This window comes from Micrococcus sp. KRD026 (assembly GCF_017168445.1).
GTDB lineage: Bacteria > Actinomycetota > Actinomycetes > Actinomycetales > Micrococcaceae > Micrococcus > Micrococcus luteus.
The window spans coordinates 151,300-207,934 of sequence record NZ_JABFBA010000009.1 but is presented as its reverse complement, the minus strand read 5'-3'; the positions used below and the strand labels follow the sequence as shown (position 1 = coordinate 207,934).

Here is a 56,635-nt window from a genome sequence, read left to right as displayed (position 1 = left end):
GTCGCCCCGTGACGGGCTCGCACGACGACGGCGGCCTGGCCCGCGACGACGGGCTCGGTCCGATCGACGAGACGGTCGCGGTGCCGCATCCGGCGGCCCGGGAGCTGCCGGGGCACATCCGGGCCGCACTCGACCGCATGCGGGAGAAGACCGCGGGCGAGAACACCGCGGACACCGCGGGCGTCCCGTGGCAGGGCCGTGACCTCTCCGGCCCCGGCGTGGACGGCTCCGCGAACCCGTTGCACGTGTTCGACGAGGACGACGGCACCAGCCCGGCCGAGTGGACCGCCGTCATGTCGGCCCTGACGGACGGCTCCGCCGGTGAGCGGGAGGTGACGGAGGTGCTCGCGCGCATCCGCGTGTTCGCCGCCGTCGTGCCCACCCTCGCCGGGGACGAGGACGACGTCCACGACCACGCCGACCACACCGGTCACGAGCACGACGTCGCGGCGCACGGGGACAAGGCCGCGGACGTGGCCCTCGTGACCATGCGCGCGCCGGACGGCCGGCAGGCGCTGCCGGTGTTCACGAACGTGCCCGCGCTGACGGCATGGAACCCGGTCGCCCGACCCGTGGCCGTGTGGCTGCCGCGTGCCTGCCTGTCCGCCGTGGACGAGGGCTGTGAGCTCGTCGTCATCGACGCCGGCGCCGAGCACACGTACGTGGTGCGACGCCCGGCCGTGTGGTCGCTCGCCCAGCAGAGGGAGTGGACCCCCGCCTATCGGGACCAGGAGATCGCGGACGAGATCGCCGAGGTCGCCGACCTGGTCCCGAACCTGCTCAACCTGGGCCTCGCACCCGGGTCGGGGGTGGCCACGCACACGGGCTCCGGCGCGGTGATGAACGGAGGCGGGGCCGGGCCCGAGCTGCAGATCGTCGCGATGCCCACCCGGGACGCCGACGCGGCCGGGGTGCGCCTGATGACGGCCACGCTCAAGACCCTCCTGGCAGACCTGCCGCTGCTGGCCGAGCGGGCCGACTCCGTGGAGATCACGGTCCGCCGACCCTGATCGGTCGCCCGGCCTGTCCGGTACCGTTGAGGGGGAGGGGAGGGCCCGTGGTGGCCCCACCCCATCCTGGAGGCCGTGCGCCGCGCGCCGGCCCCATGCCTCCCATCCTCCGAGGAGTACCCATGAGAACCAGAACCTTGACCGGCGTCGCCACCGCGGCGCTGGGCGCGGTGGTGGTGGCCGGTGCCGGCCCCGCCCTCGCGCAGACCACGCTCACCCAGGGCTCGGCGATCACCGCGCCGGCCGGGGCGTGCAGTCTGACCATCGTCGACGACGCCACCGCCTACACCGCGGCCCACTGTGGTGCGGGCCAATGGCAGATCGGCTCGACCGTCCGCGACGTCGACGGCACCGCGATCGGCACCGTCTCGGCACTGCCCGGCGATTCGGGCGTGGACGCGGTCCGCGTGGCCCTGGCCGACGACGTCGACGTCGTGGGCGACTGGTCCACGCGGCCGGCCTCGTCCATCGGTGTGGGCGAGACCGTCTACACCCACGGCTCGTCCGTGCCGCTGGGCGCGCCGAACACCGTGTCCCACACGCAGACCTTCGAGGCCGCCACGGTCTGCGACGACGCGTACGCGGATCAGGTTGCCCTCGACACCGCCTCGACCTACGCCGGCGACTCGGGCGGGGCCGTCTATGACGCCCAGCAGCGGGTGGTCGGGGTCATCTCGGGCATCGCCCCGGTGACCTTCGACGCCGAGGGCAACGTGGTGGGCTGCGACGCCCAGGCGATGTCCTCGATCATGGTCCCGGTCGAGTCCCTCGACGCGCTGGACGCCTCCGCGGCGCCCGCCGCCGAGACCGCCGCGGCCGCGGAGACCGCTCCGGCCGCCGAGACCGCCCCGGCGATCGCCGACGTCGCGGGCCCCGTGGCCGACGAGGACCTGCCCACCGGCGGCGAGCCCGCCGTGGACGAGTCCGAGCTGACCGAGTTCACGCCGGCTGAGGAGGAGGCCATCGCGGCCGAGCTCAAGGCCCGCGCCGAGGCCGCCGCGGAGGAGGAGGCCGCCGAGGCGGCCCCCGCTGCTGAGGCCCCGGTCGCCGAGGCCGCTGCGCCGGGCGTGACCGACGTCGTGGCCGCGCCCGCCGAGGGTGTCGCCTACGGCACCCAGGTGGTCGCGCAGACGGATCAGGGCGGCTTCGCCTCCGTCACCGTCACGGCCTACGACGCCGACGGCACGGTCCTCGGCCAGGACGGCCTGGACCTCACCGGCGAGTACCGCGCCTGGCTGCCCGTGCCGGCCGAGGTGCCCGCGGGCGGCTCCGTGGTGGTCACCGTGGTCGACGCCGCCGGCGCCGCCACGGACGCCACCGTGACCCTGGGCGGTCAGCTGGTCGGCTGATCGATTCCGCCCCGAACGACACGACGAGGCCCGGTGATCCCGCACGGATCACCGGGCCTCGTCACGTCCCGGGGCGGCCCCGGCCAGGTGGGGACGCGGTCAGCACAGCCCCTCGAGCCGCCGCCCCAGGCGGGAGAAGATCCGGGTGAGGGACTCCGCCTCGCCCGGCGCCAGGTCGCCGAGGAAGAGCTCGTCCACCTGCCGGGCGTGCTCGATCGCGGCGCGCCGGAAGGCGGACCGGCCCTCGTCGGTGAGGACGGCCTCGAAGCCCCGCCGGTCACAGGCCACCGGGCGGCGGTCGATCAGGCCGCGGGCCACGAGCGTCTTCACCTGGTAGGTGATGCGCGACGGGGAGAAGACCATCCGGGACGCCAGCTCTCCCAGCCGGAGCCGGCCCTCGGGGGACTCGTAGAGGAGCAGCAGCAGGTTGTAGTCGGCCAGCGACATGCCGCAGTCCTGCTTCAGGCGGCGCTCCACCACCTCCGTGAGCATCTGGGTGGCCTCGAAGTAGGCGCGCCAGGCGCGCTTGGGCGGGTCCACCGGGCGGTGCGCCTCCGATGCGGAGCCGAACCAGCCGCCGTCGGGCTCCGCCGGCGCCGCGTCCTGCGCGGCGGGCTCAGGGGCCGGGGTTGAGGAGCTGCTCAAAGGGGGTCACCTCCAGGTCGATGTCCGCGGGCGCGGCGGCGCGTGCCCGCGGGGGGCGGCTCAGGGTGATCTCGGCCAGGTCGCGTCCGGCGGCCCGGATGCGGGACTGCAGCGGGTCGGTCCGCATCGAGGCCTGCACGCCGGCCGCCTCGCCCCAGTCGTCCGAGGCCGCGAAGACCGCGGTCGGCACGATGCGGGCCTTGAGGTAGGCGAACAGCGGCCGCATGGCGGTGTCGATCATGAGCGAGTGGCGGGCGGTGCCGCCGGTGGCGCCGAGGAGCACGGGCACCCCGACGACGGACGTGGGCTCCGCGAGGTCCCAGAAGGACTTGAACAGGCCCGAGTAGGAGGCCTTGTACGTGGGCGAGACCGCGATGACGGCGTCGGCCTGGGCGACCTCGTCCAGGGCGGCGCGCAGGGCCGGGGAGATGGCGAAGGTCACCAGGGCCTGCGCGATGTCCACGGCGAGCTCCCGCAGCGTGATCAGGTGGATCTGCGGGACCACGCCGTGCTCGGAGAGCGCCGCCGAGGCGGACTCCGCCATGCGTTCGGCGAGCATGCGGGTCTGGGACGGGTCCCCGGACCCGCCGGAGACCACGGCGAGGTGCCGGGCCTGCGGCGTGAACGGGGCGGAGGCATCGGGGGCGCCGGGGGTGGTCACTGCGCGGCACCGCCCTTCGCGGCATCGGCGGTGGCGCGCTGCTCGGCGGCCGCCGCGCGGTCGAGCTGGGCCTGCGATCCCTCCTTGCCGCCGGGCACGGGAGCCTCGCCGCGGCGGGCGCGTGCCACGAGGAACTCGTGGGTCGGGGCCGCCGGGACGTCGTCCGGCTTCAGAGCGTCGAACTCCTTGCGCAGCACGGGCAGGACCTCCTCGCCGAAGAGGTCGATCTGCCGCAGGACGGTGTCCGTGGGCAGGCCGGCGTGGTCGATGAGGAACATCTGACGCTGGTAGTCGCCCACCCAGTCGCGGAACGTGAGCGTGCGCTCGATGACCTGCTGCGGCGAGCCGACCGTCAGGGGCGTCATCCTCGAGAAGTCCTCGAGGGACGGGCCGTGGCCGTAGACCGGCGCGTTGTCGAAGTAGGGGCGGAACTCCGCCACGGCGTCCTGCGAGTTCTTCGCCATGTAGGCCTGGCCGCCCAGGGCCACGTACGCCTGATGGGCCTTGCCGTGGCCGTAGTACTCGTAGCGCTGGCGGTACAGGCGCACCATCTGGATGACGTGCTCCTTGTTCCAGAAGATGTTGTTGTGGAAGTAGCCGTCGCCGTAGTAGGCGGCCTGCTCGGCGATCTCGGGGGAGCGGATGGAGCCGTGCCACACGAAGGGGGCGACGCCGTCCAGGGGCTGCGGGGTGAGGGTGAAGTCCTGCAGCGGGGTGCGGTGGTTGCCGCTCCAGTCCACGGTCTCCTCATGCCACAGGCGGTAGAGGAGGTTGTAGTTCTCCACGGCGAGTTGGATGCCCTGGCGGATGTCCTTGCCGAACCACGGGTACACGGGGCCGGTGTTGCCGCGGCCCATCGTCAGGTCCACGCGACCGTCGGCGAGGTGCTGCAGGTACGCGTAGTCCTCGGCCAGACGCACCGGGTCCATGGTGGTGATCAGGGTCGTCGCCGTGGAGAGCTGGAGGGTCTCGGTCTGCGCGGCCAGGTAGGCCAGCAGCGTGGGCGGGTTGCCCGGGGCCACGAAGGGCGGGTTGTGGTGCTGGCCGGTCGCGAACACCTCGAAGCCCGCCTGCTCGGCGTGGCGGGCGATCTTGACGGTGTCCTTGATCCGCTGATGCTCGGTGGGGGCGGTCCCGTTCGTCGGATCGGCGGTGATGTCGCCGATCGTGAAGACGCCGAACTGCATGGTGTGCTCCTCAGTGTGCCCGGGGGCGGGTCTCACGGTGCCGGCCGCGCCGTCGCCGTGTTCTTCAAAAATGAACTATACCGCACAACGAGCCGCCCCGTCCTGAATATTCCGCAGGGCCCGACACGGCAGACTGGTCCCATGAGCCCCGCCTTCGACGCCGGTCGCCTCGCCCACACGGACGTCCTCATCCTGCAGCAGGTGACGAGCTTCCTGTCCAACGACATCCAGGTGACGGACCCGGACGGGCGCACCGTCGTCTCGGTGGTCACTACGGGCGGGGGCCTGGGCCGAATGCTGATGGGGAACCGCAGCTTCGACGTGGTCGACGGTGACGACGGCCGCGTGCTCTTCCGCCTCGCCGACCCGGCCACGTTCGGCCGCGACCGCTTCGCGATCCTGGACGCCGACGGGCTGCCCTTCGCCAACCTCGTCCGCCAGATCGCGTTCCTGCGGACGTCCGTGAACGTCGAGGTCGTGGACGGCACGTGCTTCGCGGTGACCGGCGACCTGTGGGACCACGACTACGCCATGACCGTGGGCCAGCAGCCGATCGCCCGCGTGACCGCGCGGTTCGGAGGCGTCATGAACGCCCTGGCCGGGCGCTCGCGGTACGAGATGCGCCTGGACCCCGGCATGCCGCCCGTGGTGCGCTGCGCCGTGCTCGGCACGGCCATCGCCCTCGACCTGATCCGGGCCAAGGACCGGCGCAGCAACGGCTGAGTCCGCCGAGCGCGCGGCCGTCTCGACGGCGCCTCCGGGGCGTGCCTTGACCCCTCCCGTAGGATTCGACGGTGGACTTCGGAGCGTACGGACGGCTGTTGCAGGACCCTCGGATCCGCCATCTGCTGGCGGTGGGGTTCATCGCCCGCTTCCCGCACACCGCGGCCGGGGTGATCCTCACCCTGCACGTGGCGCTCACGCTGGGCCTGGGCTACGGCCAGGCCGGCCTGGCTGGGGCGGCGATGACGCTGGGCATCGCGGTGGGCTCGCCGTGGCGGGGCCGCGTGGTGGACGCGAAGGGGCTGCGCCGTGCACTGCTGCCCTCCGTGATCGCGGAGGCCGTGATCTGGCCGATCGTCCCGTGGCTGCCGTTCTGGCCGATGCTCCTGGCCGTGTTCCTGGGCGGCGTGTTCTCACTGCCGATCTTCTCCGTCGTCCGGCAGGGACTCGGCGTGCTCACCCACGGCAAGGACCGGCAGACGGCGTTTGCCCTGGACTCCATCGTCACGGAGACGATCTTCATGATGGGCCCGGCGCTGGGCGCCGTCGTCGCGGCCACGTGGTCGAGTGCCCTCGGCCTGACCATCGTCGGCCTCTCCAGCGCGCTGGGCGGCATCCTGCTGATGTGGTTCAACCCGCCGACACGGTCGAGTCAGCTGGCCGTCGTCGGACCGGCGACCGAGGATCCCTACACCGAGGAGCAGGACCGTCAGGAGGCGATCGCCCAGGCGGTGACCGCCGCGCCCATGCACGTGGAGATGGCCGCCCCCAGCCTGGCGACCGGTGCGCTGCCGGCCATCACGGAGGCCATCCCCCTGGTCACCGGGTCGCTGCCCGTCATCGCCGCGGACGGCTCCGGGCCGACGACGGCGCCGCGCCGGGCCCGGGCCGAGCGGCTGCGGCAGTGGCGGCGGACCCACTTCTCCTGGGTCGGGCCGGAGGTGCTCGGTGTGCTCGTGGTGTCGATGGCGGCCGGGATCGTCATGGTCGGCACCGAGGTCTCGATGGTGGCCGAGCTGGAGTCGCAGGGCGCCGCGGCGTCGGTGGGTCTGGTGTACGCGTTCTGGTGCGGCGCCTCCGCCGTGGGCGGGCTGTTCTACGGGGCCTGGGGCCGCCAGGTGCACCCGTACCTGCTGATGGCGCTGTTCGCCGTGGCGACGGTGCCGCTCGCGCTCGTGGACGGGGTGTGGGCGCTCGCGCTGGCCTCGATCCCCTCGGGTCTGCTGACGGCGCCGACCCTGGCCTCGGCCTCGTCCCGGCTCTCGCACCTCGTGGTGGAGGAGCGGCGCGGCGAGGCGATGGGCTTCTACGGCTCGGCCATGACCGCCGGCGCCGCCATGGGCGCCCCGCTGGCCGGCGTGTTCATCGACGGCGTCGCCCCGTCCGCGGGCTACGTGTTCGCGGCGGCCGCGGGCTTCGTGCTCGTGCTGCTGGCCGCCCTGGCGACGGTGATGCGCGGGCGGCGTCCCGCCTGAGCCGGACCCGCTCCGCGCGTCAGGCCAGGAGCTCGTGGATGCGGCGGACCAGCACGGCGGTGAGGTCCGCGTCGAAGTCCGCGGTGGAGGAGTTCATGAACAGGTGCCGGTCCGTGTCGTACTCGAAGAGGTCGGCGGGGCGGTCCGGGTGCTCGGCGGTGGCCGCGTAGGAGCGGGCGGTCGCGAGGTCGCCCTCGAGGGCCCAGGGGTCGCGGGTGCCGAGGTGGATCTGCAGGGCGGTGTGGGGCTGCCAGAGCGGGGCGTAGGCGTCGAGGGCCAGGACGCCGGCCATGGCGATGCACGCGCGGAAGCCGGGGACCACCTGGGCGGCACGCCAGGCGGGCATCACGCCCATGCTGATGCCCGCGACGACGGAGGCCTCCTGGTGCTCGGCACACGCCCGCATGCCGCGTCGGCCGATCTCCTCGAAGCCGAGGTGCTGGGCGTGGGCGACACCCTCGTCCACGGTGGCGAACGTGCGGCCGTCGTAGAGGTCAGGGGTGTGGACGGTGTGACCGCCGCTGGCGATCTGTTCGGCGAGCGCGCGCACGCCGTCTGTGAGACCGAGGGCGTGGTGGAAGAGGACGATCTGCGCCATGGGTCAGAGCGTAGACCGCGGTGAGCGGCTGCCCCAGAGTGCGGGTGGGTGATCGGGGCGAAGAAGTGAGGTGGCTCGCGTCTGTCGCCACGGGTGAGTTGCCGCTCATTGCGTGGAGGGCAAGCGCAGTGTTTCTCCGACCGGTGCCCTGGGTTCTCGTTGCAGCGCTCCTCCCCGGGCGTGCTCTGCTGGGTGGGGGCGAGACTCGGGGACGCATGCTGTCGGTGCGGATGCGGAAAGGAGGCTCCTGCCCACCGGAGACTGCGCGAGCGAGCGGCGAGGAATCTTCTGCATGAGTGCCGAGGCACTCGTGCGAACGGTCACGGGGCTACTCGAGGCAGGACCGGACAGCAGCCTCCTCGCTTCATCCGTCTTGCGACCTTCGGGACGTCTTCGCCGGACGATGCGGCGTCCCCTTTGGACGGACGGCGACGAAGGGGCGCCCTGTCCGACTGCTCCTGGCGACCTCGACCACGGCATCCACGTTCGACGGAGGACGGGAGAACGTCTCGCCGGGTGGACGTCGGAGCTGAGTCCACCGTTCCGCTGCGGTCACACGGGAATCGCCGTCAGTGCGGTCACGCCGGGGCGGGAGACGCGAGCTGGCAGGGCATGCCGGGTTCGGGGACGGCGGGACTGATGTGCACGGCCCGCCCCGGCAGGGGCTCGACCTCGGTCAGCCGTGGCCAGATGAACCGGTGCTCGGCGTTCGTCCCGGCCGGCACGAAGAATCGATGGGGCAGGTGCAGCAGCAGCCGGCCCGTCGCCAGCTCGCGGCCGCCGAACACCGCCAACCGCAGCCCGGCGGCCGCCGGACGGCCGAGCCAGTCGTGCACGTCCTCCTCGACCGTGCGGTAGGTGTCCCCGACGCGCAGGCCGGACCACGCGTTCCAGCCCGTGATCACTGCCGTGCCGCCGGCGGCCGCGAGCTCGCGCAGGCGGGCCAGGACGGCCTCCCCGGCACCCTCGGAGTCCGGGGTCAGCACCGGCCACCCGGACCGTGCGGCCGCCGCGGCCTCCCCGGTGCCGTCCAGCACGGCCACCGGCCGGCCGCTGCGCATCGCCACCTCGACGACGGCGGCCAGCGTCTCCGCGCGACCGCCCGCGGCCTCGACGATCCATGCGGTGCGTCCCTCTGCGCCGGTCGGCCACCGCCAGGGACGGTGCCGGCCGTGGGCCGCGTCGTCGAGCAGGGCCAGGGCCGTGGCCTCCGCCCGGCGAGCGCGGTCCGGCACCCAGCGCTCCGGCAGGGCGGGGGTGACCACGGGCGGGGGTGTGGGCCAGTCACCCGCCGCGTACTTCTCCACCAGGACCGAGACGACGGCCTCCCAGGGGGCGACGCCCGGGGCGGCCGCGGCCTCGCCCAGCCGTCGCCACACGGGCGTGCCGCCGTCGACCGTCCACTGGGATGCGCGGAACGAGACCGTCGGGCGCCCCGCCGTCGAGAGGATCGCGGAGCCGGGGCGACGCGGGTCGAGCCGGGCCGCGGCGGCCGTGCCCACCAGGTCCCACGACTCCTGCTCCGTCGCGGTGCGCAGGGCGATCGTGCTGCCCAGGTTCGAGCGCAGGTCCGAGCCCACCGCACCCGTGGCCCGCTGCGTGGCCAGGATGAGGTGGAAGCCGAGGGAGCGGCCCGTGGCGGCCAGACGCTGCAGGACGGCGGCCGCGTCCGGGTGGTCGTCCACGAGCACGCGCAGTTCGTCGATCGCCACGACGAGCCGAGGCAGCGCCGCGTCCGGATGGCGGCGACGGAAACCGGGATAGTCGCTGACCCCGGCCTCCGCGAAGAGGGCCTCGCGGCGATGCAGCTCCGCCCGGATGGCGCTCAGCGCCCGCAACGAGGCCGTTCCCACGTGGTTGGTCTCCAGGCTCATCGTGTGGGGGAGCGCGCCCAGCGGGCCGAACGACGCGCCGCCCTTGAAGTCCAGCAGCAGGAACGCGACCTCGGCCGGCGGGTGGTGCGCCGCGGCTCCCAGCAGAAGGGACAGCAGGAGATCCGACTTCCCGGATCCCGTGGTGCCCGCGATGAGCAGGTGCGGACCGTCGGCGGCCAGGTCCATCTCGACGACGCCCGTCTCGTCGCCGCCCCGGGCGAGGGTCACGGTGAGCCCGTCGACGGCATCGCGGGCGCCCACCTGCCCCGGGGGTGTGAGCGTGCCGTCCCCGTCGTCGGTGGGCAGCAGGCCGAGGTCCACGACGTCGTCGGCCAGCTCGGTCAGCCAGGCGGTCAGGGTGCCGTCGGCGAGGCCGTCGGCGGCCACGTCCTCGAAGCGCTGCTGTTCGGCCGGGACCACGACGGTGCGCCCGCGCAGGTCGACGACGGCGTCCCCCGGCGCAGGCGGCGGCCCGGTGAAGTCGTACTGCGTCCAGGGCAGATCCGTCTGGGCCGTGGGCGTCGTCCCCGCGTCGTCGCCGATGGCGGCCCGCCACGCTCGCCACGCCGGATCCAGTGCCGCGTCCTCAGGAGCCGACACCAGCAGCCGCGGGCCGGACCCGCCCGACCACCAGGTGCGGCGGACTCCACCGGCCTCCACCACGAACGCGCCGTCGGCGGCCACCGCGTGCCGCAGGAGCTGGAACACCGCCCACCGGCAGGCCCCGGCCACATCGCGCGGCGGCCCGACCACGACGACGCGCGACTCCGGCGGTGACGTCGTCATCACGGTGCGCCGCGACGTGACGGCCTCCACCCATGCCTCGTCCGGGTCGTCCCGCGACAGGGACAGCGCCCCGACGCCGGAACCCCACGAGACCGCCACGGCCTCGTCGGCCCCCGACGTCAGCCCGAAGCGGTCCGTCGCGCCGGAGCGGACGGCGCGGGCCACCGCACCGGGGCTCAGTGCCGCCTGAGCCCGCCGGCGCACGACCGCGTCCGCGCGGGCGGCGAGCAGCCGCGCATGCCGCAGCCGGGTACGGCGCTGCATCGCCAGCATGACCAGCGCCACCGTCACGGACAGCACACCGAACAGCAGGAACATCGGGTTGCCCATCATCAGGACCAGGGCGACCCCGAGCACCAGCGGGCCCAGGGCCGCCACCAGCGGGATCACGACGGACTGCCGGGCCGGTGGGGATCCGAGGTCGACGGCGGGCGGCTCCGGCGTGATCGGCCGCGGCAGGGCGGCCCCGGGCCCGCGGACCAGGCCCAGGGCGGTCCGGCCCACAGGGAGCGGGCTGCGGCCGTCCCACAGGCGTCCGGTGTCCCGAGGACCGTCGTGGACGTGCAGCCCGGTGGGCGCGAGCCGCAGACGCATCGGCCGCGACGGGGCAGAGGGGTCGTCCAGCAGCAACCGCGCCCCACCGCGTCCCGTGCTCAACCCGCCCTCCCCCAGAGGGACGAGGCGGCCGGCGTCGGGTCCGTGCTCGGTGACCACCGCGAGCTCCGGCCCCCGGGCCGGTGCACTTCCGACCCGTTCCGCGTACGTCACGCTGCGCGGCCCGGCAGCGCACCGGTGCAGCGACCGGGCGGGAAAACGTTCCCGCACCGCCCGGTCCTGCTCGTCCGCGTCGGCGGGGAAGTGCTCCACCCGCCATGTCTCGGGAGCGGCCCCGCCCAGGATCCGCACGCTCCAGGCCATCCCCGCCCCTCCCTCCTGAGACCGGCGACCGGCCCGTCCGGCCGCCTGGGGACGACCCTGCCACGGCCTGATGGCGGTTCGGGCGGCCTGTGGACAACTCCCCGTCGAACGGGACCGCCGCCACGTTGTCCACAGTCATGGTGTCCTGGACCACACGCATCGACGGAACGGGGTATCTTCCTGATCGAGACATGTGCGGCGCTGGGGATGGCGCCGAATCGGGCACAGGAGGGACACATGGATGCGGTGCGCATTCTCGAGGACGAGATCCGGGAGATCGTCCGGCGGCAGGGCATCGACCCGCAGCGTGAGCACGCCCGGGTCCTGACGCTCATCCAGGACGCGGCCGCGGACTACGAGTCCCGCGCGATGGTCAGCTCGCTGCCGGACCTGGACGATCCCGTGGCGGCGCGGCAGGACCTGTTCGACCGCATCGCGGGCCTCGGGCCGCTCCAGCGGCTCATGGACGATCCCTCCGTGGAGGAGATCTGGCTGAACGCGCCGGACGCCGTCTACTGCGCGCGGTCCGGCCGCTCCGAGCTGACGGGCATCGTCCTGACCGAGGAGGAGGTGCAGGACCTCGTCGAAGTCATGTTGAAGTCCTCGGGCCGGCGGCTGGACCTGTCGATGCCGTTCGTCGACGCGGCCCTGCCAGACGGTTCGCGCCTGCACGTGGCCATCCCCGACATCACGCGGCGGCACTGGGCCGTGAACATCCGGAAGTTCATCGCCCGGGCGCGCCGGCTGGACGACCTCGTCCGGGGCGGTTCCCTCACTCCGACGGCGGCCCGCTTCCTGGACGCGGCCGTGGACGCGGGCATGAACATCCTCGTCAGCGGGGCCACCCAGGCGGGCAAGACCACCCTGCTCAACTGCCTGGCTTCGGCCATCGGCCCGCGGGAGCGGGTGATCACCGTGGAGGAGATCTTCGAGCTGCAGATCCCGGTGCGCGACGTCGTCGGGCTGCAGTGCCGCCAGCCGAACCTGGAGGGCCACGGCGAGATCCCGCTGCGTCGCCTCGTCAAGGAGGCGCTGCGGATGCGCCCGGACCGCCTGATCGTCGGCGAGGTGCGCGAGGCCGAGGCGCTGGACATGCTCGTCGCTCTGAACTCCGGCCTGGCCGGCATGTGCACGATCCACGCGAACTCGGCCGCGGACGCGCTCACGAAGCTCTGCACGCTGCCGCTGCTGGCCGGGGAGAACATCTCCCGGGACTTCGTCGTCCCGACGGTCGCCACGTGCATCGACGTCGTCGTGCACTGCGAGCGCGACCGTCAGGGCCGCCGGCGGGTGCGGGAGATCCTCACCGTCGGCTCACGGGTGGAGGGCGGGGTCATCGAGACGTCGGCGCTCTTCCAGCGTGACGCCGAGGGCGACCTGCGCCTCAACGAGGGTGCGAACCTGGAGTTCGAGGCGCTCGCCCGTCGCGGCGTGGACGTCCACGAGCTGGTGGGGCTGCGCTGATGGCCGCGCTGCTGGGGCTCGCGCTCGGCTGCGGCCTGTTCCTGCTGTGGTGGTCCCTCTGGTCCCCTCCCACGGAGAAACCCGGGGCCGCCCGCCCCGACTCGCGCCTGCGTGTGCTGATCGCCCAGTCCGGCATCCAGCGTCTCAGCCCGGCCGGCGTCGTGTCCGCCATGGCCGTCGGCGGTCTCGTGGTCGGGCTGCTCGTCCTGTCGCTGACCAGTACGTGGACCATCGCCGCGTGCTTCGCCGTCTTCGGCGCGGCCGTGCCCTGGCTGCTGTTGTCCTGGCAGGCCCGCCGGCGGTCCACGGCACTGCGCGAGCTGTGGCCGGACGCGATCGACCACGCCCGGTCGGCCATCCGCGCGGGCCTGACTCTCCCGGAGGCGCTCATCCAGCTCGGGGAGACCGGGCCGGAGGGGCTGCGCGAGCCGTTCCAGCAGTTCGCCCGGGACTACCGGGCCGGAGCCCGCTTCGTGGACGCACTGGACCGGCTCAAGGCCCGGATGGCCGACCCCGTCGCGGACCGCCTGGTGGTCTCGCTGCGCCTGACCCGCGAGGTCGGCGGCGCCGACATCGGCCGTCTGCTGCAGACCCTCTCCGAGTTCCTCCGGCAGGACGCCCGCATCCGCGCCGAGCTCGAGGCCCGGCAGTCGTGGACCGTGAACGCGGCCCGGTTGGCGGTGTGCGCCCCGTGGCTCGTGCTCCTGCTGCTGGGGACCCAGCCCGCCGCGGTCGCGGCCTACCGGTCCGCCGCCGGCGGGGCCGTGCTCCTCGCCGGCATGGTGGCCTCCGTCGTCTGCTACCGCGTCATGCTCCGCATCGGCGCGCTGCCCCGGGAGAAGCGGGTGTTCGCATGACGTCCGCGCTGATCTGGGCCGCGCTCCTGGGCCTCACCCTCGGGGCGGGACTGCTCCTCATCCTGGTCACCCAGCCGGTGGGCTGGCGCCCCAGCCTCGAGCAACGGGTCGAACCGCAGCTGCGCCACCACATCCCGGCCTCCCGCCTCCTCGAGGAGGAACGTGCGGGCGCCTCACCCTGGGGAGCGTGGGGACGCATCCTCGATCCCGTGGTGCAGGCCGGAGTCGGCTGGGTCCAGCGCATCTCCCCGGGCGGGGTGGCGCTCGACCGCAAGCTGGCCGCCGCGGGGCTCGCGGTCACGTCGACGGACTTCCGTGCCCAGCAGGTCCTGAGCGGAGCCGCGGGGGCCGCCGTGGCGGCCGTCCTCGCGCTCAGCCTCACCGTCACGGGCCGCGTGCCGGTGATCACGGGGGTCGCCCTCGTGATCGCCGGCGGCATGGCCGGGTTCCTGCTCCGGGAGCAGCTGCTCTCCCTGCGGGTGCGACGGCGGCGCGAGGCCATCCTCTCCGAGTTCCCGTCCGTGGCCGAGCTGTTCGCGCTCTCGGTGGGCGCGGGGGAGAGCGCCGCCGGAGCGCTCGAACGCATCGCGGGGACGGCGCGCGGGGAGCTGGCCGGCGAGTTCCGCACCACGCTCGCCGACATGCGTGCCGGGGCGTCGCTGTCCGCGGCGCTCAAGGCCATGGGACGGCGCGTGCAGCTGGCCCCCGTCGAACGGTTCATCGGGGGCGTGCTCATCGCGCTCGACCGCGGCACGCCCCTCGCCGACGTCCTGCGCGCGCAGGCCCAGGACGTGCGTGAGATGGGTCGCCGCGAGCTCATGGAGGCCGCCGGCCGGAAGGAGATACAGATGATGGTGCCCCTCGTGTTCGGCATCCTCCCGCTCACGGTGATCTTCGCCGTCTTCCCCGGCATCTCCCTGATGCGCCTGGGGTTCTGAAGACCCACAACTGAATAGTCCATCCATCCACCCACGATCACCATCCACTCCGGCCGCACGGGCGGCCGGCCACCCGAGGAGGGGACCATGCTCCACCACCACGCCATCACCGTCCTGGCCGCCCTGCGCGCCCTCATCCACGACGACGTCCGCGACGAGCGCGGCGACGTCCCCGGCTGGGTGATGATCACCCTCATGTCCGCCGTGCTCGTGGCCGGCCTGCTGGCCCTCGCCCTGCCGGCGCTCCAGGGACTGTTCAACCAGGCCATCTCCCAGGTGTCCCAGGGCGGCTGAGCATGCCCCGGGGTGCTGCCCACGGCGCGCAGGCGCCCCGTGGCGGCCACACGGGTGTCCGCTGGCGGGACGACCGGGGCGCCGCGGTGGCCGAGTCCACCATGGTGATGACCCTGGTCGTCCTGCTCTTCGCGGCGCTGCTCCAGGCCGGCGTCGTGATCCACACGCGCAACGTGATGATCGACGCCGCCTCCGCCGGCGCCCGGTACGGGGCGCTCGCGGACCGGAGCCCCGAGGACGGCGTCCAGCGGGCTCGGGAGCTGCTCTCGGCCGGCGTGCCCGGCCAGTCCGGGGCCGACGTCGCCGCGGAGCTCACCAGCCAGGACGGGGTCCCGGTCCTGCGCGTCACGGTCTCGAGCTCGCTGCCCGGCCTGGGGTTCCTGCCGGGCCCGATCCCCGTGGAGGTGAGCGGTCATGCGTTCCGTCAATGACGTCCGCGACGAGCGGGGAGCGGCCACGGTCGAATTCCTGGGCCTCACCCTCGTCCTGTTGATCCCCGTGGTGTACCTGATGATCTACGTCTCCCAGGTCCAGGCCGCGGCGTTCGCCTCGGTCGCCGCCGCTGACCAGGCCGTCAAGGCCGTGGTCGCCGAGGCTGATCACCCCAGCGCAGGCGCCGCCCACGCCACCGTCGAGCTCACGCTGGCCGACTACGGCGTGGGCGCCGGCCAGTACGACCTGACCGTCGGCTGCGATCAGGGCGGCTGTGGCACGCTCGAACCGGGCGAGGTCGTCGCCGTGCGGGTGGACGTGGGGGTGCCCGTCCCTCTCACGCCGGCAGCGTGGTCGCTGACCCCCGTGACGGTGGGTTCCGACGCCCGGCAGACTGTGCCGAGGTTCTGATGCGCCGCCGCCTCACCGCTCGCCTGGGTCACGACGACGGGCAGACCACCGTCCTCACCGTCGGCCTGTGCGCCGTGCTCGTGGCCCTCATGCTGGTCATGCTCGCGGTCACCACCGTGCAGTTGCAGCACCGCCGCCTGCAGTCGCTCGCGGACTCGGCCGCCATCGCCGGGGCAGAGGAGCTCGGCTTCCGGCTGGGGGAGGACCCGGGCGTCGTGCTCTCCGACGACGACGTCGCCGCCTCCGCCAGCGCACACCTCGCGGCCGTCGGTGCCCAGGAGGCCGTGCCCGGGCTCGGCGGGATGAACGCCCGCGTGGCCGACGACGGCACCACCGTCGTCGTCACCCTCGACGCCCGGGCCGATCTGTTCGCCATGACCGGCCCGTTCGCGGGGACACTGCCCCTGTCGGTCCCCCTCGAGGCGACGGGCAGCAGTCGCACTAGCCTGGCCCGGTGATCCGCTTCCTCCACGGCATCGGTGGCCGGCCCGCCCACTTCGAGCCCCTTGCTGACGCCCTCGGCGCCGTGGCCGACCTCGCCGCCTCGCCCGCCCTGCCCGGCCACCCGGGCACGGACGCCGGCGGTCAGGGCCGCCCCCGGGCCGCACGGCCGGCGACCGATGCGGACCCCGTCCTCGACGCCGCCCGCACCTGGGCGGCGCAGGCCGGCCCCGTGCCGGGGCTGCTGATCGGCCACAGCACGGGCGGGGTCATCGCGCTGCGCGCCGTCGCCGACGGGCTGGTGCGGCCCCGCGCCCTCGTGGTCATCTACTCGAACGTCCCGGTGACGGACACCGCCCTGGCCGCCCGGGCGGCCAAGGCCCGCCTCGCCGCCCGCCCGGACTGGCGGAGCGTGCTCCGCGCCTCGCTCGCGCGGGACCTCCTCGTCCCGGAGCCGTGGCGCGAGCGGATCCTGACCGACCTGGACGCCACGCCGGACCATCCGATGCGCGAGCTCTGGGCCGCCGTCCTCGCCGCGGACACCCGTGCCCTCTGGGCCGGCATCACCGTCCCGACGCTATACGTGCGCAGCACCCGGGACGTCCACCAACGGGACCTGGACGCGGTCACGCAGCACGCCACCGTCGTCGATGTCAGCACGGGCCACTGGCCGCACGTCACGGAGCCCGAGGCCGTCGCGGCGGCGATCCGCCGCTGGCACGCGACCGTGGCCACCCAGGCTTCCCACCGCTGACCGCGCGCCCGCCGCCGACCGATCATGTGTGCCCCTCCGAAGCGGGCAACGCGTCGAGACGTCCCGCGCGCCGTACACTGATCTGACCGCATCCGGTGTGACGCACGTCTCGAGTGGTCAGTCCGGCGGAAGCCCGTCCTCCCCGCCTGAAAGCCCCGCATGAACCGCTCCATCCTCGGCACGCGCCTCGGCGCCTCCGTCCTCGTCGTCGCCGCCCTGGTCTCCGCGGCCCCGGCCGCCCCGGCGGTCACCTCCACCTCCGGGACGACGACCACCACCGCGACCACAGGGCTCGCGCCGGGCACCTACCTGGCCCAGTCTGGGGACACGTGGGCGTACATCGCCCCACGCGTGGGCGTCGAACTCGCGGACCTGCTCCGTGCCAACGGCGCCACGACCAGCACCGCGATCCGCGCCGGCCAACCCCTCGTCCTTCCGGCCGTTTCGAAGCACCTGCCGGCCACCTCGCGCACCGGCACCCCCTACTCCGGGCCGATGGCCCCCTCCTCGGCCGGTCGCCGGGTGACCGTGATCGGCGACTCCATCGCCCTCGGCGCGGCGTCCCTGATGAACCTCGAAATGCCGGGCCTGACCATCGACGCCCGCGAGGGCCGCACCTTCGCCCAGGGCCTGACACGCCTGGCCGAGCTCAAGCAGGCCGGCCGCCTCGGTGACGTCGTCGTGCTCGGCCTCGGCGTGAACGACGGCGGTGCCACGGCCACCCAGGTCCGCCAGGCGATGAACCTCGTCGGGACCGGACGCACACTCGTGCTGGTCACGGCCTCCGGCCCGGTCGCCTGGGAGACGTCCACCAACACGGCGATGCGCAACCTCGCCGCCACCTACCCCAGCCGCGTGGTGGTGGCGGACTGGAAGCGAGCCTCGGCCTACGTGACGGACTTCCGCGAGGACCGCATCCACCCCCGCGGGCAGGGTGCGAGCGTTTACGCGCGTCTGGTCCGCCTCGCCGTGGACACCGCGCCGGTGCTGCGGTCCACGACACCCCGGACCGTCACGGTCCAGGCCGGCGACACCCTGAGCCTCATCGCCATCCGCTACGGGGTTACCGGCGGCTGGCAGGCGCTGGCCACCCTCAACAAGATCTCCGACCCGTACGTGATCCGCATCGGCCAGACCCTGCTGCTGCCCACCACCTCCACCACGACGACGCCGGCCACCTACACCGTGCTCCCCGGCCAGGGCTGGTACGCGGTGTCCCGCGCCACGGGCGTCCCGGTCACCCAGCTGCTCAGCCTGAACGGCGCCACGTTGACCACCGAGATCCACCCGGGCCAGCGGCTGCGCCTCCGCTGACCAGACGGGGACGGTGGGCCGGCGGCCCTCCGGCGACCCACCTTCCCGAACCCCACCTGCTCCCCACCGCACCGCTGTTCCTGGACGTCGCGCGGGTCTCGGCCCGGGAGGACTCGTCGTCACCGGCCGCGACCGGCGTCCACCCCACGCGGTAGGCTGGCCGAATCATGGCTGACACTGACTTCTCCGCGGAGATCGACTCCCTGCGCCACACCCTGGCCTCCATCGAGCAGGTCTCGGACCTCGACCGCATCAAGGCGGACATCGCCGAACTGGAGCAGCAGGCCTCCGCACCGGACCTCTGGGACGACCCGGAGGAGGCCCAGAAGGTCACCTCCAAGCTCTCCCACCGTCAGACGGACCTCAAGCGCATCACCTCCCTGGAGAGCCGCATCGAGGACCTGGAGACCATGGTCGAGCTCGCCGCGGAGGAGGACGAGCCCTCCCTCCTCGACGACGCGAACCAGGAGCTGACCTCCATCCGCAAGGCCCTGGAGGAACTCGAGGTCGTCACGCTGCTCAGCGGCGAGTACGACCAGCGCGACGCCGTCGTGACCATCCGCGCGGGCGCCGGCGGCGTGGACGCGGCCGACTTCGCCGAGACCCTCATGCGCATGTACCTGCGCTGGGCCGAGCAGCGCGGCTGGTCCACCAAGGTCATGGACACCTCCTACGCGGAGGAGGCCGGCCTGAAGTCCGTAACCTTCGAGGTCAACGCGCCCTACGCGTTCGGCACCCTCTCCGTGGAGGCCGGCACGCACCGCCTCGTGCGCATCAGCCCCTTCGACAACCAGGGCCGCCGCCAGACGTCCTTCGCGGCGGTCGAGGTGGTGCCGCTGATCGAGTCGGACGACTCCATCGAGATCCCCGAGTCCGAGATCAAGGTGGACGTGTTCCGCTCCTCGGGCCCCGGCGGCCAGTCCGTGAACACCACGGACTCCGCCGTCCGCATGACGCACCTGCCCACCGGCATCGTCGTGTCCATGCAGAACGAGAAGTCGCAGATCCAGAACCGTGCCGCCGCCCTGCGCGTGCTCCAGTCCCGTCTGCTGCTGCTGCGCAAGGCCGAGGAGGACGCGAAGAAGAAGGAGATGGCCGGCGACGTCAAGGCGTCCTGGGGCGACCAGATGCGCTCCTACGTGCTGAACCCGTACCAGATGGTCAAGGACCTGCGCACGGGCCACGAGGAGGGCAACCCCTCCTCCGTGTTCGACGGCCACATCGACGATTTCGTGGACGCCGGGATCCGCTGGCGCGCCGAGCAGGTCAAGGCCGCCCAGGAGGACTGAGCCCCACGGCGCGGCCCCGCCGCCCAGGCCACCACGACGCCGGCCCGCACCTCCGCAGTGAGGCGCCGGCCGGCGTCGCCGTTCAAGCCCCCGCAGGGGCCTCGGGCCTGGCCCGGGAGACCGGCCCGGTGGGATGCTCGAAGCACCGGGCAGGCGCCCCCGCGCGCCGGTCCGGCACCAGACTCCATTCCCACCCAGGAGGTCGACCAGCATGACCATGCGCGCCGCCCGTTGGCACGGCAAGAAGGACATCCGCATCGAGGAGATCGACTCGCCCACGGCCGGCCCGGGGCAGGTCCTCGTGGACGTCGCGTGGTGCGGCATCTGCGGCACGGACCTGCACGAGTACCTCGAGGGCCCGATCTTCATCCCGCCGGCCGGGCACCCGCACCCGATCTCCGGCGACGCCGCCCCCGTCACGCTCGGCCACGAGATGTCCGGCACCGTCGCCGCCCTGGGCGAGGGCGTCACGGACCTCGAGGTCGGCCAGAAGGTCGTCGTGGAGCCGTACATCGTGCGCGAGGAGGACCGGGACCGACCGGACTACAACCTCGCGCCGGACATGAACTTCATCGGCCTGGGCGGCGACGGCGGCGGACTGGCCGAGCAGATCGCGGTGCAGCGCCGCTGGGTCCACCCGGTGGCCGACTCCGTGCCTCTCGACCAGGCCGCGCTCATCGAGCCGCTCTCCGTGGCCCACCACGCGTGGGTGCGGGCCGGCTCTCCGACGTCGGGCGTGGCAGTGATCGGTGGCGCCGGCCCCATCGGCGCGCTCACGGCGGCCGTGCTCAAGGGCAAGGGCCTGACGGTGTACGTCTCCGAGCTCTCGGAGCTGCGCCGCCAGAAGGTGCTCGAGGCCGGCGTGGTAGACGAGGCATTCGACCCCCGCGAGGTGGACGTGCCCGCGAAGATCCGCGAGCTGCACGACGGCCAGGGCGCGGACGTGGGCTTCGAGTGCACCTCGGTGGACGTGGTGCTGGACATGCTGCTGGACGCGGTGCGTCCCGGCGGGGTGATCGTCAACGAGTCCATCTGGGGCCACGAGCCCGCCGTGGCCCTGCACAAGCTGGTGATGAAGGAGATCGACCTGCGCGGCACCATCGCGTACGCGAACGACCACGCGGACACCATCCGCATGGTCGAGGACGGCGCCGTGGACCTCGCGCCGTTCATCACCGGCAAGATCGGCCTCGACGACCTGGTCGACCAGGGCTTCGAGACCCTCATCCACCACAACGAGACGGCCGTGAAGATCCTCGTCTCGCCCACCGGCCAGGGCCTCTGAGGCTCCGGCCCGATCCCCGGACGTCCCGACGACGGCCCGCACCCGCGCGCTGCGGGTGCGGGCCGTCGTGGTCCCTGTGCCGCGGCGCGCCGTCACAGACGCGTCGCTCCCTGGCGCGCCTGTGACCGGGGTCATAGACTGCATTTGAGTGAATCGTGATGAACCGAGTTGAACGTCCCAGGAGGACCGCATGACCGCCGAGCTGCCCCAGCCTCAGCCCACCGATGCCGTGATCGTGGGCGGTGCCCGCACGCCCTTCACCCGGCTGCTCTCGCAGCAGGCCGACCTGCGCGCCGTGGACCTGGGCGCCCACGCGATCACGCACGCGCTCGAGCGCGCCGGCGTGGCCCCCGAGGACGTGGACATGGTCTACATGGGCCAGGTCGTGCAGGCCGGCGCGGGCCAGAACCCGGCCCGCCAGTCCGCGCTCGCCGCGGGCATCCCGTGGAACGTCCCGGCCATGACGATCAACAAGGTGTGCCTGTCCGGCCTCACCGCCGTGATCGACGCCGCCCGTCTCATCCGCCTCGGCGAGGCGGACGTGGTGGTGGCCGGCGGTCAGGAGTCCATGACCAACGCCCCGCACCTGCTGCCCGGCGCGCGCAAGGGCTTCAAGTACGGCCCGGCCACCATGCTCGACGCCGTCGCGTGGGACGGCCTCACCGACTCCCTGAGCCACGAGGCCATGGGCGAGCTGACCGAGTCCGGCAACGGCGAGCGGAACATCGCCCGCGCCGAGCAGGACGAGGTCGCCGCGGCCTCGCACCAGCGGGCCGCCCGGGCCCAGTCCGAGGGCGTCTTCGAGGGCGAGATCGCCCCGGTGGAGATCCCGCAGCGCAAGGGCGACCCGCTGGTCGTCTCCCAGGACGAAGGGGTCCGCCCGGACACGACCGCCGAGTCGCTGGGCGCCCTGCGCCCGGCGTTCGCGAAGGACGGCACCATCACGGCCGGCAACTCCTCGCCCCTGTCCGACGGCGCCGCCGCCCTCGTGGTGACCTCGCGGGCCTTCGCCGAGGAGAAGGGCCTGACGATCCTCGCCACGGTGGGCGCACCCGGCCAGACCGCCGGCCCGGACAGCTCGCAGCTGCACTCCCAGCCCTCGGACGCGATCAACGCCGCCGTGCGGAAGCAGGGCTGGGACGTGGCCGACCTTGACTTCATCGAGATCAACGAGGCGTTCGGCGCGGTGGCCGTGCAGTCCCTGCGCGACCTCGGCTACCCGCACGAGAAGACCAACATCCACGGCGGCGCCATCGCCCTGGGCCACCCGATCGGCGCCTCCGGCGCCCGGCTGGCCCTGCACGCCGCCCTCGAGCTCGACCGGCGCGACGGCGGCCGCGCGGCCGTCTCGCTCTGCGGCGGCGGCGGCCAGGGCGAGGCCCTGATCCTCTTCCGCTGACAGACCGCCCCTGACAGAAAGGACCCCGGACATGGCTCTCGACAAGACCGTGGCCACGCCCGCCGAGGCGGTGGCGGACGTGCCGGACGGCGCGTCCCTGGCCGTCGGCGGCTTCGGGCTCTCCGGCAACCCCGTGCAGCTCATCGAGGCCCTGCTCGAGCAGGGCGCCACGGACCTGTCCGTCGTCTCCAACAACTGCGGCGTGGACGGCTGGGGCCTGGGCATCCTGCTCGGCGCGCGCCGGCTGCGGAAGATGACCTCCTCCTATGTGGGGGAGAACAAGGAGTTCGCCCGCCAGTACCTCAAGGGCGAGCTCGAGGTGGAGCTCGTCCCGCAGGGCACCCTCGCGGAGAAGCTCCGCGCCGGCGGCGCCGGCATCCCGGCGTTCTACACCCGCTCCGGCGTCGGCACCCAGGTGGCCGAAGGCGGCCTGCCCATGCGCTACGACGCGGACGGCACCGTGGTGAAGTCCTCGCAGGCCAAGCCCACGGACACGTTCGTGCTCGGCGAGGGCTACCTCAGCCAGACCCCGGACGAGCCCGAGACCTATGTGCTCGAACGCTCCATCGTCACCGACTTCTCCCTCGTGCACGCGTGGAAGGGCGACCGCCACGGCAACCTCGTGTTCCGCAAGGCCACCCGCCAGTTCGGCCCGCCCGCGGCCATGGCCGGCCGCGTGTGCATCGCGCAGGTGGAGGAGCTCGTCGAGCCCGGCGAGATCGACCCGGATGACGTGCACCTGCCCGGTGTCTTCGTGCACCGGATCGTGGAGGTCGGCACGGACATCGAGAAGCGGATCGAGAAGCGCACCGTGCGCGCGTCGGGGGAGGGGCGGGCATGAGCGAGCAGACCACCGGGCGCCCCCGGGGCCTGAGCCGCGACCAGATGGCGGCCCGCGCCGCGCAGGAGCTGCCGGACGGCGCCTACGTCAACCTCGGCATCGGCATGCCCACGCTGATCCCCAACCACATCCCCGCCGGGCGGTCCGTGGTGCTGCAGTCCGAGAACGGCATCCTCGGCACGGGCCCGTACCCCACGGAGGACGCCGTGGACCCGGACCTGATCAACGCGGGCAAGGAGACCGTCACCGTGAACCCGGGGGCGTCCTTCTTCGACTCCGCGCTGAGCTTCGGCATGATCCGCGGCGGCAAGATCGACGTCGCCGTCCTGGGCGGCATGGAGGTCTCCGCCGCGGGCGACCTGGCCAACTGGATGGTGCCCGGCAAGATGGTCAAGGGCATGGGCGGTGCGATGGACCTCGTCCACGGCGCCGGCCGCGTGATCGTCATGATGGACCACGTGTCCAAGGACGGCACCCCCAAGATCGTCGACCAGTGCACCCTGCCGCTGACCGGCCGCGCCGTCGTCGACCGCATCATCACGGACCTGGCCGTGATCGACGTCGTCGGCACCCCGGAACAGCCCCGCCTGGCGCTCGTGGAGACCGCGCCCGGCATCACCGAGGAGCAGGTCCGCGCGCTCACCGGCGCGCCCCTGGACTGAGCCGACGACGCCGCCCCGCGGCCCCGGCGCACCGCCTCGGCGGGCATCGGGCCGGCACGGGATAGACTGGACGGCCGCGCCCTGATCGGGGCGCGGCCGTCGCCGTGGACGCTGGAAGGACGTGAGACCATGGGCAAGAACAGCAAGGGCAAGGCCGCCAAGCAGCCGGCCCCCGGCGAGCGCCAGGTGATCGCCAACAACAAGAAGGCGCGCCACGACTACACCATCCTCGACACGTACGAGGCCGGCATGGTGCTCACCGGCACCGAGGTGAAGTCGCTGCGCGAGGGCAAGGCCTCGCTCGTGGACGGCTTCGCGGTCTTCTACCGGGACGAGCTGTGGCTCGAGCAGGTCTACATCCCGGAGTACCTCAACGGCTCGTGGACCAACCACGCCGCCCGCCGCCGCCGCAAGCTGCTGCTGCACCGCGCCGAGCTGACGAAGATCTCCCGCCAGATCCAGGATCCGGGCCTGACCATCGTGCCGCTGTCCCTGTACTTCCTGAACGGGCGCGTGAAGGTGGAGATCGGCGTCGCGCGCGGCAACCGCGAATACGACAAGCGGCACAAGCTGCGCGAGCAGCAGGACAACCGCGAGGCCCAGCGGGCCATGCGGATGCGCAACCGGCGCGCCGGCGTGGCCTGAGCGCGGTGGACCCCTTGGGAATGCCTCGGGGGCGTGCTACGTTGTATCTCTCGCAGGGCCGGTTTCAGGACCGGCGGGCCTCGCGCCCTCCGCCTGCAGTGGTGATTGACAACCTCATAGAGGAGTCGCCCCCATGGGGCCGATCGGTTTCGACGGTGTGTGTCGCGTCGGGAGAAGCGGGCCGAGGATGCAGAGTCATCTCGTCAAACGCTCTCTGCAAACCAATAAGTGCCGAATCCAAGCGCACTGACTTCGCTCTCGCTGCCTGATCAGTGATCGAGTCCGTCACCCCGAGGTCGCTGTCGCCTCGGATCGTGGCGTCAGCTAGATAGCCACTGGGCGTCACCCTCGCCGGGGGTCGTGACGCCGACATCAATCCGGCTGGGTCCGGGTTGGCCGCCCGTCTGCGGGACGGCCAGGACCGAGCAACACCCACAGCAGACTGCGCCCGGAGAAGACCTGGCAACACCTCATCGGACGCGGGTTCAATTCCCGCCGGCTCCACTCACCACCACGGGAAGGCCCCGGAATCACCCCGATTCCGGGGCCTTCGTCGTGTCCATGCCGGTGTGCGGCGGCCCGCCCCTCAGCCGGCCAGGACGGCGTGCAGGCCCAGGCCGGCGCCCCAGCCGACGACGACGGCCACCAGCCCCAGCCCCAGATGCGCGGTCCACAGGCGGGCGGCTGTGCCCCATCGACGGGCGAGCGCGGCGTCAGCCGCCTCAGCGGCCACGGTGGACCACGTCCCCAGGGCGAGGCAGAACCCGGACACCACGGCGGACACCGCCGCGACGAGCACGAGCCCCTGCCCGTCGCCCCAGCTCTCGGAGGCGTACACCAGCTCCGGCACGGCCAGGCCGACGGTGACGCCGAGGAGCAGGGCCGCCGTCGTGTTGGCGGTGAGCAGACCCCGGGGGCCGAGCCGGTCGGTCAGGCGCCGGCGCACCAGGGCGCCGAGCGCCCCGCCCGCCGCGAGGCAGGCCAGGAGGGCCACCTGGAGGAGAGCGAAGACCTCGTATCCCGCGCCGCTCATGCGTCCTCCGCCGAACGATCCGTCCCGACCGCGCGCGACCCCGGGGCGCCACCGGCGCGCAGGCCGAGCACGGCCGCCGCCGTCGAGAGTGCAGCCATCAGCGCGAGCACCAGCAGCACCGCTACCGCCGCGGCGAGGACGCCACCCGCCCCGGACGCCGCGGCGCCCAGCCGCACCGGCCACAGCACCAGGGCGACGGCGCTGGAGATGGTGGTGAACGCACCGAGGAAGCCGGTTCCCAGCCCCGCCACCAGGCGTGGACGCCAGTCCGGCCCGCGGCGTCGCGAGGCCGCCCACAGCAGGCCGAGCAGGAACGAGCCGAGCACGTTCACCACGAACAGCGGCAGGGCCTGGACCAGCACGTCGACCGCCCCGAACGCGGCGCCGAACGTGCCGCGGAAGTTGGGCGCCCCGGCCAGCGCGGTCACCGCGTTCATCACCCCCGCACCGCACAGCACGCCCGCGGCACCGCCGAGGGCCACCGCACCCGCAGTGCCGGGCCGGCGATCTGTCCCGCGCCCGCCCCTCCGGTCGGCCGTCGTCTCCCCCCGCACTGCTATCAGGCGCCGCCCTCGGTCTCGTCACCCGCGCGGAGGCGGGCGAGGACGTCGTCGTGGAGCAGGCCGTTCGTGGCCAGCGCGTGCCCGCCGAACGGGCCGTCCTCGCCGTCCAGCGAGGTGAAGCGGCCGCCGGCCTCGCGCACGATCGGCACCAGAGCGGCCATGTCATGCAGCTCGAGCTCGGGCTCGGCCGCGATGTCCACGGCGCCCTCGGCGACGAGCATGTAGGACCAGAAGTCGCCGAAGCCGCGCACGCGCCACACGTCCGAGGTGAGCTGCAGGAACGCGCGGATCGAGCCGCGTTCGCGCCAGCCCTCGATCGAGGAGAAGGACAGCGACGCGTCCTCGACCCGGTCCACGCCGGACACGGTGATCCGCTGAGCACGCGTGAGCGAGGTGCCCGCGAAGGCGCCCTGGCCGGCCGCGGCCCACCAGCGACGGTGCAGGGCGGGGGCGGAGACGACGCCGACGACGGGCTCGCCGTCGATCAGCAGCGCGATGAGGGTGGCCCACACGGGCACGCCGCGCACGAAGTTCTTGGTGCCGTCGATGGGGTCGACCACCCACTGCCGGCCGGAGCGGCTCAGAGATCCGCCGAACTCCTCACCCACGATGCCGTCGCGCGCCCGGGCACGGGACAGGGTCGAGCGGATGGACTCCTCGGCGGCGCGGTCCGCATCCGTGACAGGGGTGAGATCCGGCTTGGTGCTGACCTCGAGGTCCTGGGCCTTGAACCGGGACATCGTGATCGAGTCCACGTTGTCCGCCAGCATGTGGGCCAGCCGCAGGTCCTCCGTGAGGTCGCGGCCGCGGGTCGCAGGGTTCTCAGGTCGCTCCATGCCGCCCACGCTATACCGCGCGGGCCGCCTCAGTCCTCGGACGACGCCGCGTCCTCCGCCCCCGAGGGGGCCAGCCGGTTGCCGAGCAGACGCCGCAGCGAGGCCAGGCGTGCCGCTCCCGAGGGGCCGGCGTGGCCCGCGGCCACCCATGCGTCCAGGCCGCAGCCGGGGGAGTCGGCGGTGTGGGTGCAGCCGCGCGGGCAGTCCGCCAGCCCGCCGGCGAGGTCGTCGAACGCCTCCACCACGCGGTCCGGCTCGACCCAGCCCAGCCCGAAGGACCGGATGCCGGGGGTGTCCACCACCCAGGTGTCCGGCAGGGGGGCGCCGTCGTCGCCCGTCAGCGGCAGTGCGAGCGCGGACGAGGAGGTGTGCCGGCCCCGGCCGGTGACGGCGTTGACGTGGCCGGTGGCCCGTTCCGCGCCGGTGAGCGCGTTCAGCAGCGTGGACTTGCCGACGCCGGAGGGCCCCACGAACGCGCTCGTGTGCCCGATCAGCCGCTCGGCCACCCGGGCCACGAGCGAGGCGTCCAGGGCGGTGTCCCCGGTCTCGGCCTCGAAGGTCGCCGCACCGGAGGTCATCACCTCCAGGTCCAGCGCCTCGTAGTGCGCCACCAGCGCGGCCGGATCACGCAGGTCGGTCTTCGTGATGAGGAGCACCGGGTGGATGCCGGCGTCGTAGCAGGCGACGAGGGCGCGGTCGATGAAGCCGGTGCGGGGCTCCGGATTGGCCGCGGCCACCATGATCACCAGCAGGTCGGCGTTGGCCACCACCACCCGCTCGACCTCGTCCGAGTCGTCCGCCGACCGGCGCAGGACCGTGCTGCGCTCCTCGACACGGACGATGCGCGCGAGCGTGCCCTCGTCCCCGGAGAGGTCCCCGACGACGGCCACCCGGTCGCCCGTGGCGATCGGCGTGCGGCGCAGCTCGCGGGCGCGCATCGCCGTGATCCGCTCGTCCAGGCGATCGGGCAGCACCACGGCGTACCGGCCCCGGTCCACCGTGGTCACCATGCCGACCTCGGCGTCCTCGTGCTTGGGCCGCTCCTTGGTGCGCGGGCGGGTGCCACGCTTGGACGGGCGCACCCGGACATCGGACTCGTCCCATGCCGAGGGATCGAGGCGCCGGGCCATCAGCGGGCCTCCTCGGCCGCGTCGCCGGGTGCCACGAGTGCGGTCCACAGTGCGGGGAAGTCCGGCATCGTCTTCGCGGTGGTCGCCACGTCCACGATGCCGGTCCCCGGCACGCGCAGGCCGACGACGGCGGCGAAGGTCGCCATCCGGTGGTCGTGGTAGGTCTCGAGGGCGGCGGGCGACAGCGGCCCCGACGCGGCCGTGCCCGGGAAGCCGAGCGTCGTCTCTCCCTCGTCCACGGTGACCCCCAGGCGGGCGGCCTCGGCGGTGAGCGCGGCGAGCCGGTCCGTCTCATGGCCCCGCAGATGGCCGATCCCCGTCAGGCGGGTGGGCGCGGAGGCCAGCAGTGCGAGCGCGGCCGCGGTGGGGGCGAGCTCGGCCGTGTCCGCGATCTCACCGGCGCCGGTGATGCGGGGCGTGCCGTCGTCGTGGACCGCCCCGGTCACCGTGAGGCGGCCGCGGGAGCGATCCGTGCGGTCGACCGTGAGCGCCACGCTCGCCCCGAACTGCGGCAGGATCCGCCGCCAGCGGTCGCCGATCTGCGTCGTGCGGGTGGGCCAGTCCGGCACCGTCACGGAGCCGCCCGTGGCCACGGCGGCGGCCAGGAAGGGGCCCGCGTTGGACAGGTCCGGCTCGACGGTCGCCTCGTGTGCCGGGACGCGACCCGGGGCCACGGTCCACGCCCCGGGAGACGTCTCGGCGACGTCCACCTCGAGCGCGCGCAGCACCCCGACGGTCATCGCGACGTGCTCCGGACTCGGCACGGTCTCCCCGGTGTGCCGCAGCCGCAGACCGCGCGGCATCCCCGCGGCCGCCAGCAGTGCGGCGGACAGGAACTGGGAGGAGCCGGAGGCGTCGACCGCGACCTCCGGCACGTCGCCGTCGGGGGCCACCGTGGCCGCGTCCGCGCGGGTCGTCATCGTGAAGGGCAGGCGACCGGGCTCGCCCTCCTCGTTGACGGCCACCCCGAGCTGGCGCAGCGCGTCCAGGACCGGGGCCATTGGGCGCAGGCGCGCGCCGGCGTCGCCGTCGAAGCGGACCCGGCCGGGCCGCAGCGCGGCGACGAACGGGACGAAGCGCATGACCGTCCCCGCCAGTCCGCAGTCCACGGCGACATCCCCGGCCAGCGGCTCGCCGGCCGGCATGGGATGCACCCGCAGGCCGCCGTCGGACAGGGCCTCGAACCGGGCCCCGAGCGCTGTGAGCGCCGTGCGCATCAGCGCCGTGTCCCGCGACTCGAGGACGCCGTGCAGGACGCACGGGCCGTCGGCGAGGGCGGCGAGCACGAGGTGCCGGTTCGTCAGCGACTTCGATCCCGGCAGCCGCACCTCTCCGCGCACCGGGCCGTGCGCCACGGGCGCGGGCCAGGTCTCGGCGGCGACGGGACGGGGGGCGGGGGAGTGCGCGGCGGCACGCGTGGGGCGGGTCACCGGGCCAGCCTATCCGGCGGCTGTCGGCCGGGGTCGGCCTGTCTCGGGGGAATACCTGGAACGCTCCTGGCGCTCCACTGGACGACCCCGTACCCGTGTCGGCGCACCGGTCCCGCTCGCCGCGGACCGCAGCCGGAGAGGAGCCCCGCATGAGCGCCGCGCTGCTGACGCATCCCTCCCGGACCGTAGACTGGCCCGCGATGAGCACTGACAACAGCCGGCCGGAATTCGCCCGGCCCGAGGACGCCCCCGAGCACGACCGCGCCGACATCGACGTCGCCGCCGAGTCCGAGCAGCAGCGCCGTGCCCGGTTCGAGCGTGACGCCCTCGAGTTCGTGGACCAGTTGTACTCCGCTGCGCTGCGCATGACGCGCAACCCGCAGGACGCCGAGGACCTGGTCCAGGAGGCGTACACGAAGGCCTACTCCTCGTTCCACCAGTACCGGCCCGGCACCAACCTCAAGGCCTGGCTCTACCGGATCCTCACGAACACGTACATCAACCTCTACCGCAAGCGGCAGCGCCAGCCCCTCGAGGCGGACAACCCTGAGGTGGAGGACTGGCAGATGGCCCGGGCCGCCGAGCACACCTCCGGCGGCCTGCGCTCCGCCGAGACGGAGGCCCTCGACCGGCTCCCCGACTCCCAGGTGAAGGACGCCCTGCAGGCGATCCCGGAGGAGTTCCGGCTCGCCGTCTACTTCGCGGACGTGGAGGGCTTCGCCTACAAGGAGATCGCCGAGATCCTCGACGTGCCGATCGGCACCGTCATGTCGCGGCTGCACCGCGGCCGCAAGCAGCTGCGCGAGCGCCTCGCGGACTACGCGGCCGCGCGCGGCATCAAGGCCCAGCCGAAGAAGAAGACCGGGCGCGGCGGCACGAAGCAGACCGAGACGAGCACGAAGGAGGCCACGCGATGACCGCGGACCAGCACGGCCATGAGTGCCGCGACGCCCAGGACGCCTCCCTGGAGCGGCTGTACCAGTACCTGGACGGCGCCCTGACGCCCGAGGACATCGAGCAGGTGCGCGCCCACGTGGCGGAGTGTCCGGACTGCCGGCACCAGAAGGAGCTCGAAGAGCTCATCCGCTCGGCGGTGCGTCGCAGCTGCCAGGAGAAGGCGCCCGCGCAGCTGCGGGCCACCATCATGACCCGCATCACCCAGATCTCGACGACGACCGTCACCTGGGGCTGACACCGCGGCATGCGCACCGTGGGCACCCGATCGGGCGCCCCGACGATGACGAAGGGCCGTCCCCTGAGGGGACGGCCCTTCGTGGTCTGCGGTCGCCGGGCGGCACCCGGCCGGTCCGCGACGCCGATCAGCGGATCAGGCGTTGGGACGCTTGCCGTGGTTGGCGCCGTTCTTGCGGCGGTCGCGACGCTTGCGTGCACGCTTGCTCATGACGTCTCCCTTCAACGAGTCGGTCGATGGTCCATTCTGTCACATCAGGCCGTGGGCTCAGGCAGACCGAGCCACTGGTACCAGCCCCGGTGCAGCACGAGCCACGCGATGAGCCCGTGGCCCGCCTGGCCCGGCCGGCCCTGGCCGGAGGCGAGGTCCGCGCGCCACTGCTCGTGTCCCACCAGCGGGGTGAACGTGTCCACATACACGTGGTTGCGCCGGTCGGCCACATCCAGGTAGGCGGCGTTGAGCTCGGCGAGCCGGGCGTTGCGCTGCTCGTCCAGGGTGGGCGTGGGGCCCACCACGAGCACCGGGATGTTCCGCTGCGAGGCGGTGTCCAGGACGTTGGCCAGGTTCAGCCGCGAGCGGGCGGTCGAGGTGGCCTCCAGGTCCAGGTCCGCGTCGGACAGGGCCACGACGAGGCGGTTCTCCGTCTCCTCGGAGAAGCGCCGCGAGGCCTCGCCCCACCAGCGCTCGTTGAGGTCCTCGGTGGTCTCGTGCGGCACGGCCAGCACGTAGTTCTCCAGCTCCACGTCGGGGGCCTGGGTGCGGGCGAGCACGCGGCCCCACCAGCCGATGGCGCGGGCGTCGCCCGCACCGGCCAGCAGCTGGTCGCCGACGGCGGCGATCCGGATCCGGCGGTTGTGCACAGTGTGTCCTTTCGTCGGCCGATCCGGCGCCGCCGCCGCACCGGAGGGTGCGGCGGCGGCGCAGGGCCGGTCCGGGTCAGCGGCCGAAGGCGGCGTCCAGCAGCGTGCTGAGCTCCTGGTCGTGGCGGCCCTTGGTGCCCGCGGAGGTCGCGGCCGAGGCCGGGCGGGACACGAGGGTCACGGGGCCGTCGAGCTGCGGCACGAGGTTCAGCGCCATGAACGGCCACGGGCCCTGGTTCGCGGGCTCGTCCTGCACCCACGCGACGTCGGCGTCCGGGTAGGCGCGGAGCGCCTTGCGGATCTCATCGAGGGGCAGCGGGTAGAGCTGCTCCACCCGCACGATCGCGGTGGAGGTGTCACCGGACTTCTCGCGGCGGGCGAGCAGGTCGTAGTACAGCCGGCCGGAGACCAGCAGCACGCGCGTGACGTCCTTGGCGTCCACCCCGGCGTCCGGGATGACCGGCTGGAAGCGGCCCTCGGTGAAGTCCTCCACCGAGTTCGCGGCGGCCTTGAGGCGCAGCAGCTGCTTCGGGGTGAACACGACGAGGGGCCGACGCGGGCGGGCGTAGGCCTGCTCGCGCAGCAGGTGGAAGTGGTTCGCGCCCGTGGAGGGGTTGACCACGCGCATGTTGTCCTCGGCGCACATCTGCAGGAACCGCTCGATGCGGGCGGAGGAGTGGTCCGGCCCCTGCCCCTCGTAGCCGTGGGGGAGGAGCAGGACCACGGACGAGGTCTGCGACCACTTCTGATCGGCCGAGGAGATGAACTCGTCGATGATCGTCTGCGCGCCGTTCACGAAGTCGCCGAACTGGGCCTCCCACAGCACGAGGGCGTCGGAGCGCTCCACGGAGTAGCCGTACTCGAAGCCGAGGGCGGCGTACTCGGACAGCAGCGAGTTGTAGACCCAGAACTTCGCCTGGTCCTCGGAGAGGTGCTTCAGCGGCGCCCACGTCTCGTCGGTGATCCGGTCGTGGAACACCGAGTGACGCTGCGTGAAGGTGCCGCGCTGGGAGTCCTGCCCCGCCAGGCGGACCGGCACGCCCTCCATGAGCAGCGAGCCGAAGGCCGCCAGCTCGGCGAAGCCCCAGTCGATGCCGCCGTCGACGGCCATCTTGGCGCGGCGCTCGAGCAGGGCGGCGAGCTTCGGGTGGACCGTGAAGCCCTCGGGCACGTCGATGTGCGCCTGCCCGATGGCCCGCAGCGTCTCGGCCGAGATGGCCGTGGACGCCGGCGCCTCCGGGGCCGCGTCCCGGTCCTCGGCCGGGCGGAGGCCCTCTCCGCCGGAGGCGGGCGCGTCCTCGTGGGTCTCCGCGAAGACCCGCTCCAGCTGCTGCTGGTAGTCCTTCAGGGCGCTGTCCGCCTCCTCCTGCGTGATGTCGCCGCGGCCCACGAGGGACTCGACGTACAGCTTGCGGGTGGAGCGCTTCTGCTCGATGAGGTTGTACATGCGCGGCTGCGTCATCGACGGGTCGTCGCCCTCGTTGTGGCCGCGGCGGCGGTAGCAGACGAGGTCGATGACGACGTCCTTGTTGAACCGCTGGCGGTACTCGAAGGCGAGCTGGGCCACGTGCACCACGGACTCCGGCTCGTCGCCGTTGACGTGGAAGATCGGGGCCTGGATGGTCTTGGCCACGTCGGTGGAGTACACCGCGGAGCGCGCCTGGGTCGGCGGCGTGGTGAAGCCCACCTGGTTGTTCACGATCACGTGGATCGTGCCGCCGGTGCGGTAGCCGGGCAGCTGCGAGAGCTGCAGGACCTCGGTCACGACGCCCTGGCCGGCGAAGGCCGCGTCGCCGTGCACCAGGATCGGCAGCACGGAGAAGGAGTCCGGGCGCTGGCCGCCCAGATCGAGGCGGTCCTGCTTGGCGCGCACGACGCCCTCGAGGACCGGGTCCACGGCCTCCAGGTGCGAGGGGTTGGCGGCGAGGTACACGCGGGTGCTGTTGCCGGCGTCGGACACGAAGGTGCCCTCGGTGCCCATGTGGTACTTCACGTCGCCCGAGCCCGAGGCGCCGCCCGGGGTGGCCCCCTCGAACTCGCGGAAGACCTGGCTGTAGGTCTTGCCGGCGATGTTCGTCAGCACGTTCAGGCGACCGCGGTGCGCCATGCCGATGGCGACCTCGTCCAGACCGGCGTCGGCGGCGTCGCCGAGGATGCCGTCCAGCAGCGGGATGAGGGACTCGCCGCCCTCGAGGGAGAAGCGCTTCTGGCCGATGTACTTGGTCTGCAGGAACGTCTCGAACGCCTCGGCCGCGTTGAGGCGGCCCAGGATGCGCAGCTGCTCCTCGCGGGTGGGCTTGGCGTACGGCTGCTCGAGCTTCTCCTGGAACCAGGCGCGCTCGGCCGGGTCCTGGATGTGCATGTACTCGACGCCGATGGTGCGGCAGTACGCGTCACGCAGCACGCCGAGGATCTTGCGCAGCGTCAGGCTGCTCGCCCCGCCGAAGCCGCCGGTGGGCCACTCACGGTCCAGGTCCCACAGGGTGAGCCCGTGCTCGCGGATGTCGAGGTCCGGGTGGTAGGCCATCGAGTACTCGAGCGGGTCCACGTTGGCCAGCAGGTGGCCGCGGTCCCGGTACGCGTGGATGAGCTGCTGGATGCGGGCGACCTTGCCGATCTGCTCCTCCGGGTTCACCTGCACGTCCTGGGCCCAGCGGACGGGCTCGTAGGGGATGCGCAGGGAGTGGAAGACCTCGTCGTAGAAGCCGTCCTCGCCCAGCAGGAGGCCGTGCACGATCTTCAGGAACTCGCCCGAGCCGGCACCCTGGATCACGCGGTGGTCGTACGTGGAGGTGAGGGTGATCGTCTTGGAGATCGCCAGGTCGTGCAGCGTGGACTCGGCGGCGCCCTGGAAGGCGGCCGGATAGGTCAGCGCGCCGACGCCGATGATGGCGGCCTGGCCCTGGGACAGGCGGGGCACCGAGTGCACGGTGCCGATGCCGCCCGGGTTGGTCAGGGAGACCGTGGTGCCGGCGTAGTCGTCCATCGTCAGCTTGTTCTTGCGGGCGCGCTGGACGAGGTCGTCGTACGCCTTCCAGAAGCCGCGGAAGTCGAGGGTCTCGGCGGCCTTCACGTTCGGGACCACGAGCGCGCGGGTGCCGTCCGGGCGGGGCAGGTCGATGGCGAGGCCGAAGTTCACGTGGGCCGGCTCCACCATGGTGGGCTTGCCGTCGCGCTCCTCGTAGGTCACGTTCATCGAGGGCATGGCCGCGAGCGCGCGGACCACGGCGTAGCCGATGAGGTGGGTGAAGGAGACCTTGCCGCCGCGGGTGCGGGCCAGGTGGCTGTTGATGACCACGCGGTTGTCGATCAGCACCTTGGCCGGCAGGTCGCGCACGGTGGTGGCGGTGGGCATGGACAGGGAGGCGTCCATGTTCGTGGCCACGGCCTTGGCCATGCCCTTGAGGACGGTGGCCTTCTCCTGCTTCTCGTCCGCGGTGGTGGTGGCGGTGTCGGCGGGCTCGGAGGGCACGGCCTGGGCCGCCGGGGTCTTCTTGGCCTTGGGGCCGGTGCTGACCGAGGTCTCCTTGGGCTGCGCACCCCGGGCCGGGGCGGTCGCCGCCTTCGGCTCGGTCACCTTGGCGGTGGCCTTCGGCTCGGCCCGGGCGGCGGTCTTCGGCTCGGTCTTGGCGGCGGCCTTCGGCTCGGCCTCTGCGGCGGCGGGGGCGCTGGCCTCGAGACGGGCGAAGATCTGTGCCCACTGCCGGTCCACGGAACCGGAGTCCTCGCGGTACTTCCGGTAGATCTCGGCCACGAGCCGTTCGTTCCCCGGGAACTCCTGTGCGAGCCGGTCCGACGTGAGTTCTGGCACTGTGTAACGCCTCTTCCTGAGCCTTGGGATGCGATGTGCTGCGCCGGGCCACCCGCGCGGCGCGCGTGGGGCCGGGAACGCCTCGGGACATCATAGTTCTTCGACGGCCCCGGTCGGAATGCCGCGGCCTCGGCTCGACTCCGCTCCCGGCGGACGCGCGGGGCCCCTCGGCGTCCGCCGCGTCTGGGAGACTGGCGCCATGCGCTTCCTCACCGACCCGGCCGTCGACCTGACGTACAACGACGTCTTCCTCGTGCCCTCGCACTCGGACGTCGCCAGTCGCATGGACGTGGACATCGCCCCGGATGACGGCACGGGCGCCACCATCCCCCTGGTCTCCGCCAACATGACCGCCGTCACCGGGCGCCGGATGGTCGAGACCATGGCCCGGCGCGGTGGTCTGGGGATCCTGCCGCAGGACATCCCGGCGGACGTGATCCGGGACGTCGTGCGTCGGGTGAAGGCGGCCCACCCCGTGGCGGACACCGCCCTGACCGTCGGGCCGCAGGACACGGTGCTGGACCTGCTCCACCTCGTGGACCGCCGCAACCACGGGGCCGTCTGTGTGGTGGACGCGCACGGTGGGCTGCTCGGCGTGGTCCGCCCCCAGGACTGCGAGGGCGTGGACCGCTTCGCCTCGGCCGCCTCCGTCATGCACCCTCCGGCGGTGACCCTCACGCTCGCCGAGCTCGGCGGCACGGACGGGGCCCCGAGCAAGGACGCGCTGCGGGCGGCCTTCGAGCGGCTGCACGCCGCGCACCAGGAGATGGCCCCGGTCGTGGACCCGGCGGTGGGCACCGCCGCCCCCGTGCTGCGCGGGGTCGTCACCGCGGCGGGCCTGTTGCGCTCGTCCCTGTTCACGCCCGGTCTCGACGACGACGGACGGCTCCGCGTCGGCGCCGCCGTCGGCATCAACGGGGCGGTGGGGGAGAAGGCCGCCGTCCTGGTCGAGGCCGGCGTCGACGTGCTCGTCGTGGACACCGCGCACGGTCATCAGCGGACCATGCTGGACGCGCTCGCCGCCGTGCGGGCCCTCGACCCCGGCGTGCCCGTGGTGGCCGGCAACGTCGTCTCCGGCGACGGCGTCCGGGACCTGGTCGCGGCCGGCGCGGACATCGTCAAGGTGGGCGTGGGACCGGGCGCGATGTGCACCACGCGCATGCAGACCGCGGTGGGCCGGCCCCAGTTCTCGGCGGTCCTGGAGTGCGCCGCCGCGGCCCGCGAGCTCGGGGCACGCGTGTGGGCGGACGGCGGGGTGAAGCACCCGCGGGACGTGGCGCTCGCGCTGGCCGCCGGAGCCAGCTCGGTGATGATCGGCTCGTGGTTCGCGGGGACGCTCGAGTCTCCGGGCGATCTCGTGCACGGCCCGGACGGTCGGCGGTACAAGGAGAGCTTCGGCATGGCCTCGGCCCGCGCGGTCCAGCACCGGACCCGCCACGAGGACGCCTTCACCAAGGCCCGCAAGGCGATGTTCGAGGAGGGCATCTCGTCCTCGCGCATGTACGTGGACCCGCGCCGCCCGTCGGTGGAGGACCTGCTGGACACCATCACGTCCGGTGTGCGCTCGTCGCTGACCTACGCCGGCGCCCACGACCTGGCGGAGTTCCGTGAGCGCGCCGTCGTCGGCCTGCAGTCCGCGGCGGGCTACGAGGAGGGCCGGCCGGTCGCCTCGTCGTGGTGAGGCGGCCGCATTCCCCTGCTCGTTCCGCCGGGGCCTGACGCCCCTATACTGGGCGGACTATGGATCACCCTGACACCTGTGTGCCAGACCGCCCGTCCGCCCACGCGGACGCGGCCGGATCGGAGCCTTCCAGTCCCGGTGCCCCGCACCGCCGCCCGGCCCGCCGTCGAGGGGGTGAGGTCGGGTGGAGTGGCTCCTGCTGATCCTCGGCCTGCTCCTGATCGCGGGCACCGGGTTCTTCGTGGCCGTCGAGTTCGCCATGATCGCGATCGACGTGCCGACCGTGCAGCGCATGGTGGACGCGGGTGACCGCGGCGCCGAGCCCCTGCTGCGCTGTCTCAAGTCACTCTCGACCCAGCTCTCCGCGTGCCAGCTGGGCATCACCCTGACCACACTGCTCACCGGCTACGTGATGGACCCGGCGATCAGCCGGCTCATCGATCCGCTGCTGCTCCAGGTGGGGCTGCCGGCCGGCGTGGTGGGCACCGTCTCGCTCGTCGTCGCGATGGTCGTGGCGACCCTGCTCTCGATGCTCCTCGGCGAGCTGATCCCCAAGAACATGTCCATCGCCGAGCCCATGGCGATCGGCCGCGCGCTCGCCCGTCCCCAGCTCGTGTTCAGCACCGTGTTCAAGCCGGCGATCCTGGTCCTGAACGGGTTCTCCAACGGCGTGCTGGCCCGCGTGGGCATCGAGGCCAAGGAGGAGATCTCCGGAGCCCGCAGCCCCGAGGAGCTCTCCTCGCTGGTCCGTCGCTCGGCGCAGCTGGGCACGCTCGACGCGCAGACCGCCACGTTCCTGGACCGGACGCTGCGCTTCGCGGACCGCACCGCGGCGGACGTGATGACCCCGCGCATCCGCGTGGAGACGGTGGGGGAGGACCAGGCTCTGCCCGAGGTCCTGGACCTGGCCCGCAGCACCGGCTACTCCCGGTTCCCCGTGATCGGCGACTCCTCGGACGACATCCGCGGCGTCGTGCACGTGAAGAAGGTCGTGGCCGTGCCGCGGGAGCGCCGCGCCGACCTCGAGGCCGGTGCGCTGATGACCGAGGTCATCCGCGTGCCGGAGACCGTGCACCTGGACCAGCTGCTGGCCGAGCTGCGCGACGCGAACCTGCAGATGGCCGTCGTCGTGGACGAGTACGGGGGCACCGCAGGGGTGGTCACGCTCGAGGACGTGGTGGAGGAGATCGTCGGCGAGGTCGCGGACGAGCACGACCGCGTCACCCCAGGGGTCCTCCAGACGGCCTCCGGCCGCTGGTACTTCCCGGCGGAGCTGCGGCCCGACGAGGTGCGGACCCAGATCCCGGCCCTCGTGGTGCCGGAGGACGGGGCCTACGAGACCGTCGGCGGGTACATCCTGGCCCGACTGGGGCGCCTGGCGGAGGTCGGGGACGTGGTGGACGTGGACGGCGGCACCCTGACGGTCGAGCGGATGGACGGCCGCCGCATCGAGCGCGTGCGCTTCGACCCGGCCGCTGAGGACGAGGAGACGCGCGCATGAACGGGGACGTCGTCGGACTGCTATGGCTGGTGGTCCTGTTGGCCGCCAACGCCTTCTTCGTGGCGGGCGAGTTCGCCGTCATGGGCGCCCGCCGGGCGCAGATCGAGCCGCGGGCCGAGGCCGGCTCCCGCCAGGCCCAGGTGGCGCTCTACGCGATGGAGCACGTCTCCCAGATGCTGGCCGTCTGCCAGCTCGGCATCACGGTGTGCTCCCTGCTCATCCTCAACGTGTCCGAGCCGGCGCTGCACCACCTGCTCGTCGTCCCGATGGGCGCCCTCGGGGTCCCGGCCGCGGCGGCGGACGTCACCGCCTTCGTGCTCGCGCTGCTGGTGGTCACCTTCCTGCACGTGACCCTGGGCGAGATGGTGCCCAAGAACGCCGCCGTCTCGTTCGCGGATCGCGCCGTGATGCTGCTGGCCCAGCCGCTCGTGTGGCTCTCGAAGCTGCTGCATCCGGTCGTGGCCGCGCTGAACTGGACGGCGAACCTCGTGCTGCACGCCCTGCGCATCGAGCCGAAGGACGAGGTGGCCTCCTCCTACACGCTCGAGGAGGTGCAGTCGATCGTGGCCGAGTCCACCCGCTCGGGCACCCTGGAGGACGAGTCCGGAGTGCTGCACTCGGCCCTCGAGTTCTCGGACCACCGGGCCGGGGACGTGATGGTGCCGCTCGAGCGGGTCGTCACCGTCCCCGAGGGGATCACGCCGCACGACTTCGAGTGGACCGTGGGCCGCGTGGGCTTCTCCCGGTTCGTGGTCGAGGACCCCGACGGCGGCTACACCGGCTACCTGCACCTGAAGGACGTCCTCACCGTGGGCCCGTCGGGACACGACGAGCCGATCCCGCTCACGCGCGTGCGCTCGCTGGCCAACGTGCGGCTCGAGGACGAGGTCGAGGACGCACTCGCGCTCATGCAGCGCACGGGCTCCCACCTCGCCCGGGTCATCACGCCCGAGGGTGAGACCGCGGGCATCCTCTTCCTCGAGGACGTGCTCGAGGAGCTCGTCGGGGAGATCAACGACGTGACGCAGTCGCCACGTCGGTTCCGGCCCGCGTGAGCGTCGCGCGGGCGGCGCGGTGCTACTGTTGAGAACCGATTTCACACATCCTCCCGACACGAACGAGGTCGCCCCATGCTCCGCCGCCGTCGTCTGCCCGCCCTGACCGGGGCCCTCACCGCGCTCACCCTGAGCCTCGCCGCGTGCGGCGGGACCAGCGGCGACTCCGCGGGCGAGCAGGCCGCGGGCGCCTCTGCTGCCGCCGGGTCCGGCTCGGCCGCGGGCGCGCCCGTGGCCGTCGCCACGACGACGCAGCTCGGCTCCGTGCTCGACCGCGTGGTCGCGTGCGCCGACGCCCGCAGCGTCACGGTGATGGGCCCGGGGGATGATCCGCACGACTTCTCCGCCTCGTCCGCGCAGGTGAAGGACATGGTCTCCTCCGGCCTCGTGTTCTCCAACGGCCTCGGCCTCGAGGGCGGCATGGAGTCCGCCCTCGCCAACGCCGAGGCGGACGGCGCGACCGTCGTCGAGGTGGCGCCCCAGCTGGATCCGCTGCCCTTCGGCGGCCATGACCACGCCGAGGAGGGGGCGGGCCACGAGGGCCATGACCACGGGTCCGAGGACCCGCACGTCTGGATGGACGTCGCCCGCATGGCGAGGGCCGCCGAGCTGATGGGCGACACGCTCGCCCAGGAGCGGGGTGACGAGAGGTTCGCCGAGTGCGGCGCGACCGTGCGCGGGGAGCTCGAGCAGACGGACACGCAGGTCCGGGAGATCCTCGCCGGGGTCCCGGAGGACCGCCGCACGCTGGTCACGGACCACGACGCCTACGGCTACTTCAGCGAGGCCTACGACTTCACCGTGTCCGGCGTCGTCGTCCCGGGCGGCTCCACCGACGGCGAGCCCTCCTCCCAGGAGATCGCCGAGCTCGCCCGGTCCATCCGCGACGGCGGCGCAGACGCCGTGATCACGTCCGTGGGCGCGCGCAACAGCCTCGTGGACACCGTGGCCGAGGAGGCCGGCGACCTGCCGGTCATCGAGGTCTACGAGGGCGGCGTCGGCCCGAAGGACACCCCGGAGGCGGACTACGCCGAGGCCATGCTCCTCAACGCCCGCACCCTCGCCGACGCGCTGGAGGGCTGAGGATGGACTGGCTGCTCGAGTCCTTCCAGATGGGATTCCAGCAGCGCGCCCTCGTCGGCGGACTCATCGCCGTGGTGATGTGCTCGGTCGTGGGCACGTGGCTGGTGCTGCGCGGGATGAGCTTCTTCGGGGACGCGTTCGTGCACGGTGTCCTGCCGGGCATCGCCCTGGCGGTCGTCACCGGTGGCAGCCCCCACCTCGGTGCGGCGGTGGCCGCCGTCGTCATGATGGCGGGCATCTCGCTGGTGCACCGGGCCACCACCCTCAAGGAGGACACCGCCATCGGCCTGCTCTTCGTGGGGATGATGGCCCTGGGCGTGGTGATCATCTCCAAGTCGGACTCCTACACGGGATCGCTCACGTCGATCCTGTTCGGCGATGTGCTGGGGGTCAGCGTGGACGGCATCGTGACCCAGGCGGTCATCGCCGTCGTGGTGATCGCCCTGGCCCTGCTGCTCTACCGGCCCCTGCTGGCACTGAGCTTCTCCGAGGTCAAGGCGCGCTCGCTGGGCATGCGACCGGGGCTGACGCACACGCTGCTGCTGGTGATGATCGGCGCGGCCGTGATCGGTTCGTTCCAGGCGGTGGGCACGGTGCTCGTGTTCGGCCTCCTCGTGGGACCGCCCGCGACGGCGGCGCTGCTGACGCGCAGCGTCCCCCAGATGATGCTCGTCTCCGTCGTGATCGGCGCGGCGTGCGTCGTCACCGGGCTCACCCTCAGCTACCGGCTGGGCACGGCGGGTTCGGCCACCATGGCGCTCATGCCGATCCTGCTGTTCTTCGTCGTGCTCGCCGTCCGCGCCGCCGTGCTGGCGCTCCTGGGCCGGCACGTGCGCTCGCGCGCGCAGCGTGAGCAGGAGACGCCGGTCGTGGCCCTGCCCGGAGCGGAGGTCGCCCGATGAACGCGTCCTTCCCCGCGGGCGCCGCGGCGGCCACGCCTCCCCTCGCGGTCGCCCGGGCGCTCGAACTGCGCCACGGCTCGCACGTGGCCGTCCGGCCCTCCGACTTCACCCTGCCGGCCCGGCGGCTGATCGCGGTGATCGGGCCCAACGGCTCCGGCAAGTCCACGCTGCTGACCGCCCTGGCGGGCCTGAGCGACCCGGCCTCCGGTGCGCTGGAGGTGCTCGGCGAGAACCCGCGGCGGCGCTCGCAGCGCACCTCCTTCGTGATGCAGTCCATCGGCGTGCCCCAGGGAGTGCCGGTGACGGTGCGCGACGTCGTCGGGATGGGCCGGTACCCCACGCTCGGGTGGTTCCGCCCGTTCCGGAAGCAGGACCGGGACATCGTGCGGGCCGCCATGGAGCGCATGCAGGTCGCGGACCTGGCGCGGCGGCACCTCGACCAGCTCTCCGGCGGCCAGCGCCAGCGCGCCTACGTGGCCCAGGGCCTCGCCCAGGACCACGACGTGCTGCTGCTCGACGAGCCGATGACGGGCCTCGACATCGTCTCCGCCCGCACGATCGACGACCTCCTCCACGAGGAGCCGACGCGCGGGGTGTCCGTGGTCTACACGACCCACGATCTCGACGAGGCTGCGGAGGCGGACCATGTGGTCCTGATGGGCGGGCGTGTCGTGGCCTCCGGCCCGCCGCGGAACGTGCTCACGGTCGAGAACCTGGACATCGCCTACGGCCGGGGCGCCCTGCACGGGCCCTCCAAGGCAGTCGAGGACCCGGCGGACTTCCTGGACGACCCCGCGGGCGGCATCCGCCACTGACCGGGGCCCGGCCCCGGGGTCAGGCCGCGCGGGTGCGCCCCTCGGCCCGGCAGCGGGCACAGACGCCGGTGATCTCCACCGTGTGGTCCGCGTCCGTGAAGCCGTGCTCCGCGGCGACGGCGGTGGCCCACGCCTCGACGTGGGGGGCGGTGACCTCGACGGTGGTCCAGCAGATCCGGCACACCAGGTGGTGATGGTGGCCCTCGTCCTCGCACCGGCGGTACACGGTCTCGCCGTCGTCGCGGCGGAGCATGTCCACGAGGCCGTCGTCGAGCTGCTGCTGCAGGGTCCGGTACACGGTGGCCAGCGAGACGCGTTCGCCCTGGTCCTGGAGGCGGGCATGGAGCTCCTGCGCGCTCACGAAGTCCGGGATGCGGTCCAGGGCTCGGTCGACGGCGGCCTTCTGCCGGGTCGCCCGGGGACGGGCGGCACGGGGGCTGGGCTCGGGGGCGCTCACGGTGCTCACGACTCCTTCTGCGGCGGCTGCCGCCTCCTCCGCGCGGTCCGGAACAGGTCCGCGCGGGCCATCCTCCAGGTTATCAGCGACGCCGAAGGGGGCGTGGAGTAAGGTGTCCGGGTGCACAGCGAGACCCCGGACCCATCCCCTGTCCCGGACCGCGACGGCGCCGCCCCCGATCGACCCGACCCGCTGATCGTCGTCGACGAGGGGCAGGGCCGCGTGGTCCCGGCGCCCACGGCGGCCCCGTCCTCGTCCCATGACGCCGGCGGCGACCCGGACGCGGACATCGACGGCGTCGACCCTGAGGCCGCCGAGCCGCCCACCCTGGTGACGGTGGACGTGCTGGCCGGCTGGCTCGGCCTGGCCCCCGTCGAGGACCTGCCGCCGGTGCCCGGGGGCCCGGCCTACGCCCAGCCGGGCCGATGCCGCCCGAACCGGGTGATCCTGCTCGACGTCCGGTTCCGGGCCACGGGGGGCGGGCCGGACCACGCCGCCTATCTCCAGGGCCATCTGCCGGGCGCCGTCTACGTCTCCCTGCCCAGCCAGCTCGCCGGCCACGCCGGTCCGGCGGCGGGGCGCCACCCCCTGCCGGACGCGCGCCAGTTCGCGGAGACCGTGCGGATGTGGGGGATCGACGAGGGCGACACCATCGTGGTCTACGACGACGACCACGGCCTGTCCGCCGCGCGCGCCTGGTGGCTGCTGCGCCACGCGGGGCTGCGGGACTCCGTGCTCCTGGACGGCGGCCTCGAGGCGTGGCGCGCCGCGGGCCTGCCCCTGCAGCCCGGTGAGGTCATCCCGGTGCCCGGCACCGCCCGGCCGTCGTGGGGCCGCATGCCCGTCGTGGACACGGCCGGCGCCGAGGCGATGGCCTCCGGCGGTCTGCTCCTCGACGCGCGGGCGGCCGAACGCTACCGCGGGGAGGTCGAGCCCTTCGACCCCGTGGCCGGGCACATCCCCGGGGCGCGGAACGTGCCCACGGCGGAGAGCATCGCCGAGGACGGCCGCCTGCGGCCCGCCGCAGAGCTGGCGGAGCGGTTCGACGCCGTCGGCGTGGACGACGCCACTCCCGTGGCCGTGTACTGCGGCTCGGGCATCACCGCGGCGCACGCCGTGCTCACCCTGGCCGTCGCGGGGCGACCCGGAGTGGCGCTCTACCCGGGTTCGTGGTCAGCATGGGTCCAGGACCCGTCCAACGCCGTCGCGGTCGGCCCCGAGCCCGACGGCGCGTCCGGCCGGGACTGACGAGCCCCGGGGCCCTGCCCCGCCGACCCCCAGGAGGACCCTCCATGGCCACCGTCTTCAGCAGGATCATCGCCGGCGAGCTGCCCGCCCGCTTCGTGTGGCAGGACCAGACGTGCGTCGCGTTCCTGTCCGCCGCGCCGCTCCAGCCGGGGCACGCGCTTGTGGTGCCCCGTGCGGAGGTGGACGAATGGGTGGAGGTCGACCCGGCGCTGGTCACGCACCTGACGACGGTCGCCCAGCAGATCGGCAAGGCGCAGGTGGCGGCGTTCTCCGCCCGCCGGGCCGGGCTCATGATCGCCGGCTATGAGATCCCGCACCTGCACGTGCACGTGTGGCCCTCCACCTCGCTCGCCGACTTCGACCTGGCCCGCGTGGACAACGCCCCCGATCCGGCGGACCTGGACGACGCCGCCGCCCGCCTCCGCGCGGCCCTGCGGGACCTGGGCCACGGCGAGGTCGTCCCGCAGGACTGACGGCCCGCGCCGCCCGGGCCCGACTCAGGCGCGCGTGGCCCGGGCGAGCGCCTGACGCACCCGCTTCTCGGAGACAGAGACCGCCGTGCCCAGCTCCTGGGCAAAGAACGAGACGCGCAGCTCCTCGATGAGCCAGCGCACCCGCTCCAGCTCCGCGGGCACGGGCGTGCCCGCGAACCGGGCGCGGTGGGCCGCGACGGCGGCGTCGAACTCGTCCTCGAGCCCCTGCACCACCGCCATGTGCTGCCCGTCGCGCTGCAGGTGGCCGCCGGCGTCCAATCGGTCCAGGCGCGTCAGCATGCCCTGCAGGTAGCGCGGCAGGTGCTGCAGCCGCTCCCAGCCCGTGGCGGCCACGAAGCCGGGGAACACGAGCTGCTCGAGGTGTGCCTTCACGTCCGACAGCGCCGGTGCGAGGGCGAGCGAGACCGAGCCCTTGAGCCGGCGTCGCACCTGCGCGGCCCGGGAGAGCACCTGCTCCACCAGGGACGTGACGGCGAAGACCGTGTCGATCAGGTCGGCCCGCACCCGGTCGAACAGGGCGCGGAACGCGGCCTCGTCGAACGGCAGCTCGTCCCCGACGAGACGGTCCACGGCGGCCTGCGTGCAGTCCGCGACGAGGGAGTCCACCGAGCCGTGCGGGTTCTGGGTGAAGGTGAGCTTCTCCCTGTTGTCCAGGTGGTCCAGCACGTAGCGCTGAGGGCTGGGCAGGGTGGCCAGCAGCAGCCGGATCACCCCGGCCCGGTGCCAGGCCGCCTGGTCGTCCGCGGACCGGGCCACGGTCAGGCCGGCCGCGGGGCCGCCGTCGGGCGTGGTCTCGGGCACGAGGCTCGGGTAGCCCGTGATGGCGGGGCCGCGCGCCCCGGCCGCGGTGGAGACGGTCTTCGGCACCGTGCCGATGCTCCATGAGGTCAGCCCGTGCCGCTCCTCGAAGGCCGGCGTCGCGCCGGACCGCCCGGGGCCCTCCGGGCGACGGCGTCCCTCGGCCCCGGCCCGCCCGTCGGCCTGGGCCCGGCCGCCGCGGCCCGTGCCGCGCGGCCCCGGCCGGGCCGAGGCGGGGTCGTCGGTGCCGGCGAGCCGGGCGGCGATCGCGGAGCGGTTGGCCTGCGCGAGCCGGGCCTGCAGCGCGGGCAGGTCCTGGCCGGCGCCCATCACGGCGCCGCGGGCGTCCACGACGCGGTAGTCCATCCGCAGGTGCAGGGGCACCGCGTCCGGGGCCCACAGTCCGGGCTCCACCACCACGCCGCGCACCCGACGCACGGCCGCGGACAGCGCCTCCGGCAGCTCGTCCCGCAGCGGGTCGGCGTGGGCCTCGAGGTCCGCGACGAGCTGCTGGGCCACGTCCGGGGCGGGCACGAGGTTCTTGCGCACCGCCTTGGGCAACGCCTTGATGAGGGCGGTGACGAGCTCGACCCGCAGGCCGGGGACCAGCCATGCGAAGGGGCCGGGGGAGACCTGGTTGAGCAGCAGGATCGGCACGGCCACGGTCACGCCGTCGGTGCCGGCCGCGCCGGTCGGGTCGAACGTGTACTCGAGGTCGAGCTCCACGTCGCCGCCGGGCATCGGATACGCGAACGTGGTGGGGAACGCGTCGGTGTCCAGGTCCTCGGCGTCGGCGGTGAGCAGGGCGGCGACGTCGAGGTCCAGCAGGTCCGGCTGATCCTGGCGCGCCTTCTTCCACCACGCGTCGAAGTGCCGCTCGGAGACGACGTTTCCCGGGATCCGCGCGTCGTAGAAGGCGAACAGGTCCTCGTCCCCGATCCGCAGGTCGCGGCGGCGCAGGCGCGTCTCGAGGGCGTCGACCTCCTCGAGCGCAGCCCGGTTGCGGGCGAAGAACCGGTGACGCGTGCGCCAGTCGCCCTCCACGAGGGCGTGCCGGATGAACAGCTCGCGGGAGAGCTCCGGGTCGATCCGGCCGTACCGGACCGAGCGGTCCGGGATCAGAGTGACGCCGAACAGCGTCACCTTCTCGCGCGCGACGACGGAACCCGCCCGCCGCGACCAGTGCGGCTCGTTGTAGGTCCGCTTGACGAGGTGGCCGGCGACCTCCTCGGCCCACTCCGGCTCGATCCGGGCCACCGTGCGCGCCCACAGCCGGGAGGTCTCCACGAGCTCGGCGGCCATGACGAACGGGTGGCGCTTCTTGAACAGGGCGGAGCCGGGGAACACGGCGAAGCGGGTGCCGCGGGCGCCCGCGTACTCGCGACGGCGCTCGTCGTAGGCGCCGATCTGCGAGAGCAGGCCGGTGAGCAGGGACTTGTGCACGGCCTCGTGCCGGCCGACCGGGTCCACGGGTCCGGACTCGACGGTGAGGCCCACGTCCTTGGCGAGCTGGCGCAGCTGGCGCACCAGGTCCTGCCACTCCTGCACGCGCAGCCAGTTGATGTGCTCACGGCGGCACAGCTTGCGGAACTGGGAGCTGGAGAGCTCCTTCTGCCGCTCGTGCAGGTAGGCCCAGAGGTTCAGGATCGCGGAGAAGTCCGAGTTCTCGTCCGCGAACCGGCGGTGCAGCTCGTCCGCGGCCTCGCGCTGCTCCGTGGGGCGCTCGCGGGGGTCCTGGATGGTCAGGGCCGCGGCGATCACCATGACCTCCCGGACGCAGCCGCGTTCACCGGCCTCGAGGATCATGCGGCCCAGCCGCGGGTCAACGGGCAGACGGGCCAGGCGGCGTCCGACCCGGGTGATGGTGCCGGCGCGGGCGCCGCCGGCCTCGAGCGCGCCGAGCTCGGTGAGCGTGGTGGCGCCGTCGGTGACCTGTCGGCCGTCCGGGGGCTGGACGAAGGGGAACTCCTTGACGTCGCCCGGGGTGCGGGCCACACCGAGGGACAGCATCTGCAGGATCACCGAGGCCAGGGAGGTGCGCAGGATCTCCGGGTCCGTGAACTCGGGGCGGGAGAGGTAGTCCTCCTCCGAGTACAGGCGGATCGCGATGCCGTCCGAGGTGCGGCCGGACCGGCCCGCGCGCTGGTTCGCGCTGGCCTGGGAGACACGCTCGATCGGCAGGCGCTGCACCTTGGTGCGGTGCGAGTACCGCGAGATGCGCGCGGTGCCCGTGTCGATCACGTACTTGATGCCCGGCACGGTCAGGGAGGTCTCGGCGACGTTCGTGGCCAGCACGATCCGCCGGCGCACCCCGGCCCCGGCGCGGCCGAACACGCGGTGCTGCTCCGCCATGGACAGGCGGCCGAACAGCGGCAGGATCTCCGTGCCGGCCAGGCGCGTGGTGCCGGCGACGACGCCGGTCAGGTGGTCCGCGGCCTCGCGGATCTCCCGCTCGCCCGGCAGGAACACGAGGATGTCACCCGGCGGCTCGGCGGCCAGCTCGAGGACGGCGTCGCCGATCGCGTCGAGGGGGTCGCGGGTCTCGGCGGCGTCGTCCGCATCGTCCTCGGGGTCGTCGGGGGAGGGCTCGTCGGTCAGCGGCCGGTAGCGGATCTCGACGGGGTAGGTGCGCCCCGAGACCTCGATGATCGGCGCCGGGACCACGCGGCCGCCGTCGTCGGCCTCCACCGCGTCCGCATGGTCCTCGCCCGCGGCCAGCGGCCGGCCGAAGTGCCGGGCGAAGCGCTCCGGGTCGATGGTGGCCGAGGTGATGATCACCTTCAGGTCCGGGCGCTGGGGCAGCAGGTTGCGCAGGTAGCCCAGGAGGAAGTCGATGTTGAGGCTGCGCTCGTGGGCCTCGTCCACGATGATCACGGAGTAGCGGCGCAGCTGCGGGTCGTGGGGGATCTCGGCCAGCAGGATGCCGTCCGTCATGACCTTGACCCGGGTGGCCTTCGAGGTCTGCGTCGTGAAGCGGACCTGGTAGCCGACCGTCTGCCCGATCTCCTCGCCCAGCTCCTGCGCGATGCGCTCGGCCACCGAGCGGGCGGCGATGCGCCGGGGCTGGGTGTGGCCGATCGAGCCGGCCTCCCCGAGCCCGAGGGCCAGGCACATCTTCGGCAGCTGCGTGGTCTTGCCCGAGCCGGTCTCGCCCGCGACGATCACCACCTGGTGGTCGCGGATCGCGGCCATGATCTCCTCACGGCGCTCCGCCACCGGCAGGTGTTCGGGGAACGTGATCGCGACGGCGTCGTGGGGCGTCGCCGACGGCTGCGCGGCGGGCGTGGAGGGCGGGGGAGTCTGCGTCATGACGGCCTCCATCCTAGGCGCGCGGGGGCCCGGGCCGACCCGGACGGGGCGAATCCGGGACGGACCTGGGACTGGGGCTGAGAGTCCGGATGTGATTCTCTGGAGCCCATGGACACGAACACCGTCTTCCTGTTGGCGGCGATCGGCCTCTATTTCCTCGCGATGATCGCGATCGGCCTGTACGCCTCCCGCAAGAACACCGACCTCGACGACTACATGCTCGCAGGACGCGACATGAAGCCGTCCGTCGCGGCGCTCTCCGCGGGTGCGTCCGACATGTCCGGCTGGCTCCTGATGGGCCTGCCCGGCGCGATCTACGCCGCGGGCCTGGTCGAGGGCTGGATGGCGGTCGGCCTGACCGTGGGCGCGTGGGTGAACTGGCGCGTGGTCGCCCCCCGCCTGCGCTCCTACACCGAGGTGGCCGGGAACTCGATCACGATCCCGTCCTTCCTCGAGAACCGATTCAAGGACCGCACGCACATCCTGCGGATCGTGGCCGGCCTGATCATCCTCGTGTTCTTCACCTTCTACGTGTCCTCGGGCATGGTGGCCGGCGGCAAGTTCGTCGAGTCCACCTTCGGCCCCGACTCCTTCTACGCCCAGGGCATCAGCATCAACTACCTCACCGGCATGCTCGTGGTCGCGGGCATCACGGTGCTCTACACCCTGTTCGGCGGCTTCCTCGGCGCCTCGCTGACGGACGTGGCCCAGGGCATCCTCATGTTCCTCTCCCTGCTGGCCGTCCCCATCGTCGTGATCCTGACCATGGGCGGCTGGGACGCCGTCGTCGAGGGCATCCGCGCCGCCGACGCCGCCGGCGGCGGAGTGAACCACTTCTCGATGTTCGAGAACGCAACGCTGATCGGCGTCCTGTCCTCCCTCGCCTGGGGCCTGGGCTACTTCGGCCAGCCGCACATCATCGTCCGCTTCATGGCCCTGCGCACCCCGCACGACGCGGCCGTCGCCCGGCGCGTCGGCATCGGCTGGATGGCGCTGTCCGTGTTCGGTGCCGTGATGGTGGCCCTCGTGGGCATCGCCTACTTCCAGGCCAACCCCGGCACCACGCTCGAGGACCCGGAGACCGTGTTCCTGGTGCTGGCCTCGATCATGTTCCACCCGTTCGTGGCCGGCCTGGTGCTGGCCGCCGTCCTCGCCGCGATCATGTCCACGCTCTCCTCGCAGCTGATCGTGTGCTCCTCCGCCCTGGTGGAGGACCTCTACATGCTGCGCGGGCGCACCGGTTCCCCGACGTTCACCCTGTGGCTCGGCCGCATCGGCGTGCTGGTGGTGGCGCTCGTGGCGGGGCTGCTCGCCCTCAACCCGGACTCCTCCGTGCTCGAGCTCGTCTCCTTCGCGTGGGCCGGCTTCGGCGCCGCCTTCGGCCCTGTGATCCTGCTCGCCCTGTACTGGCCGCGGTTCACCTCGTGGGGGGCGATGGCCGCCATGGTCACCGGCGCCGCCGTCGCCTGGGTGTGGTCCGAGGCCAGTGCCGAGACGTGGGAGTGGTTCGGCCTGTACGAGCTGCTGCCGGGCTTCGTCGCCGCCTTCGTGGTGGGTGTGGTGGTGTCCCTCGTGACCCAGCGCTCGCGCCGGGTGCAGCGGCGGATCGACGCCGAGTTCACCGGCGCGATCGACATCGTGGCCGGCCGCGAGCCGGACCCGGACGTGGCCCCGGCCGCCATGACGCGCGACGCCGCCGTGGGCTCGACCGCAGCCGCCGCGGATCCGCGCGCGCAGGCGTGAGGCTCTTCCTCGCGATCCGTCCGCCGAGGGCCGCGCTCGACCACCTCGAGCCGGCCCTCGACGGCGTCCGGGACCGGGCCGGACGCGCGCTGTGCTGGACCGAGCCGGAGCAGCGGCACCTGACGCTGGCGTTCCACCCGGAGGTGCCCGCCGGCGCCGTGGACGACGTCGTCGCCGTCGCCGGCCGCATCGCGGCGGGACATGGCCCGCTGGACCTGCACCTGGCCGGAGCGGGGGAGTTCTCGCACCGCACGCTCTGGGTGGGGGCCCCCACCCAGAGCGTGCGGTGCGAGAACTCCCCCGCTCCGGCCAGGTGCAGGTCCGGGAGCTCGGCGCGCTCCTGGCGGAGCCCTGGCTCGCCGACGACGACGGCCGGGACCGCCGGCGCGCCCACCTCACCGTGGCGCCGGTCTCGGGGGCCGCGCTCCGACCTCGGGGTCGGAGGCGGGGCGAGCCCCGTCCGCCGGCGCCGGCCACCGTCCTGCTGGCCGAGGCCGTGCGCGCGCTCGCCGTGTACCGCGGGCCGGAGTGGACCGCCGACGAGGTCGAGGTCGTGGCGTCCCGGCTCGGCGAGGGCCGGTCCGGCGGGCCGCTGCACGAGGTGCTGGCGACCGTCCCGCTGCGCGGCTGAGGGGCCGACGGGCCGGCCGGAGCGGGAGACCCGCCGGGCCGACCCGGCCCCGGGTCAGCCCTCCAGCGGGCCCTGCACCGCGTACAGGCGCTTGTTGGCGAACTCGTCCACGGCCATGGGGCCGAGCTCGCGGCCGAAGCCCGAGCGCTTCACGCCGCCGAAGGGCAGGTTCGCGCCGGCGGCGGAGGCGAGGTTCACGTTCGCCATGCCCACCTCGAGCTGGTCGGCCACGCGCTTGGCCTCGTCCAGGTCCGTGGAGAAGACGGCGCCGCCGAGACCGTACTGGGAGTCGTTGGCCAGGGCCACGGCCTCCTCGGCCGAGGACACCTTGTACACCACGGCGGCCATGCCGAACAGCTCCTGCGTGTAGGCGGGGTTCTCCTGGTCCACGTCCGTGATCACGGCCGGGGAGACGTAGAAGCCCTCGCCCTCGGGGCCGGAGACGCGCTCGCCGCCCACGTGGACGGTGGCGCCGGCCTCCTTGGCCGCGGCGATCTGCTCGGCGAGCCCGTCGGCCGCGGACTCGGAGGACAGCGGGCCGTAGACGTCGGCGTCACGCGAGGTCGGGTCACCGGGCTTCATCGCCGAGGAGCGCTGGACCAGCTCGTCCACGAAGTCGTCGTAGAGGTCCTCCATGACGATCATGCGCTTGTTCGAGTTGCAGGCCTGGCCCCAGTTGCCCATCCGGGTGGCCAGTGCGTCGCGGGCGGCGGCGCGGGCGTCCGGCGCGGAGAGCACGATGTACGGATCGGAGCCGCCGAGCTCGAGGACGACCTTCTTGAGGTGCCGGCCGGCCTGCTCGGCGACGGCGGCGCCGGCCCGCTCCGAACCGGTGAGGGACACGCCCTGCACGCGCGGATCGGCGATGATCGTGGAGATCTGGTCGTGGGTGGCGAACACGTTCTGGTACACGCCCTCCGGCAGTCCGGCCTCGGTGAAGAGCTCTTCCAGCAGCTGCGCCACCTGGGGGTTGATCTCGGCGTGCTTGAGCAGGATGGTGTTGCCGAGCATGAGGTTCGGCGCCACGAAACGGGCCACCTGGTACACCGGGAAGTTCCACGGCATGATCCCCAGCAGCGGGCCGATCGGCAGCCGCTGGACGAACGCCTCCTGCCCGGAGAACTGCTTGATCGGCTGGTCCGCGAGCAGCTCCTCGGCCTCGTCCGCGTAGTACCCGAAGATCTGGGCGCTGTAGCGCACCTCGCCGACCGCCGCGCCGAGGGACTTGCCCATCTCCGTGGTGATCACCGCGGCGATGTCCTTGGACCGCTCGGCCAGCAGCTCGGAGATCCGCTTCACGACGGCGGCGCGCTCGGCCACCGACTTCCGGGACCACTGCTCGTAGGCGGCCTGCGAGGCGTCGAGGGCGTCGGCGATCTGCTGATCCGTGGCGTTGTCGAAGGACTTCAGCAGCTCCCCGGTGGCCGGGTTGATTGTGCGGTAGCCCTGAGAGGCGGAGGTGGTGGTCATCAGTCGTCACCCTTTCGTGTGGACGTCCTGCGTTGAGTTCCCCATCCTGCCGGAGGCCCCCGCTCACTCCCAGATCCCGGACGCCCCTCTTCGCCACGAGCCGAGAAGGTGGGTGTCCACGATCCCGGCGGCCTCCAGCAGGGCGAAGCAAGTGGTCGGCCCCACGAATCGGCAGCCATGCGCCTTCAGCGCCCTCGCGAGCGCGCGCGACTCGTCCGAGGTCGAGGGGACCTGCGCCACCGTCTCCGGCCGTGGGGTCGCGGCAGGCTGGTGAGCCCAGACCAGCCCCGGCAGGCCGGTGGCGGGACGGTCGCCGTCGCCGTGCCAGGCGGGGCCCGCGCCGGGGGAGCCCGGGTGCAGCGGGGCGAACCGCTCGCCGCGCATCCCGACGACGGCTTGTGCGTTCGCGACCGCGGCCTCGATCTTGCGCCGGTTCCGGATGATGCCGGGGTCCGCCAGCAGTGCCTCGACCTCCGCGTCCCCGAACGCCGCGACGGCGTCCGGGTCGAAGCCCGCGAACACCTCCCGGAACCGCGGCCGCTTGGCCAGGACGGTCCGCCAGCTCAGGCCCGACTGGAACGCCTCGAGCACGAGGCGCTCGAACAGGCCCCGCTCGTCCGTGACGGGCAGGCCCCACTCCGTGTCGTAGTACTCCCGCAGCAGCGGATCCCGTGCCGCCCACGGCGGGCGGGCCCGCCCGTCCTCACCCACGACGACGCCACTCGGCGGCGCCTGTCGCCCGTCGGCCGGTGGATCCTCGGCGAGGGTGGAGACGGGGGCGGGGAGGCCGTCGTCGGCGTGGTGCGCGCTCATGCACCCGAGCCTAAGAGCGGCCCCGGACATCCGGAGCCGGAACGCGACGCCCGGGGACGCAACGCCGTCTGCGGACACCTGTGCAGGAGGCGCGGCCGGACCTCGTCACTCGAGCCGCCCGGCCCGCAGCGGCACGTGCGGCGAGGGGGGGAGATGCTGGGGGCGACCGCGGTCGGGGCCACGCCAGCCGGGAGCGCGCCCAGGGCAGGCCGACCGGCGAGGGCAGGCTCGCGCCGCGCGCGGGGGAGGTGCTCAAGGCCGGCACCCTGGCCCCCGCGCCGCGGCACGGGCCGCTCAGTCCCTCGCGAGCACCGCGTCCCCCTCGGGCCGGCGCAGACTCGGCTCGGGCAGGTACACGGACCCGCCGGCGGCCCGGAACTCCGCGGACTTGGCGGCCATGCCGGCCTCGGCGATCCGCGCCTGCTCGGACGCGCCGCCGAATTCGCTGCGGATGTCCTGGCTGATGCGCATGGAGCAGAACTTCGGCCCGCACATCGAGCAGAAGTGGGCGGTCTTGGCGGGCTCGGCCGGCAGCGTCTCGTCGTGGTACTCCTCGGCGAGCTGCGGGTCCAGGCCGAGGCCGAACTGGTCGCGCCAGCGGAACTCGAAGCGCGCCTTGGACAGGGCGTCGTCGCGGTCGCGGGCGCCGGGGTGGCCCTTGGCGACGTCGGCGGCGTGCGCGGCGATCTTGTAGGTGATCACACCCGTCTTCACGTCGTCCCGGTTCGGCAGGCCCAGGTGCTCCTTGGGCGTGACGTAGCAGAGCATCGCGGTGCCGTAGCGGGCGATCTCGGTGGCGCCGATGGCCGAGGTGATGTGGTCGTACGCCGGGGCGATGTCCGTGACGAGGGGGCCGAGCGTGTAGAACGGGGCGCCCTTGCACAGCTCCTGCTGGCGCTCCACGTTCTCCCGCACCAGGTGCAGCGGGATATGGCCGGGGCCCTCCACCATGACCTGGACGTCGTACGCCCACGCCCGCTCCGTCAGCTCGGCCAGCGTGTCGAGCTCGGCGAACTGGGCGGCGTCGTTGGCGTCGGCCACGGAGCCCGGCCGCAGGCCGTCGCCCAGGGAGAACGCGACGTCGTAGCGCGCGAAGATCTCGCAGAGCTCGTCGTAGTTCTCGTAGAGGAAGTTCTCCTTGTGGTGGCCCAGGCACCAGCCGGCCATGATCGAGCCGCCGCGGGAGACGATGCCGGTCACGCGGTCCGCGGACAGCGGCACGTGGCGCAGCAGCACGCCGGCGTGCACGGTCATGTAGTCCACGCCCTGCTCGCACTGCTCGATCACGGTGTCGCGGAAGATCTCCCAGGTCAGGGCCTGGTGGTCGCCGCCGACCTTCTCGAGGGCCTGGTAGATCGGCACGGTGCCGATCGGCACGGGGGAGTTGCGCAGGATCCACTCGCGGGTGGTGTGGATGTCGTCGCCCGTGGACAGGTCCATCACGGTGTCCGCGCCCCAGCGGGTGGCCCACTGCAGCTTCGAGACCTCCTCGGCGATCGACGACGTCACCGCCGAGTTGCCGATGTTCGCGTTGACCTTCACGGCGAACGCCTTGCCGATGATCATCGGCTCCGACTCGGGGTGGTTCACGTTCGCCGGGATGATGGCGCGGCCGGCCGCGACCTCGGAGCGCACCAGCTCCACGTCCACGCCCTCGCGCAGGGCGACGTAGCGCATCTCCGGGGTGATCTCGCCGCGCCGGGCGTAGTGCATCTGGGTGACGCGCGCGCCCTCCTTGGCGCGCAGCGGGGCGCGGCGCTCGCCGGCCCACTCCTGCGAGGCGGCGCCGCGGCGCACGGCCGAGCGGCCGTCGTCGAGCAGGTCGCGCTCGCGGCCCTCGTACTCCTCGACGTCGCCGCGGGCGCGGATCCACTCGGCGCGCTGGGCGGGCAGGCCGCGCTCGGGCACGGAGCCCGGGCCCATGGTGCGGTAGACGGTCAGGGGCGCGTTGGGCGTGCCGTCGGGGGAGTCGTCCTGGTGGACCTCGGTGACGGGCACGCGGATGCCGTGCTCGGCATCCTCGAGCCAGCCCAGACGGTGCGTGGGGTAGTTCTCCTCGGCGACGACCTCGGCCGTCGACTCGGCTGCGGGCAGGGGGGTGTGCTCGGAAACGGACATGGCCGCGGCTCCTTCTTCCTTCGCCGGAATGACCCGGACAGGTTCAGACGGTCTCCGGGCGGCGTCAGCCCGGTCTCAGCCCCGTGCCGTGGGGCTCCCGTGGGATGCGAGCGACCCTAGCACGTCCCCTGCGGGGCCTCACCGCCGTCGGCAGCGGCCATGCGGCGGGCCGCTCAGGCGCGCGCCGCGCGGGCCGCCCGCCGGCGCACCGTGGTGCGCTCGACGATCCACGTCACGATGAGCATCACGATGATGACGATGCCGGCGTACCCGAGGACGGGGTAGACGGTGCCCACGAGGTCGGAGAAGCCGACGCTCGAGAGCAGGGTGGCGGCCAGGGCAGTGACGACGGCGATGACCCAGCCCGGCACGCGGCGCATCGAGGACAGCAGGGCGATGCGCTCCACCCCGCCGTACAGGCACGAGACCGCCGTCGTGAACTGCGCCAGCAGCAGGACGACCGTGTACAGCAGGGCGGCCCAGCCGCCGATCATCGCGGCCAGCTCGACCATGGGCAGCTCGGCGCGGCCGATGAGCTGGGCGTGGGCGGTCATCGCGGCCATCACCGCGCCGGCCATCACCACGAGGCCCAGTGCCCCGAGCCCGGCCCCGGCGACGAGGGAGCGCCCCGACGAGGAGCTCTCCTCGCCGATCGGGGCGAGCACCGCGTAGGCCAGCTGGATGTTGAACGCCACGTACAGCACACCCGAGAGCCACCACTGGTTGATCAGCGGGGACGAGGTCACGAGCGCGGCGACGTCGTCCACCGCGGCCCCCGGGTTCGCCAACCCCCACACCGCGACGCCGACGGCGACCACGATGATCAGGGGGACCACCACGGCCTGGACGCGCACGAGGCCTGTGATGCCGGCCAGCACCGAGACCACGCAGACGGCCGCCATCACCAGCGAGCCCACGAGCGAGGGCAGCCCGAACGCGGTGTGCACCGCCGCCCCGGCCCCGGCCAGCATGATCACCAGCGTCCCCAGCAGGGACGTGGTGATGCACAGGTCCGCGAACCAGGTGGGCACGCGCGAGGTCGTGGGGTTCACGATCCGGTGGATGTCCGTGGTCCGCAGCTTCTGCGCCAGCCGCAGCACGATCACCGCGAGCAGGAAGAACAGCGCGCCGGCGATCACGAGCGCCCCCGTGCCGCCCCAGAGGCCGAAGCTCACGAAGTACTGCAGGATCTCGTTGCCCGAGGCGTACCCGGCGCCGATGGTGGTGCCGATGAACGTGGCGGCGATCCCGAGCGGGGAGGTCGGCCGCAGCGGCGCCGACTCCTCGGCTCGGCCGGGGTGCGCGGGGGAGCTCTCTGTGACGTGCGACATGCGACTACATTCTCATGGGCGGGATCGGCCCGGCCCGGGCGGCCGATCCGCCCCGACCCGAAGGAGCCCCCGCATGACC

The 56,635-nt window shown here is 73.2% G+C and carries 50 protein-coding genes, 1 other RNA gene, 1 pseudogene and 1 riboswitch (1 of these 53 cut by a window edge); of the genes and pseudogenes, 34 read left to right on the top strand and 18 right to left on the bottom strand.

The window, feature by feature from the left end:
- The 3 genes from priA to J1M40_RS04040 all read left to right on the top strand — a co-directional run.
- On the top strand, window positions 1-12 hold the final stretch of the coding sequence (gene priA / locus J1M40_RS04050; protein ID WP_020628149.1) for a bifunctional 1-(5-phosphoribosyl)-5-((5-phosphoribosylamino)methylideneamino)imidazole-4-carboxamide isomerase/phosphoribosylanthranilate isomerase PriA. Its footprint begins 774 nt before the window's first position; 12 of the gene's 786 nt are visible here — the last part of the coding sequence; the start codon falls outside the window, past its left edge; it ends in the stop codon at window positions 10-12.
- A complete protein-coding gene (locus J1M40_RS04045) occupies window positions 9-1,010 on the top strand; it encodes an SseB family protein (RefSeq protein ID WP_078025993.1) in 1,002 nt (333 codons plus the stop codon). The genes priA and J1M40_RS04045 overlap by 4 nt, the downstream gene beginning before the upstream one ends.
- Window positions 1,011-1,132: 122 nt before the next feature.
- Entirely contained in the window at window positions 1,133-2,359 is a 1,227-nt protein-coding gene (locus J1M40_RS04040) for a trypsin-like serine protease (RefSeq protein WP_223247523.1), read from the top strand.
- A gap of 99 nt (window positions 2,360-2,458) precedes the next feature.
- Here the strand turns inward: J1M40_RS04040 and J1M40_RS04035 are convergent, their stop codons facing one another.
- Genes J1M40_RS04035 through J1M40_RS04025 form a run of 3 tightly spaced genes read right to left on the bottom strand, consistent with a single transcriptional unit; the run spans window position 2,459 to window position 4,852 of the window.
- The gene (locus tag J1M40_RS04035; RefSeq protein ID WP_020628146.1) at window positions 2,459-3,004 is read right to left on the bottom strand and encodes a MarR family winged helix-turn-helix transcriptional regulator; all 546 of its coding nucleotides are present in this window, start codon (window positions 3,002-3,004) and stop codon (window positions 2,459-2,461) included.
- Entirely contained in the window at window positions 2,976-3,665 is a 690-nt protein-coding gene (locus J1M40_RS04030) for an FMN reductase (protein WP_020628145.1), read from the bottom strand. Before J1M40_RS04030 ends, J1M40_RS04035 begins: the two co-directional genes overlap by 29 nt.
- A complete protein-coding gene (locus tag J1M40_RS04025; protein ID WP_036313995.1) occupies window positions 3,662-4,852 on the bottom strand; it encodes an LLM class flavin-dependent oxidoreductase in 1,191 nt (396 codons plus the stop codon). Before J1M40_RS04025 ends, J1M40_RS04030 begins: the two co-directional genes overlap by 4 nt.
- Window positions 4,853-4,993: 141 nt before the next feature.
- On the opposite strand from J1M40_RS04025, the gene J1M40_RS04020 reads away from it, so the two are divergent.
- Together J1M40_RS04020 and J1M40_RS04015 are read left to right on the top strand one after the other, a co-directional pair.
- A complete protein-coding gene (locus J1M40_RS04020) occupies window positions 4,994-5,575 on the top strand; it encodes an LURP-one-related/scramblase family protein (RefSeq protein WP_036339093.1) in 582 nt (193 codons plus the stop codon).
- A 71-nt stretch (window positions 5,576-5,646) separates the two neighbouring features.
- The gene (locus tag J1M40_RS04015; protein WP_036339096.1) at window positions 5,647-7,050 is read left to right on the top strand and encodes an MFS transporter; all 1,404 of its coding nucleotides are present in this window, start codon (window positions 5,647-5,649) and stop codon (window positions 7,048-7,050) included.
- A 19-nt stretch (window positions 7,051-7,069) separates the two neighbouring features.
- Here J1M40_RS04015 and J1M40_RS04010 read toward each other — a convergent pair whose 3' ends face one another.
- Window positions 7,070-7,648, bottom strand: coding sequence for a dienelactone hydrolase family protein (locus tag J1M40_RS04010; RefSeq protein ID WP_070708710.1), 579 nt, complete (start codon window positions 7,646-7,648; stop codon window positions 7,070-7,072).
- Between the two features lie 578 nt (window positions 7,649-8,226).
- Window positions 8,227-10,965: an FtsK/SpoIIIE domain-containing protein gene (locus J1M40_RS04005; RefSeq protein WP_241252044.1), complete on the bottom strand. Its 2,739-nt coding sequence runs from the start codon at window positions 10,963-10,965 to the stop codon at window positions 8,227-8,229.
- 498 nt (window positions 10,966-11,463) lie between these two features.
- On the opposite strand from J1M40_RS04005, the gene J1M40_RS04000 reads away from it, so the two are divergent.
- From J1M40_RS04000 to ssrA, 16 genes are all read left to right on the top strand, one after another.
- The gene (locus tag J1M40_RS04000) at window positions 11,464-12,690 is read left to right on the top strand and encodes a CpaF family protein (protein WP_063190312.1); all 1,227 of its coding nucleotides are present in this window, start codon (window positions 11,464-11,466) and stop codon (window positions 12,688-12,690) included.
- Window positions 12,690-13,547, top strand: a complete 858-nt coding sequence (locus J1M40_RS03995) for a type II secretion system F family protein (protein WP_010079080.1) — start codon at window positions 12,690-12,692, stop codon at window positions 13,545-13,547. The genes J1M40_RS04000 and J1M40_RS03995 overlap by 1 nt, the downstream gene beginning before the upstream one ends.
- A complete protein-coding gene (locus J1M40_RS03990; RefSeq protein WP_041104286.1) occupies window positions 13,544-14,485 on the top strand; it encodes a type II secretion system F family protein in 942 nt (313 codons plus the stop codon). The genes J1M40_RS03995 and J1M40_RS03990 overlap by 4 nt, the downstream gene beginning before the upstream one ends.
- An 87-nt stretch (window positions 14,486-14,572) precedes the next feature.
- On the top strand, window positions 14,573-14,779 hold the full coding sequence (locus J1M40_RS03985) for a hypothetical protein (protein ID WP_010079078.1): 207 nt from the start codon (window positions 14,573-14,575) through the stop codon (window positions 14,777-14,779).
- Window positions 14,780-14,781: 2 nt separating this feature from the next.
- On the top strand, window positions 14,782-15,210 hold the full coding sequence (locus J1M40_RS03980; protein WP_036381779.1) for a TadE/TadG family type IV pilus assembly protein: 429 nt from the start codon (window positions 14,782-14,784) through the stop codon (window positions 15,208-15,210).
- Window positions 15,194-15,622: a hypothetical protein gene (locus J1M40_RS03975; protein WP_036313982.1), complete on the top strand. Its 429-nt coding sequence runs from the start codon at window positions 15,194-15,196 to the stop codon at window positions 15,620-15,622. Before J1M40_RS03980 ends, J1M40_RS03975 begins: the two co-directional genes overlap by 17 nt.
- Window positions 15,622-16,080: a Tad domain-containing protein gene (locus J1M40_RS03970; RefSeq protein WP_036381775.1), complete on the top strand. Its 459-nt coding sequence runs from the start codon at window positions 15,622-15,624 to the stop codon at window positions 16,078-16,080. The genes J1M40_RS03975 and J1M40_RS03970 overlap by 1 nt, the downstream gene beginning before the upstream one ends.
- Complete coding sequence (locus J1M40_RS03965) at window positions 16,077-16,817, top strand: alpha/beta fold hydrolase (RefSeq protein ID WP_036381772.1); 741 nt, start codon at window positions 16,077-16,079, stop codon at window positions 16,815-16,817. The genes J1M40_RS03970 and J1M40_RS03965 overlap by 4 nt, the downstream gene beginning before the upstream one ends.
- A gap of 159 nt (window positions 16,818-16,976) precedes the next feature.
- Window positions 16,977-18,131, top strand: a complete 1,155-nt coding sequence (locus tag J1M40_RS03960) for a LysM peptidoglycan-binding domain-containing protein (protein WP_070708976.1) — start codon at window positions 16,977-16,979, stop codon at window positions 18,129-18,131.
- Window positions 18,132-18,298: 167 nt separating this feature from the next.
- Window positions 18,299-19,420, top strand: a complete 1,122-nt coding sequence (gene prfB / locus J1M40_RS03955; RefSeq protein WP_049147200.1) for a peptide chain release factor 2 — start codon at window positions 18,299-18,301, stop codon at window positions 19,418-19,420.
- A gap of 217 nt (window positions 19,421-19,637) precedes the next feature.
- Window positions 19,638-20,705 (top strand): 2,3-butanediol dehydrogenase, encoded by a 1,068-nt coding sequence (locus J1M40_RS03950; protein ID WP_041104337.1) that lies wholly within the window; start codon window positions 19,638-19,640, stop codon window positions 20,703-20,705.
- A 190-nt stretch (window positions 20,706-20,895) separates the two neighbouring features.
- A complete protein-coding gene (locus J1M40_RS03945) occupies window positions 20,896-22,104 on the top strand; it encodes an acetyl-CoA C-acetyltransferase (RefSeq protein WP_070708977.1) in 1,209 nt (402 codons plus the stop codon).
- A 31-nt stretch (window positions 22,105-22,135) separates the two neighbouring features.
- Window positions 22,136-22,945 carry a CoA transferase subunit A gene (locus tag J1M40_RS03940; protein WP_041104295.1) on the top strand — a complete coding sequence of 270 codons (810 nt, stop codon included), beginning with the start codon at window positions 22,136-22,138 and terminating at the stop codon, window positions 22,943-22,945.
- Window positions 22,942-23,607 carry a CoA transferase subunit B gene (locus tag J1M40_RS03935; protein WP_036381762.1) on the top strand — a complete coding sequence of 222 codons (666 nt, stop codon included), beginning with the start codon at window positions 22,942-22,944 and terminating at the stop codon, window positions 23,605-23,607. The genes J1M40_RS03940 and J1M40_RS03935 overlap by 4 nt, the downstream gene beginning before the upstream one ends.
- 129 nt (window positions 23,608-23,736) lie before the next feature.
- Window positions 23,737-24,252: an SsrA-binding protein SmpB gene (gene smpB, locus J1M40_RS03930; RefSeq protein WP_044659238.1), complete on the top strand. Its 516-nt coding sequence runs from the start codon at window positions 23,737-23,739 to the stop codon at window positions 24,250-24,252.
- A 135-nt stretch (window positions 24,253-24,387) separates the two neighbouring features.
- Window positions 24,388-24,759: a transfer-messenger RNA gene (ssrA, locus tag J1M40_RS03925) on the top strand.
- A gap of 79 nt (window positions 24,760-24,838) precedes the next feature.
- Here the strand turns inward: ssrA and J1M40_RS03920 are convergent.
- The 5 genes from J1M40_RS03920 to aroA all read right to left on the bottom strand — a co-directional run bounded on the left by J1M40_RS03920 (window position 24,839) and on the right by aroA (window position 29,244).
- A complete protein-coding gene (locus J1M40_RS03920; protein WP_041104299.1) occupies window positions 24,839-25,285 on the bottom strand; it encodes a CrcB family protein in 447 nt (148 codons plus the stop codon).
- Window positions 25,282-25,767, bottom strand: a complete 486-nt coding sequence (locus J1M40_RS03915; protein ID WP_041104301.1) for a CrcB family protein — start codon at window positions 25,765-25,767, stop codon at window positions 25,282-25,284. Before J1M40_RS03915 ends, J1M40_RS03920 begins: the two co-directional genes overlap by 4 nt.
- A 77-nt stretch (window positions 25,768-25,844) precedes the next feature.
- Window positions 25,845-26,684 carry a histidinol-phosphatase gene (hisN, locus tag J1M40_RS03910; RefSeq protein ID WP_041104303.1) on the bottom strand — a complete coding sequence of 280 codons (840 nt, stop codon included), beginning with the start codon at window positions 26,682-26,684 and terminating at the stop codon, window positions 25,845-25,847.
- Window positions 26,685-26,713: 29 nt separating this feature from the next.
- A complete protein-coding gene (rsgA, locus tag J1M40_RS03905; protein ID WP_041104305.1) occupies window positions 26,714-27,814 on the bottom strand; it encodes a ribosome small subunit-dependent GTPase A in 1,101 nt (366 codons plus the stop codon).
- A complete protein-coding gene (gene aroA, locus J1M40_RS03900; RefSeq protein ID WP_206450485.1) occupies window positions 27,814-29,244 on the bottom strand; it encodes a 3-phosphoshikimate 1-carboxyvinyltransferase in 1,431 nt (476 codons plus the stop codon). Before aroA ends, rsgA begins: the two co-directional genes overlap by 1 nt.
- Before the next feature lie 200 nt (window positions 29,245-29,444).
- Here aroA and J1M40_RS03895 point away from each other — a divergent pair, with 200 nt between their 5' ends.
- A complete protein-coding gene (locus J1M40_RS03895; RefSeq protein WP_036314006.1) occupies window positions 29,445-30,161 on the top strand; it encodes a sigma-70 family RNA polymerase sigma factor in 717 nt (238 codons plus the stop codon).
- Window positions 30,158-30,436, top strand: a complete 279-nt coding sequence (rsrA, locus tag J1M40_RS03890) for a mycothiol system anti-sigma-R factor (RefSeq protein ID WP_073115764.1) — start codon at window positions 30,158-30,160, stop codon at window positions 30,434-30,436. Before J1M40_RS03895 ends, rsrA begins: the two co-directional genes overlap by 4 nt.
- A 254-nt stretch (window positions 30,437-30,690) precedes the next feature.
- Here the strand turns inward: rsrA and J1M40_RS03885 are convergent, their stop codons facing one another.
- On the bottom strand, window positions 30,691-31,296 hold the full coding sequence (locus J1M40_RS03885; RefSeq protein WP_041104309.1) for a GDSL-type esterase/lipase family protein: 606 nt from the start codon (window positions 31,294-31,296) through the stop codon (window positions 30,691-30,693).
- 76 nt (window positions 31,297-31,372) lie between these two features.
- Window positions 31,373-35,107 (bottom strand): multifunctional oxoglutarate decarboxylase/oxoglutarate dehydrogenase thiamine pyrophosphate-binding subunit/dihydrolipoyllysine-residue succinyltransferase subunit, encoded by a 3,735-nt coding sequence (locus tag J1M40_RS03880; RefSeq protein ID WP_161787974.1) that lies wholly within the window; start codon window positions 35,105-35,107, stop codon window positions 31,373-31,375.
- Window positions 35,108-35,306: 199 nt separating this feature from the next.
- Here J1M40_RS03880 and J1M40_RS03875 point away from each other — a divergent pair, with 199 nt between their 5' ends.
- From J1M40_RS03875 to J1M40_RS03850, 6 genes are all read left to right on the top strand, one after another.
- On the top strand, window positions 35,307-36,788 hold the full coding sequence (locus J1M40_RS03875) for a GuaB1 family IMP dehydrogenase-related protein (protein ID WP_069941468.1): 1,482 nt from the start codon (window positions 35,307-35,309) through the stop codon (window positions 36,786-36,788).
- A 184-nt stretch (window positions 36,789-36,972) separates the two neighbouring features.
- A complete protein-coding gene (locus J1M40_RS03870; RefSeq protein ID WP_206450484.1) occupies window positions 36,973-38,289 on the top strand; it encodes a hemolysin family protein in 1,317 nt (438 codons plus the stop codon).
- Entirely contained in the window at window positions 38,286-39,344 is a 1,059-nt protein-coding gene (locus J1M40_RS03865; RefSeq protein WP_036313950.1) for a hemolysin family protein, read from the top strand. The genes J1M40_RS03870 and J1M40_RS03865 overlap by 4 nt, the downstream gene beginning before the upstream one ends.
- A 75-nt stretch (window positions 39,345-39,419) precedes the next feature.
- Window positions 39,420-40,427: a metal ABC transporter substrate-binding protein gene (locus J1M40_RS03860; RefSeq protein WP_041104319.1), complete on the top strand. Its 1,008-nt coding sequence runs from the start codon at window positions 39,420-39,422 to the stop codon at window positions 40,425-40,427.
- Window positions 40,428-40,429: 2 nt separating this feature from the next.
- On the top strand, window positions 40,430-41,329 hold the full coding sequence (locus J1M40_RS03855; RefSeq protein WP_044659229.1) for a metal ABC transporter permease: 900 nt from the start codon (window positions 40,430-40,432) through the stop codon (window positions 41,327-41,329).
- Window positions 41,326-42,144 carry a metal ABC transporter ATP-binding protein gene (locus J1M40_RS03850; RefSeq protein WP_044659228.1) on the top strand — a complete coding sequence of 273 codons (819 nt, stop codon included), beginning with the start codon at window positions 41,326-41,328 and terminating at the stop codon, window positions 42,142-42,144. The genes J1M40_RS03855 and J1M40_RS03850 overlap by 4 nt, the downstream gene beginning before the upstream one ends.
- A gap of 19 nt (window positions 42,145-42,163) precedes the next feature.
- On the opposite strand, the gene J1M40_RS03845 is transcribed toward J1M40_RS03850, so the two are convergent.
- Window positions 42,164-42,610 (bottom strand): Fur family transcriptional regulator, encoded by a 447-nt coding sequence (locus tag J1M40_RS03845; RefSeq protein ID WP_144819449.1) that lies wholly within the window; start codon window positions 42,608-42,610, stop codon window positions 42,164-42,166.
- A gap of 111 nt (window positions 42,611-42,721) precedes the next feature.
- Between J1M40_RS03845 and J1M40_RS03840 the strand changes: the two genes are divergently transcribed.
- Together J1M40_RS03840 and J1M40_RS03835 are read left to right on the top strand one after the other, a co-directional pair.
- A complete protein-coding gene (locus J1M40_RS03840) occupies window positions 42,722-43,849 on the top strand; it encodes a sulfurtransferase (RefSeq protein ID WP_041104327.1) in 1,128 nt (375 codons plus the stop codon).
- A gap of 44 nt (window positions 43,850-43,893) precedes the next feature.
- Entirely contained in the window at window positions 43,894-44,322 is a 429-nt protein-coding gene (locus J1M40_RS03835; protein WP_036316605.1) for an HIT family protein, read from the top strand.
- Between the two features lie 24 nt (window positions 44,323-44,346).
- Here J1M40_RS03835 and hrpA read toward each other — a convergent pair whose 3' ends face one another.
- A complete protein-coding gene (gene hrpA / locus J1M40_RS03830) occupies window positions 44,347-48,450 on the bottom strand; it encodes an ATP-dependent RNA helicase HrpA (RefSeq protein ID WP_144819450.1) in 4,104 nt (1,367 codons plus the stop codon).
- Window positions 48,451-48,558: 108 nt separating this feature from the next.
- Here hrpA and putP point away from each other — a divergent pair, with 108 nt between their 5' ends.
- The 3 genes and pseudogenes from putP to J1M40_RS12630 all read left to right on the top strand — a co-directional run bounded on the left by putP (window position 48,559) and on the right by J1M40_RS12630 (window position 50,824).
- On the top strand, window positions 48,559-50,193 hold the full coding sequence (gene putP, locus J1M40_RS03825) for a sodium/proline symporter PutP (RefSeq protein WP_144819451.1): 1,635 nt from the start codon (window positions 48,559-48,561) through the stop codon (window positions 50,191-50,193).
- Window positions 50,190-50,384: pseudogene (locus J1M40_RS12955) on the top strand (2'-5' RNA ligase family protein); the annotation flags it as partial. The gene putP and the pseudogene J1M40_RS12955, both read left to right, overlap by 4 nt.
- 95 nt (window positions 50,385-50,479) lie before the next feature.
- Window positions 50,480-50,824: a hypothetical protein gene (locus J1M40_RS12630; protein ID WP_241252043.1), complete on the top strand. Its 345-nt coding sequence runs from the start codon at window positions 50,480-50,482 to the stop codon at window positions 50,822-50,824.
- 54 nt (window positions 50,825-50,878) lie between these two features.
- On the opposite strand, the gene J1M40_RS03815 is transcribed toward J1M40_RS12630, so the two are convergent.
- The 4 genes from J1M40_RS03815 to J1M40_RS03800 all read right to left on the bottom strand — a co-directional run bounded on the left by J1M40_RS03815 (window position 50,879) and on the right by J1M40_RS03800 (window position 56,556).
- Complete coding sequence (locus tag J1M40_RS03815) at window positions 50,879-52,294, bottom strand: NAD-dependent succinate-semialdehyde dehydrogenase (protein ID WP_063190325.1); 1,416 nt, start codon at window positions 52,292-52,294, stop codon at window positions 50,879-50,881.
- 63 nt (window positions 52,295-52,357) lie between these two features.
- Window positions 52,358-53,107, bottom strand: a complete 750-nt coding sequence (locus tag J1M40_RS03810; protein WP_063190326.1) for a DNA-3-methyladenine glycosylase I — start codon at window positions 53,105-53,107, stop codon at window positions 52,358-52,360.
- A gap of 294 nt (window positions 53,108-53,401) precedes the next feature.
- Window positions 53,402-55,225, bottom strand: coding sequence for a phosphomethylpyrimidine synthase ThiC (gene thiC, locus J1M40_RS03805; protein WP_063190327.1), 1,824 nt, complete (start codon window positions 55,223-55,225; stop codon window positions 53,402-53,404).
- A riboswitch (TPP riboswitch) is annotated at window positions 55,222-55,336 on the bottom strand. It overlaps the preceding gene by 4 nt.
- A gap of 62 nt (window positions 55,337-55,398) precedes the next feature.
- Window positions 55,399-56,556, bottom strand: a complete 1,158-nt coding sequence (locus J1M40_RS03800) for a hypothetical protein (RefSeq protein ID WP_070709866.1) — start codon at window positions 56,554-56,556, stop codon at window positions 55,399-55,401.
- Window positions 56,557-56,635 lie beyond the last annotated feature (79 nt).

Bases quoted from the DNA above. Each gene is read 5' to 3' on its own strand.
- J1M40_RS04040 (WP_223247523.1), top strand. From the start codon at position 1,133: ATGAGAACCAGAACCTTGACCGGCGTCGCCACCGCGGCGCTGGGCGCG.
- J1M40_RS04025 (WP_036313995.1), bottom strand. From the start codon at position 4,852: ATGCAGTTCGGCGTCTTCACGATCGGCGACATCACCGCCGATCCGACG.
- J1M40_RS04020 (WP_036339093.1), top strand. From the start codon at position 4,994: ATGAGCCCCGCCTTCGACGCCGGTCGCCTCGCCCACACGGACGTCCTC.
- J1M40_RS04010 (WP_070708710.1), bottom strand. From the start codon at position 7,648: ATGGCGCAGATCGTCCTCTTCCACCACGCCCTCGGTCTCACAGACGGC.
- J1M40_RS04000 (WP_063190312.1), top strand. From the start codon at position 11,464: ATGGATGCGGTGCGCATTCTCGAGGACGAGATCCGGGAGATCGTCCGG.
- J1M40_RS03995 (WP_010079080.1), top strand. From the start codon at position 12,690: ATGGCCGCGCTGCTGGGGCTCGCGCTCGGCTGCGGCCTGTTCCTGCTG.
- J1M40_RS03990 (WP_041104286.1), top strand. From the start codon at position 13,544: ATGACGTCCGCGCTGATCTGGGCCGCGCTCCTGGGCCTCACCCTCGGG.
- J1M40_RS03985 (WP_010079078.1), top strand. From the start codon at position 14,573: ATGCTCCACCACCACGCCATCACCGTCCTGGCCGCCCTGCGCGCCCTC.
- J1M40_RS03980 (WP_036381779.1), top strand. From the start codon at position 14,782: ATGCCCCGGGGTGCTGCCCACGGCGCGCAGGCGCCCCGTGGCGGCCAC.
- J1M40_RS03975 (WP_036313982.1), top strand. From the start codon at position 15,194: ATGCGTTCCGTCAATGACGTCCGCGACGAGCGGGGAGCGGCCACGGTC.
- J1M40_RS03970 (WP_036381775.1), top strand. From the start codon at position 15,622: ATGCGCCGCCGCCTCACCGCTCGCCTGGGTCACGACGACGGGCAGACC.
- J1M40_RS03960 (WP_070708976.1), top strand. From the start codon at position 16,977: ATGAACCGCTCCATCCTCGGCACGCGCCTCGGCGCCTCCGTCCTCGTC.
- prfB (WP_049147200.1), top strand. From the start codon at position 18,299: ATGGCTGACACTGACTTCTCCGCGGAGATCGACTCCCTGCGCCACACC.
- J1M40_RS03950 (WP_041104337.1), top strand. From the start codon at position 19,638: ATGCGCGCCGCCCGTTGGCACGGCAAGAAGGACATCCGCATCGAGGAG.
- J1M40_RS03945 (WP_070708977.1), top strand. From the start codon at position 20,896: ATGACCGCCGAGCTGCCCCAGCCTCAGCCCACCGATGCCGTGATCGTG.
- J1M40_RS03940 (WP_041104295.1), top strand. From the start codon at position 22,136: ATGGCTCTCGACAAGACCGTGGCCACGCCCGCCGAGGCGGTGGCGGAC.
- J1M40_RS03935 (WP_036381762.1), top strand. From the start codon at position 22,942: ATGAGCGAGCAGACCACCGGGCGCCCCCGGGGCCTGAGCCGCGACCAG.
- smpB (WP_044659238.1), top strand. From the start codon at position 23,737: ATGGGCAAGAACAGCAAGGGCAAGGCCGCCAAGCAGCCGGCCCCCGGC.
- J1M40_RS03920 (WP_041104299.1), bottom strand. From the start codon at position 25,285: ATGAGCGGCGCGGGATACGAGGTCTTCGCTCTCCTCCAGGTGGCCCTC.
- hisN (WP_041104303.1), bottom strand. From the start codon at position 26,684: ATGGAGCGACCTGAGAACCCTGCGACCCGCGGCCGCGACCTCACGGAG.
- rsgA (WP_041104305.1), bottom strand. From the start codon at position 27,814: ATGGCCCGGCGCCTCGATCCCTCGGCATGGGACGAGTCCGATGTCCGG.
- J1M40_RS03895 (WP_036314006.1), top strand. From the start codon at position 29,445: ATGAGCACTGACAACAGCCGGCCGGAATTCGCCCGGCCCGAGGACGCC.
- rsrA (WP_073115764.1), top strand. From the start codon at position 30,158: ATGACCGCGGACCAGCACGGCCATGAGTGCCGCGACGCCCAGGACGCC.
- J1M40_RS03875 (WP_069941468.1), top strand. From the start codon at position 35,307: ATGCGCTTCCTCACCGACCCGGCCGTCGACCTGACGTACAACGACGTC.
- J1M40_RS03865 (WP_036313950.1), top strand. From the start codon at position 38,286: ATGAACGGGGACGTCGTCGGACTGCTATGGCTGGTGGTCCTGTTGGCC.
- J1M40_RS03860 (WP_041104319.1), top strand. From the start codon at position 39,420: ATGCTCCGCCGCCGTCGTCTGCCCGCCCTGACCGGGGCCCTCACCGCG.
- J1M40_RS03855 (WP_044659229.1), top strand. From the start codon at position 40,430: ATGGACTGGCTGCTCGAGTCCTTCCAGATGGGATTCCAGCAGCGCGCC.
- J1M40_RS03850 (WP_044659228.1), top strand. From the start codon at position 41,326: ATGAACGCGTCCTTCCCCGCGGGCGCCGCGGCGGCCACGCCTCCCCTC.
- J1M40_RS03835 (WP_036316605.1), top strand. From the start codon at position 43,894: ATGGCCACCGTCTTCAGCAGGATCATCGCCGGCGAGCTGCCCGCCCGC.
- hrpA (WP_144819450.1), bottom strand. From the start codon at position 48,450: ATGACGCAGACTCCCCCGCCCTCCACGCCCGCCGCGCAGCCGTCGGCG.
- putP (WP_144819451.1), top strand. From the start codon at position 48,559: ATGGACACGAACACCGTCTTCCTGTTGGCGGCGATCGGCCTCTATTTC.
- J1M40_RS03815 (WP_063190325.1), bottom strand. From the start codon at position 52,294: ATGACCACCACCTCCGCCTCTCAGGGCTACCGCACAATCAACCCGGCC.
- J1M40_RS03810 (WP_063190326.1), bottom strand. From the start codon at position 53,107: ATGAGCGCGCACCACGCCGACGACGGCCTCCCCGCCCCCGTCTCCACC.
- thiC (WP_063190327.1), bottom strand. From the start codon at position 55,225: ATGTCCGTTTCCGAGCACACCCCCCTGCCCGCAGCCGAGTCGACGGCC.
- J1M40_RS03800 (WP_070709866.1), bottom strand. From the start codon at position 56,556: ATGTCGCACGTCACAGAGAGCTCCCCCGCGCACCCCGGCCGAGCCGAG.